General features: G+C 37.5%; 51 protein-coding genes, 1 pseudogene, 1 riboswitch and 1 other annotated feature (2 of these 54 running past the window's edge). Of the genes and pseudogenes, 14 read left to right on the forward strand and 38 right to left on the reverse strand.

The window, feature by feature from the left end; translation table 11 throughout:
• Together BTHG_RS06815 and BTHG_RS06820 are read left to right on the forward strand one after the other, a co-directional pair.
• Window positions 1-100, forward strand: partial view of an MATE family efflux transporter gene (locus tag BTHG_RS06815; protein ID WP_010283434.1) — the 3' portion only. It extends 1,271 nt beyond the left edge of the window; only the last 100 of its 1,371 coding nucleotides appear in the window; the start codon falls outside the window, past its left edge; it ends in the stop codon at window positions 98-100.
• Window positions 101-370: 270 nt separating this feature from the next.
• Complete coding sequence (locus BTHG_RS06820; RefSeq protein WP_010283435.1) at window positions 371-934, forward strand: DUF2777 domain-containing protein; 564 nt, start codon at window positions 371-373, stop codon at window positions 932-934.
• A gap of 35 nt (window positions 935-969) precedes the next feature.
• Here the strand turns inward: BTHG_RS06820 and BTHG_RS24420 are convergent, their stop codons facing one another.
• The 3 genes from BTHG_RS24420 to BTHG_RS06835 all read right to left on the reverse strand — a co-directional run bounded on the left by BTHG_RS24420 (window position 970) and on the right by BTHG_RS06835 (window position 4,204).
• Window positions 970-2,670, reverse strand: coding sequence for a putative bifunctional diguanylate cyclase/phosphodiesterase (locus tag BTHG_RS24420; RefSeq protein ID WP_010283436.1), 1,701 nt, complete (start codon window positions 2,668-2,670; stop codon window positions 970-972).
• A gap of 132 nt (window positions 2,671-2,802) precedes the next feature.
• The gene (locus tag BTHG_RS06830) at window positions 2,803-3,162 is read right to left on the reverse strand and encodes a YisL family protein (RefSeq protein WP_010283437.1); all 360 of its coding nucleotides are present in this window, start codon (window positions 3,160-3,162) and stop codon (window positions 2,803-2,805) included.
• 136 nt (window positions 3,163-3,298) lie between these two features.
• On the reverse strand, window positions 3,299-4,204 hold the full coding sequence (locus BTHG_RS06835; RefSeq protein ID WP_010283438.1) for a fumarylacetoacetate hydrolase family protein: 906 nt from the start codon (window positions 4,202-4,204) through the stop codon (window positions 3,299-3,301).
• A gap of 226 nt (window positions 4,205-4,430) precedes the next feature.
• Between BTHG_RS06835 and BTHG_RS26160 the strand changes: the two genes are divergently transcribed.
• Window positions 4,431-4,598 carry an aspartyl-phosphate phosphatase Spo0E family protein gene (locus tag BTHG_RS26160; protein ID WP_010283439.1) on the forward strand — a complete coding sequence of 56 codons (168 nt, stop codon included), beginning with the start codon at window positions 4,431-4,433 and terminating at the stop codon, window positions 4,596-4,598.
• Window positions 4,599-4,614: 16 nt separating this feature from the next.
• Here the strand turns inward: BTHG_RS26160 and BTHG_RS06845 are convergent, their stop codons facing one another.
• Window positions 4,615-5,811 carry a DUF418 domain-containing protein gene (locus BTHG_RS06845; protein WP_010283440.1) on the reverse strand — a complete coding sequence of 399 codons (1,197 nt, stop codon included), beginning with the start codon at window positions 5,809-5,811 and terminating at the stop codon, window positions 4,615-4,617.
• A 213-nt stretch (window positions 5,812-6,024) separates the two neighbouring features.
• Between BTHG_RS06845 and BTHG_RS06850 the strand changes: the two genes are divergently transcribed.
• The 6 genes from BTHG_RS06850 (at window position 6,025) to BTHG_RS06875 (ending at window position 8,062) form a co-directional block, all read left to right on the forward strand.
• Window positions 6,025-6,246 carry a spore germination protein gene (locus BTHG_RS06850; RefSeq protein ID WP_010283441.1) on the forward strand — a complete coding sequence of 74 codons (222 nt, stop codon included), beginning with the start codon at window positions 6,025-6,027 and terminating at the stop codon, window positions 6,244-6,246.
• A 14-nt stretch (window positions 6,247-6,260) separates the two neighbouring features.
• On the forward strand, window positions 6,261-6,515 hold the full coding sequence (locus BTHG_RS06855) for a spore germination protein GerPB (RefSeq protein ID WP_010283442.1): 255 nt from the start codon (window positions 6,261-6,263) through the stop codon (window positions 6,513-6,515).
• Between the two features lie 70 nt (window positions 6,516-6,585).
• Window positions 6,586-7,215 (forward strand): spore germination protein GerPC, encoded by a 630-nt coding sequence (gerPC, locus tag BTHG_RS06860; RefSeq protein ID WP_010283443.1) that lies wholly within the window; start codon window positions 6,586-6,588, stop codon window positions 7,213-7,215.
• On the forward strand, window positions 7,212-7,391 hold the full coding sequence (locus BTHG_RS06865) for a germination protein GerPD (protein WP_010283444.1): 180 nt from the start codon (window positions 7,212-7,214) through the stop codon (window positions 7,389-7,391). Before gerPC ends, BTHG_RS06865 begins: the two co-directional genes overlap by 4 nt.
• A gap of 6 nt (window positions 7,392-7,397) precedes the next feature.
• Window positions 7,398-7,778 carry a spore germination protein GerPE gene (locus BTHG_RS24425; RefSeq protein WP_010283445.1) on the forward strand — a complete coding sequence of 127 codons (381 nt, stop codon included), beginning with the start codon at window positions 7,398-7,400 and terminating at the stop codon, window positions 7,776-7,778.
• A gap of 65 nt (window positions 7,779-7,843) precedes the next feature.
• A complete protein-coding gene (locus BTHG_RS06875; protein WP_010283446.1) occupies window positions 7,844-8,062 on the forward strand; it encodes a spore germination protein in 219 nt (72 codons plus the stop codon).
• Between the two features lie 35 nt (window positions 8,063-8,097).
• Here BTHG_RS06875 and BTHG_RS06880 read toward each other — a convergent pair whose 3' ends face one another.
• From BTHG_RS06880 to addB, 4 genes and pseudogenes are all read right to left on the reverse strand, one after another.
• The gene (locus tag BTHG_RS06880) at window positions 8,098-11,487 is read right to left on the reverse strand and encodes an AAA family ATPase (protein WP_010283447.1); all 3,390 of its coding nucleotides are present in this window, start codon (window positions 11,485-11,487) and stop codon (window positions 8,098-8,100) included.
• Window positions 11,484-12,668: an exonuclease SbcCD subunit D gene (locus BTHG_RS06885; protein WP_010283448.1), complete on the reverse strand. Its 1,185-nt coding sequence runs from the start codon at window positions 12,666-12,668 to the stop codon at window positions 11,484-11,486. Before BTHG_RS06885 ends, BTHG_RS06880 begins: the two co-directional genes overlap by 4 nt.
• A gap of 130 nt (window positions 12,669-12,798) precedes the next feature.
• The gene (gene addA, locus BTHG_RS06890) at window positions 12,799-16,560 is read right to left on the reverse strand and encodes a helicase-exonuclease AddAB subunit AddA (RefSeq protein WP_010283449.1); all 3,762 of its coding nucleotides are present in this window, start codon (window positions 16,558-16,560) and stop codon (window positions 12,799-12,801) included.
• Window positions 16,553-20,040, reverse strand: a pseudogene (gene addB, locus BTHG_RS24430) (helicase-exonuclease AddAB subunit AddB). Before addB ends, addA begins: the two are co-directional and overlap by 8 nt.
• A 182-nt stretch (window positions 20,041-20,222) precedes the next feature.
• On the opposite strand from addB, the gene BTHG_RS06900 reads away from it, so the two are divergent.
• A complete protein-coding gene (locus BTHG_RS06900; RefSeq protein WP_010283452.1) occupies window positions 20,223-21,353 on the forward strand; it encodes an MFS transporter in 1,131 nt (376 codons plus the stop codon).
• 17 nt (window positions 21,354-21,370) lie between these two features.
• On the opposite strand, the gene BTHG_RS06905 is transcribed toward BTHG_RS06900, so the two are convergent.
• The 4 genes from BTHG_RS06905 to BTHG_RS06920 all read right to left on the reverse strand — a co-directional run bounded on the left by BTHG_RS06905 (window position 21,371) and on the right by BTHG_RS06920 (window position 26,155).
• Window positions 21,371-21,826 (reverse strand): flavodoxin domain-containing protein, encoded by a 456-nt coding sequence (locus tag BTHG_RS06905; RefSeq protein ID WP_010283453.1) that lies wholly within the window; start codon window positions 21,824-21,826, stop codon window positions 21,371-21,373.
• A gap of 2 nt (window positions 21,827-21,828) precedes the next feature.
• The gene (locus BTHG_RS06910; protein ID WP_010283454.1) at window positions 21,829-22,875 is read right to left on the reverse strand and encodes a ribonucleotide-diphosphate reductase subunit beta; all 1,047 of its coding nucleotides are present in this window, start codon (window positions 22,873-22,875) and stop codon (window positions 21,829-21,831) included.
• Between the two features lie 19 nt (window positions 22,876-22,894).
• On the reverse strand, window positions 22,895-25,219 hold the full coding sequence (locus BTHG_RS06915; protein WP_087947063.1) for a ribonucleoside-diphosphate reductase subunit alpha: 2,325 nt from the start codon (window positions 25,217-25,219) through the stop codon (window positions 22,895-22,897).
• Window positions 25,220-25,330: 111 nt separating this feature from the next.
• Window positions 25,331-25,548, reverse strand: a riboswitch (cobalamin riboswitch).
• A gap of 97 nt (window positions 25,549-25,645) precedes the next feature.
• Entirely contained in the window at window positions 25,646-26,155 is a 510-nt protein-coding gene (locus BTHG_RS06920) for a GNAT family N-acetyltransferase (protein ID WP_010283456.1), read from the reverse strand.
• A 157-nt stretch (window positions 26,156-26,312) separates the two neighbouring features.
• On the opposite strand from BTHG_RS06920, the gene BTHG_RS06925 reads away from it, so the two are divergent.
• The gene (locus BTHG_RS06925) at window positions 26,313-26,723 is read left to right on the forward strand and encodes a VOC family protein (RefSeq protein WP_010283457.1); all 411 of its coding nucleotides are present in this window, start codon (window positions 26,313-26,315) and stop codon (window positions 26,721-26,723) included.
• A gap of 38 nt (window positions 26,724-26,761) precedes the next feature.
• Here the strand turns inward: BTHG_RS06925 and BTHG_RS06930 are convergent, their stop codons facing one another.
• The 15 genes from BTHG_RS06930 to BTHG_RS07000 all read right to left on the reverse strand — a co-directional run bounded on the left by BTHG_RS06930 (window position 26,762) and on the right by BTHG_RS07000 (window position 44,422).
• Window positions 26,762-27,301, reverse strand: a complete 540-nt coding sequence (locus BTHG_RS06930; protein ID WP_010283458.1) for a GNAT family N-acetyltransferase — start codon at window positions 27,299-27,301, stop codon at window positions 26,762-26,764.
• Between the two features lie 62 nt (window positions 27,302-27,363).
• On the reverse strand, window positions 27,364-28,866 hold the full coding sequence (locus tag BTHG_RS06935; protein WP_010283459.1) for an acyl-CoA synthetase: 1,503 nt from the start codon (window positions 28,864-28,866) through the stop codon (window positions 27,364-27,366).
• 720 nt (window positions 28,867-29,586) lie between these two features.
• Window positions 29,587-30,324, reverse strand: a complete 738-nt coding sequence (fabG, locus tag BTHG_RS06940) for a 3-oxoacyl-ACP reductase FabG (protein ID WP_010283460.1) — start codon at window positions 30,322-30,324, stop codon at window positions 29,587-29,589.
• Window positions 30,321-31,232 carry an intracellular short-chain-length polyhydroxyalkanoate depolymerase gene (gene phaZ / locus BTHG_RS06945; protein ID WP_010283461.1) on the reverse strand — a complete coding sequence of 304 codons (912 nt, stop codon included), beginning with the start codon at window positions 31,230-31,232 and terminating at the stop codon, window positions 30,321-30,323. The genes fabG and phaZ overlap by 4 nt, the downstream gene beginning before the upstream one ends.
• Window positions 31,232-32,245 carry a 3-oxoacyl-ACP synthase gene (locus tag BTHG_RS06950; protein WP_042341443.1) on the reverse strand — a complete coding sequence of 338 codons (1,014 nt, stop codon included), beginning with the start codon at window positions 32,243-32,245 and terminating at the stop codon, window positions 31,232-31,234. Before BTHG_RS06950 ends, phaZ begins: the two co-directional genes overlap by 1 nt.
• A gap of 5 nt (window positions 32,246-32,250) precedes the next feature.
• Window positions 32,251-32,430, reverse strand: a complete 180-nt coding sequence (locus BTHG_RS06955) for a hypothetical protein (protein WP_026021724.1) — start codon at window positions 32,428-32,430, stop codon at window positions 32,251-32,253.
• Between the two features lie 12 nt (window positions 32,431-32,442).
• Window positions 32,443-33,450: a branched-chain amino acid ABC transporter permease gene (locus BTHG_RS06960; RefSeq protein ID WP_010283463.1), complete on the reverse strand. Its 1,008-nt coding sequence runs from the start codon at window positions 33,448-33,450 to the stop codon at window positions 32,443-32,445.
• Between the two features lie 4 nt (window positions 33,451-33,454).
• Window positions 33,455-34,315 carry a branched-chain amino acid ABC transporter permease gene (locus tag BTHG_RS06965; RefSeq protein ID WP_010283464.1) on the reverse strand — a complete coding sequence of 287 codons (861 nt, stop codon included), beginning with the start codon at window positions 34,313-34,315 and terminating at the stop codon, window positions 33,455-33,457.
• 167 nt (window positions 34,316-34,482) lie between these two features.
• Entirely contained in the window at window positions 34,483-35,190 is a 708-nt protein-coding gene (locus BTHG_RS06970) for an ABC transporter ATP-binding protein (RefSeq protein WP_010283465.1), read from the reverse strand.
• A complete protein-coding gene (locus tag BTHG_RS06975; RefSeq protein WP_010283466.1) occupies window positions 35,174-35,941 on the reverse strand; it encodes an ABC transporter ATP-binding protein in 768 nt (255 codons plus the stop codon). The genes BTHG_RS06970 and BTHG_RS06975 overlap by 17 nt, the downstream gene beginning before the upstream one ends.
• A 148-nt stretch (window positions 35,942-36,089) precedes the next feature.
• The gene (locus tag BTHG_RS06980) at window positions 36,090-37,313 is read right to left on the reverse strand and encodes a substrate-binding domain-containing protein (RefSeq protein ID WP_187370764.1); all 1,224 of its coding nucleotides are present in this window, start codon (window positions 37,311-37,313) and stop codon (window positions 36,090-36,092) included.
• Between the two features lie 233 nt (window positions 37,314-37,546).
• A complete protein-coding gene (locus BTHG_RS06985; protein ID WP_010283468.1) occupies window positions 37,547-40,789 on the reverse strand; it encodes a BTAD domain-containing putative transcriptional regulator in 3,243 nt (1,080 codons plus the stop codon).
• A gap of 137 nt (window positions 40,790-40,926) precedes the next feature.
• Complete coding sequence (gene lepB, locus BTHG_RS06990) at window positions 40,927-41,487, reverse strand: signal peptidase I (RefSeq protein WP_010283469.1); 561 nt, start codon at window positions 41,485-41,487, stop codon at window positions 40,927-40,929.
• 27 nt (window positions 41,488-41,514) lie between these two features.
• On the reverse strand, window positions 41,515-42,135 hold the full coding sequence (locus tag BTHG_RS06995) for a TVP38/TMEM64 family protein (RefSeq protein ID WP_010283470.1): 621 nt from the start codon (window positions 42,133-42,135) through the stop codon (window positions 41,515-41,517).
• 295 nt (window positions 42,136-42,430) lie between these two features.
• Window positions 42,431-44,422 carry a S9 family peptidase gene (locus BTHG_RS07000; RefSeq protein ID WP_010283471.1) on the reverse strand — a complete coding sequence of 664 codons (1,992 nt, stop codon included), beginning with the start codon at window positions 44,420-44,422 and terminating at the stop codon, window positions 42,431-42,433.
• 173 nt (window positions 44,423-44,595) lie between these two features.
• Between BTHG_RS07000 and BTHG_RS07010 the strand changes: the two genes are divergently transcribed.
• Window positions 44,596-44,976 (forward strand): hypothetical protein, encoded by a 381-nt coding sequence (locus tag BTHG_RS07010; protein ID WP_010283472.1) that lies wholly within the window; start codon window positions 44,596-44,598, stop codon window positions 44,974-44,976.
• 26 nt (window positions 44,977-45,002) lie between these two features.
• Here BTHG_RS07010 and BTHG_RS07015 read toward each other — a convergent pair whose 3' ends face one another.
• Together BTHG_RS07015 and BTHG_RS07020 are read right to left on the reverse strand one after the other, a co-directional pair.
• Window positions 45,003-45,560 carry a competence protein ComK gene (locus tag BTHG_RS07015; protein ID WP_010283473.1) on the reverse strand — a complete coding sequence of 186 codons (558 nt, stop codon included), beginning with the start codon at window positions 45,558-45,560 and terminating at the stop codon, window positions 45,003-45,005.
• A 187-nt stretch (window positions 45,561-45,747) separates the two neighbouring features.
• A complete protein-coding gene (locus tag BTHG_RS07020) occupies window positions 45,748-45,960 on the reverse strand; it encodes a hypothetical protein (RefSeq protein ID WP_010283474.1) in 213 nt (70 codons plus the stop codon).
• 155 nt (window positions 45,961-46,115) lie between these two features.
• Between BTHG_RS07020 and BTHG_RS07025 the strand changes: the two genes are divergently transcribed.
• A complete protein-coding gene (locus BTHG_RS07025) occupies window positions 46,116-46,352 on the forward strand; it encodes an IDEAL domain-containing protein (RefSeq protein ID WP_010283475.1) in 237 nt (78 codons plus the stop codon).
• 84 nt (window positions 46,353-46,436) lie between these two features.
• Here BTHG_RS07025 and aceA read toward each other — a convergent pair whose 3' ends face one another.
• The 3 genes from aceA to BTHG_RS07040 all read right to left on the reverse strand — a co-directional run bounded on the left by aceA (window position 46,437) and on the right by BTHG_RS07040 (window position 50,804).
• The gene (aceA, locus tag BTHG_RS07030) at window positions 46,437-47,714 is read right to left on the reverse strand and encodes an isocitrate lyase (RefSeq protein WP_010283476.1); all 1,278 of its coding nucleotides are present in this window, start codon (window positions 47,712-47,714) and stop codon (window positions 46,437-46,439) included.
• Between the two features lie 37 nt (window positions 47,715-47,751).
• Window positions 47,752-49,341, reverse strand: a complete 1,590-nt coding sequence (gene aceB, locus BTHG_RS07035) for a malate synthase A (RefSeq protein WP_010283477.1) — start codon at window positions 49,339-49,341, stop codon at window positions 47,752-47,754.
• 200 nt (window positions 49,342-49,541) lie between these two features.
• On the reverse strand, window positions 49,542-50,804 hold the full coding sequence (locus BTHG_RS07040) for a M48 family metallopeptidase (RefSeq protein WP_010283478.1): 1,263 nt from the start codon (window positions 50,802-50,804) through the stop codon (window positions 49,542-49,544).
• A 163-nt stretch (window positions 50,805-50,967) separates the two neighbouring features.
• Window positions 50,968-51,175, forward strand: a binding site (T-box leader).
• Between the two features lie 42 nt (window positions 51,176-51,217).
• Here BTHG_RS07040 and argS point away from each other — a divergent pair.
• Window positions 51,218-52,903 (forward strand): arginine--tRNA ligase, encoded by a 1,686-nt coding sequence (argS, locus tag BTHG_RS07045; protein ID WP_010283479.1) that lies wholly within the window; start codon window positions 51,218-51,220, stop codon window positions 52,901-52,903.
• A 31-nt stretch (window positions 52,904-52,934) separates the two neighbouring features.
• Here argS and BTHG_RS07050 read toward each other — a convergent pair whose 3' ends face one another.
• The 6 genes from BTHG_RS07050 to BTHG_RS07075 all read right to left on the reverse strand — a co-directional run.
• Window positions 52,935-53,240 (reverse strand): MGMT family protein, encoded by a 306-nt coding sequence (locus tag BTHG_RS07050; protein WP_010283480.1) that lies wholly within the window; start codon window positions 53,238-53,240, stop codon window positions 52,935-52,937.
• A gap of 11 nt (window positions 53,241-53,251) precedes the next feature.
• Window positions 53,252-53,557, reverse strand: coding sequence for an AzlD domain-containing protein (locus tag BTHG_RS07055; RefSeq protein WP_010283481.1), 306 nt, complete (start codon window positions 53,555-53,557; stop codon window positions 53,252-53,254).
• Entirely contained in the window at window positions 53,550-54,278 is a 729-nt protein-coding gene (locus BTHG_RS07060; RefSeq protein ID WP_010283482.1) for an AzlC family ABC transporter permease, read from the reverse strand. The genes BTHG_RS07055 and BTHG_RS07060 overlap by 8 nt, the downstream gene beginning before the upstream one ends.
• 271 nt (window positions 54,279-54,549) lie before the next feature.
• On the reverse strand, window positions 54,550-55,326 hold the full coding sequence (locus BTHG_RS07065; protein WP_010283483.1) for an enoyl-CoA hydratase: 777 nt from the start codon (window positions 55,324-55,326) through the stop codon (window positions 54,550-54,552).
• A gap of 349 nt (window positions 55,327-55,675) precedes the next feature.
• The gene (locus BTHG_RS07070) at window positions 55,676-57,226 is read right to left on the reverse strand and encodes a fatty acid--CoA ligase family protein (protein WP_010283484.1); all 1,551 of its coding nucleotides are present in this window, start codon (window positions 57,224-57,226) and stop codon (window positions 55,676-55,678) included.
• Window positions 57,227-57,399: 173 nt separating this feature from the next.
• Window positions 57,400-57,671: the final stretch of a lipoate--protein ligase gene (locus BTHG_RS07075; protein ID WP_010283485.1), read on the reverse strand. The gene runs 718 nt beyond the window's last position; only the last 272 of its 990 coding nucleotides appear in the window; its start codon lies off the right edge, out of view; it ends in the stop codon at window positions 57,400-57,402.

Genomic DNA, 57,671 nt, shown 5'->3' on the forward strand with positions numbered 1-57,671 from the left:
ATGGATTCGCGGAATAGTCATGCTTTGGAGATGGCGTTCTCGTGCATGGGAAAAGAAATCATTTATTACACCAGCTAAAACTACAAACATAACAGCCTGATTCCGTCAGGTTGTTTTTTTATGCAGGAAACAATAAAGAGGAGCAACTGCTCTCTCAAAAGTCACAGTTATAAAATTCCAATCTTTTGTCTAAAAAGAGGATAACATACCTAATCAAATACACCTTGGCGTAATTGCCTGCCTGATTTTTTTCGAAACTACTCGTAAAATTTTTTTTGAAAATCGTGGCATTCGCCGAAGGCATAACTTTACTCAGTCAATACTTCGACTTAATAAAGTTAATAATACAGCAATGGATGGAGGATTGGATTTGGATCTACAACAACGTCTTGGCAGCATAAATGAACAGAAACGCTCTTTTATCACCGGTACAACCGAATGTATCAATGACCAATGGATCTTCTTTGATGCTGAAACAGATGAAGCATCAATGCTTGAAGAAATGATTGGGAAAGAAGTTGAAGTTTTTACTCTGAATCGGTGGGAAAAAGGTATTTTTGTTGAGGATGGCCTTATCCAAATGGATGACTATTTTTATAAACTATCTAATGGAGATTGCCTCCGTTTTCGCAAAAAGTTAACTCTTGCGTATAAGGAATTACTTGAGGGTTTTTCCGAGGACCAATTTTTACGGTTTACATCAACTTTAAATAAGCTTTCGTTCTCATTATATGATTGTATTCATTGTCATAATCAATTGATGTATCAGGTCGAGAGTGGAGAAAATGAGGGTGTGAATTTTATCATGTTTGATAATACGGAAATGATTCTATCCGTTCACCATCACTTTTCACGAGGAAAATTTAAAAAGGATCGATTTGAGTTTACGTTATCTAATGGGAAAAGGGCAATTCTTTCAACACTATGCAAATAAGAATGGGCGGTCTACATAACCGCCCATTCTTTTTCTTACAATGCTTTAAGTTTAGTTAATCCTTTTTCAAAGTCCTCACTCTTCATTGGCCGATCGATATAAAAACCTTGGGCATAGTGACATTGGAGTTCCTTAAGTAATGCAATCTGCTCATCGGTTTCAACACCTTCAGCAACCACCTTTACAGAAAGTCCATGCCCCATTGTAATAATCGCCTTCACAATTGCAATATCTGAAGTATTGACCTTAAGGTTATTAATAAAGGTGCGATCGATTTTTAGGGTATTGATGGGCAAGTCCTTTAAATAACTCAAAGAAGAATAACCTGTTCCAAAGTCATCAATGGAAACCTTGACACCGAGCTTTTGTAACTCCTTCATGACAATTACACTGTGTGAAATATTTCGCAGCATCACACCTTCTGTGAGCTCAAGTGTTAAAAATTGAGGGGGAAGACCTGTTGCTAATAAGGCTTCCTTTACCTCATTGATAAAGCTCATTTGTTGGAATTGATTAGCCGATACATTAACGGAAATTGTTAAGTAATCATACCCCATATCATGCCATTTTTTATTTTCCTGACATGCCTTTCGTAAGACCCATTTTCCAATTTCATGGATCAAACCTGTTTCTTCAGCTAAAGGGATAAATTCTCCAGGTGAAACGAGTCCTAATTTTGGATGTTCCCACCTAATGAGTGCTTCGGTGCCATAAACCTTTCCTGAAGATAAATCAATCAAAGGCTGATAACATAAATGAAATTCTTTTTTTTCAAGTGCTCTCCGTAAATAACCTTCAAGCTCAAGCTTATACAAGACTTGTTGATTCATTTCTGTTGAATAGAACTTCATTTTATTGCCGCCTTGATGTTTTGCAAGGTTCATAGCCGTATCCGCATGTTTAAATAATAGCTCAGTAGTAATCCCATCATTTGGGTAAAAACTGGCACCAATGCTCCCCGTTAAAAAGAACTCACGTGCTTCATACATGATTGGTTTAGAGATATCTTGCAAAAGACTTTGTCCAAGGTCAACAATTTTGTCAATTTCAACACCATCGGAAATCAGAATGGTAAATTTATCACCACTAAATCGTGCCAGATAACTTCTTTTTGGAAGTATCCTTTTGATTCGATTTGCAAGTTCCTTTAAAATAATGTCCCCCGCATAATGCCCAACTGTATCGTTAATAATTTTAAACCGATCTAAATCTATAAATAATACTGCTAATTTATTATTGCTCTTTTTCTTTTTAAACCTTTGTACAAATTCCTCAACTTGATTTGTAAAATGTAAACGATTTGGTAAGCCAGTGTCTGCATCGTAATAGGCTAAGCATGCAATTTTTTCTTCAGCCTTTTTTTCATAAAAAGCCTCTATATCTTTTAAAGAATTATGTATGGATTGGGTTAACGCTGTAAACGCATGCAAGTCGTCTGTTTCAGATAGAGAGAGAATGGCCGTCATTAGTTTTGTATCTGGAAAGACAGTACAGGATATTACAACACTGTTCGTTTCCATCATTCCAACCTGGAATTCCTCATTTATGTTCGGCCCTAATATTGTAGAATCTGGCAACCATTCAGTTAATCTAATCACTATATCTTGTATAAATTTTTCATCTATAGTTCTGGAAAAAAGTTGTATCAGTACATTTTTTTCAGCAGAAAGTTGGTGTTTTTCTACAAATTCATTAATTTCATTTATACTTTTACAAATTATGCTATAGGTTCTCAATATGAGATTCACCACTCTTTTTTTCACTGTTGAAGTATGTATTTCTATTCATAAAGATAGCATAAAATTATGTCGAAAAACACAGAAAAAAGAGAAAAAGCTGCCTTAGTCAGCAGCTTTTTCACAAAATTTTTAGAAATGCCATATTCCTAGTGGAAGTTTCATTCCTAATCCAATTGTTAATCCTAATACAACAATGAACAATATCCAGAATAGTCCATTTGATTTCCCTTTACTTGAACGTGCTAAAATCATTTCCATGAATCCAATCGTTAGCACACCTAGAATTGCTTTTCCTATGTATTCACCGTCAATTGTAACCCCACTAAACAATAGAAGAAAACCAGTTACTAAAATGAATAAATAAAACAAACGTAAAACCATTTTTACAATTTTTTGGGACTTTTCTTTTCCTGCCTTATTCAGAATTGTTGCTGCTATAACAAATAGAATGATAGCAACTGCCCAAGAAGTGATATGTGCATGTGTCATGTACTACTCCTCCTTTTCCTTTCTCATTCAGGGATTATCATAGCATGTTTATTGTAAAAATAAAAAGATTCTATCTATCCTTTTTCACTGTTCACATAGTAAATATGTCATAATTGTGACATAAAACTTCTTTTCATTATTCTTGAATTTTATTTCGTAAAGTACCTAGATTGTCAATTGTAATTTCAATTAAATCTCCTGCCTTTAAAAAGCGTGGTGGATTAAAGCCTTTACCAACTCCAGAAGGTGTACCTGTTGCGATAATATCACCGGGTTCTAAGGTCATACCTTGTGAAATGACAGATATAATGGTTTCAATCGGAAATATTAACTGACTCGTGTTCCCTGACTGTCTTACCTCACCATTTACTTTTGTTTTTACTGACAAGTTACTTGGATCCGGAATTAACGATTTATGCACAAGCATTGGTCCCATCGGACATGTCGTATCTAAGCTTTTTCCAAGAAAAAATTGCTTATGTCTAGATTGAATATCGCGAGCTGTAACATCGTTTATGATTGTATATCCAAACACATACTCGAAAGCTTCATCCTCTTTAATACCTCGCCCTTTTCTACCAATAACAACCGCTAGTTCACCTTCATAATCTAGTTGCTCTGTTACATTTTTATGGTTCAAGACAATTTCATTTGGACCGACAACTGTCGTTGGTGTTTTTGTAAACATTACGACATGGTCAGGGATATCCTTAGCACTTCCCATTTCAATGACATGGTCAGCATAATTTTTACCGACACAAAAAATATTTTTGCTTGGTCTTGGGATTGGTGCCTTTAATGTAATATCACTAATCGAATCAATACAATCATTCTCAGGATGTTCTTGAATCCACTCTTCAATTTGTCGAATCCTCTCAAGAAACTTATCTCCTTGCGCAATAGCTTCAATCATTGTTTCTGGAATTATCGTTGTGTTATCGATTTGCTTTTCAGCGAGATTCACATCGATTACTTGGTTCATCTGCTCGTTTACAATTCCAATAAATTGTTTTCCATTCTTTTCAGCCGTTACTAACCTCATTATCATCACCTCTTATGTATTCTGTTTATGAATTCTATATTACTTGCTGTTATTCCTCTTTTATATTTTTGTAGAACTTTGTATTATTTTGCAATATTATAAGAGGTTTTAGCGAACTTGTTTTATTCTCTCTAAAGGCAGGTATAATAATAGTACAAGTCTTGTATATACTACTTTAGTCTAATGGTTCATAAAGAAAATGTACTAAAAAAATGGAGAAATGAAAATGTTCATGTTGAAAATTGCAATTGAATTAAAGCGCCGAAAAATGACAACTTTAGCTAATCGGCACGGCTTTACTGCTTGGGAGACAGTAAAGTGTAGTCAAGAACTAGATCAATTATTGAATATTTATCAAAAGACAAAACAAAAGAAATTAAAAATGGTGAATTAATAAAGCTATTCGCAAATTAGCGAATAGCTTTATTTCTTATGTCCACCTTCATGCCATAAGTTAATGTTCTCCAAATCCATTCAAATGGTCCAAATCTAAATTTTTTCAGCCAAAGGAAGCTTAGTATGATTTGCAGAATGTAAATGCCGATGGTGAGAAGGAAGCCTGTAAATAACTCGATTTTCCCATATAATCCAAAACCATATCCATAAAACAAAAGCGTGCAAACTATGGATTGAAACAGATAATTACTTAATGAAAGTCTTCCAACAAAAGCTAGTGGAGATAAAAGTTTTTTCCATATTGGCACCCTCATTAATAGGACAACCGTTGTTGCATAAAATAAGGCTGTACCCGGACCTCCAATTGTATCTTGTAAATAATCTGTTGCAGGATTTTTATCTGTAAAATACGGTAGTAGCTTCATTGGGACTCCAATTACAAAGGAAATCAGCCAAAGAATTTTTACTTTTTTTACATCCTCGTCATGGCCTTCAAACCATTTTTTCTTGGCGATAAATGCACCCAAGAGAAACATCGGTAACAACGTAATCACTAAAGCAAAGATGCTTGCTACATTATTCACGAAATACCAATCTTGGAATCTCTGAATAGTAATCTCCCAGAATCCACCAGTTGAATAAATTTCCACTGATTTTAGTGCAAGCTGCTCATTGTACAGAACTGAATTTATGCTTGGCTCGAACATAATCGCTACAAACATTAGTCCACCTAAAAACAAATTTGGTACAAAGATAAGAACTAGTGCCCAGATTAGTAAAGTGATTGGTTTTGCCTTATGAAACAATAATAAAATTGCCCCTACTACGGCATATGTAATTAAAATATCACCATGCCACACAAAAAATGCGTGTAAACATCCAAACAGTAAAAGTACCATTAATCTTCTTGTGATCAATGGATAAAAAGAATAACCCTTAGCTAGTGCTCTTTCCTTAAACAGAATCATGCCAAATCCGAAAAGAAACGAAAACAGCGTATAAAAACTTGCTTGGGCAAAAATATCAATGAAATTATTTGTCCACTGGTTCAGTTCTCCAGTCCACCATGTCTTTGGATTTAAATAAAGAATTGGCGCAAAAAACGAAGGCATATTCACGAAGAAAATACCGAAAATCGCTAGCCCCCTTATAACATCGAGGGATTGAATTCGCTCCGCTCCCATTACAGGGGTTAATCGTTCATTGTTCATTCGTATAGCTCCTTTAATTTTCCTCTATTTGATTATAAGAGAAGCGTCTAGAAATCTCTAGAATAATATTCCAAAAATTGAATTAACACGTTATTCCCTCATCCCCTAAATCACACCTTCTGGGTGTTTATCATAGAATATCGTAATCGCATCTTTATGTAGCAACTTACTATTTTGTATATTTTTTAATTTGATATTTAAAGGGTGTTCAATATGCCAGCAATTGTTGGAGCAATAAAAATAAATAGCATTGGGAATAGCAGTGTAATGAATGTAGGGGATGTTTTTCAAATTGCACCTGTTACTACTGCCAAAACATTCGCTGGAGCTGGCTCATTTAATACTGGGAATGGAACTCGTATCTTTAATAATCAAAGTGTAACCAACTCATATGATGTGGATACAATCGATAGTGTCAATGTCGGTAACGCCTAAGGGGGTATAAGCAAATGAATTTTTATATAAATCAAAGTATTTGCATCCAAACGTTAAGAGTCGGAAGTGTTGCAAACTCATCTGTCTTACAAATTGGAAGTGCGGGAATTATTCGGCCATCTGCACATCTGTATAATACAGGGGGTTTTACTAAACCAGCTCCCCAAATTACAAAACAAAATATGTTAGAAGCACCAGCTGTTCCTTTAGCCGGCGCATCAGGAACAGCTGGAGTAGCCCCTGTAATTGGTGCAACAGGAGTAAGATAATGGGCATTCACCCAATCGTTCTTACCTGCATAGAGTAATCTATAACAGAGTTTTAGAAAGGGTGAATGCTATGTATCCTTATCATCATTGTGTGTCTTCCTCATATATTCAGAATCTGTATCAGTATATCCAACAACAAAACGTACGGATTAATCAATTAGAGCAATCACTTCAACAACTTCAAACGGAAATAGGAGAATTAAAGAAGCAACCATCCACCCATATTGAGAAAGTTGAATATAAATTTGATCAACTAAAAGTTGAAACTTTAGAAGGTACTTTAAACATTGGGTTAAATCCATTAAATGGGGAACCAATTGAAGACTTCTCCGTTGCTCAAGGAAAAATGAACATTCCAGATATTCGGCATGTCCATAAAGAACTACTTGGTGAGATACAAGACAATATCGATGAATATTTATCAAATGAGGGTCCGGTACTTATTGAAGGTATTGCTAATCAGGAAAGAACGGATATAGAAGAAGGACACTCAGGCTTTATCATTGAGGATATTCAGAAACAAATTCCTGACCGAATTGTCCATTATCTAGGTCAATATCATGGAGAGCTACAAAATCCATCAAGAGAAGCGGAAGTGTACCAAAACATTATCAACCATATCAAAAACGACATCAAAAATTCAGTTACTGGATATATTCAAAATTTGCCAAAAAACACGAAAAGGGAGAATGAGACGTGAACTTTACCGTTGTAAATAAGGAATTGCAAGTTGGACATATTGATATTGTCGGTGTTTCAACATCGGCTGTTTTTATTATTGGAGATGCACAAACCATTTCTATGGCTTCTGCTTTTGATACTCCACCTGAATCTTTAATCATTGGACCATTTGTTCCGCTAGCTCCAGAGAGTTGATGTACATTGAAAAGACTATCGGTAGTAGACTATATTCAGATAACTGCGGTTCTGTTTAGTAGTATAGTTGAGATTGGTGACACTAGAAGAATTGCTCCTTTTTCCCAAGCACTTGCTTTTCAAAAAGAAGTCCCATTATTTTTTTCAAATGAAGGAAGTTTTTCGGCATTTCCATTTTTTAAAAGGGAGCTCCCCAAAGTAACAATTGAAGACGAAATAAATATGAATACTTTCCATCAAAATCCTGTTATCAAAGTCAATACTGTTAGAATACTCGGTATTTCCTCTTCATCCGTACTCCAGATTGGATCAACTGTAGAGATAGAGTCAAAGTCTAAAGTAAAACATATTCGAAAATTATTAGAACACCAGACCATTGAAAGATAGTTCACTAATTTTGTATTTTCACATAAAGTAATAGCATGAAAATGTTTTTTAAAGGATGACGCTATATGCCCTCTATTGTTGGACCTATAAAAATAGTAAATGTCGGTGGTGGAGTCGTGAACTTCGGTGACTCCTTCTATGTTTCACCTAAAGATACAGCGAAGACCTACTCAGGGTCAGGATCATTTAATACCGGAGATTTTATCTGTACGAATAATGGATTAAATTCCACAAACACAAATGACGAAGATTTCGCAGATCAATTACTAAAAAATAATGCTTAATAAGTAAAAAGGCCGTGCCACGGCCTTTTTACTTATTATAATGTTTCTAATCTTACAAGCGTACCTCTACCAGACGGTTCAGCTGGTTCAACGATTAAGCGTTTAGGTAATCTAGCCCTTAATTCCTGGACGTGACTAATAACACCTACCGCCAATTGTTTTGAATGTAATTTTTCGAGAGCTGACACAACCGTATCTAATAGGTCTGCATCCAATGTACCAAATCCTTCGTCCAAGAAGAAGAATTGCAACGGATATTCACCCCTTAGCTGGATTTGAGCGGAAAGCGATAGTGCCAATGCCAATGATGTTAAGAAGGTCTCTCCTCCCGAAAGTGTTGTAACAGGACGTCTAACCCCACCATTTGCATCATCCCTCATAATAAATCCACCCTGTGAATCCACCTCAACAGCATAGCGTTGTCTAGTGAGAATTCCTAGTCGCTCTGTTGCGTCAAGACTTACTTGTACAAGCTGTTCCTCTGCAATAAACTCTACGAAACTATTCCCTTTAAAAACGGATTGTAGCTTGTTATATTGCTCCACTGACTGTTCAAGCTCGTTTCGTCGTTCTTCAAGTTCGTTGAATCGCTCATGTTTTTCTAACAGCACCTGAAGAGCTTTTACAGCTGCTCCTTTCGCTTCAACTGCTTGATTAAGCATCTCTTTCATTTCCGTACGAACCCTTTGGATATCGTCCCATTTTTCTTGTGTTAGTTCTTCACCTTTTAGGAGATCATTTAATTTTTGCAAATCGGTTTGTACTTGCTTGTGACTGTCCCAATAACGCTCAATTTGTGAACCAAGCTCCTCTTGCTCATGCTTTGAAAGTACCGATCCCTTTACATCGGAACTGTGTAAAAAGCTTGTTGTTTCAAGTACCTCAGCCCATTTACTAGTTGCTTTTTCACTTCTACTTTTCCCGTCCTGAAATGCTTGCAAAGCAGCATGGGTTTCATTTTCGAGTTTTTGACATTCACCTTGGACCTTTTGCCACGCTTCGTATGCTGTTGATTCGTTCTCCTCAAGCTGGTTTATCATTTGTTCCGTTTCAACTAATAACTGAGGGATGTTATTGTCTCCGATTTCTTTTAAGAGTTTTTCACGTGCCTCAGATAAAGCTTCGACTTTGCTTTTTAATGTAGAATTGACTTCAACAATTTGACGTTCAAGTTCATTGCTTTCATTTTGATGCTTTTGCTTTTCTTGTTCCTTTTGTTCAAGTAAAGTGGTGCTATTTTCAATTTCAACAGAAAGACTTTGCGCCAACTTGTCATTTTTTGAGATGTCTTTAAGCTTTGATTCGATTGTTTCAAATTCAAGCTGTGGAAAGGTTTGTTTCCAGTTCAAATACTGTTCTTTCGTTTTTTCCTGTAAGTTTAAAACTCGTGACTTAAGCTCATTTAAGGTTTTTGTATTGATTTCCTTTGTCTGTTCAAGCTGGTTCACTTGTTTTAATGATGCACGAAGGTCTTGAATGACTTTTCTACCCATTTCTTGAAGCTTTAAATAATCTTGTTGCAATGATTTTTGTTCAACAACAAGAGCTTGAAGCTCTCCATCCACATCTTCAAACTCACCTTCTATTTCAAGCTTTTTAGCTTTGATAGGGGCATTCATTTCCCCAGGGTACTCCCCGATAAGTCCCCCGGAAATTTGCTCGAGCTTAAGCTTAAGTGTTGAAAATTCTTGTTTTAGCTCCCTTACAATTGTTATATCATTGCTGAGTTTTTCGATTTGCGCTGCGATTTCATCTCCATGATCTTCAAGACTAGATACAGGATTCGGATGATGGGTAGAACCACAAACTGGACATGGCTCCCCAGTTTGAAGCTGGTCCGCAAGTTGAATAGCAAGATTCTTTTTCCGATTGTCCTCCAGTTTTTGCTTAAACATAGTAAGTTTAGCCTCAGCAAAACTAATAAGCTTTTCACTATCTCTTTCACGATCACAAACAGCTTCATATTTAGATGCATTCTCTAAAAAAAGTACTTCCATTCTATGCTTAGCCTGGTTGAGCACCTCATTTTGTGAGTTCAGCATTTCCTCCAATTTTTCAAGCTGCCTTTGACTTTTTTCAAGCTCTATTTTTTGTTCGTTTACACTTGTCTTGGAAAACAGGATCGTCTGCTTTTGTTGATTAGCTTTCTGGAGCTCGTCCCGTACTTCTGCTTTGATAGTTAATTTCGAGAGCTTTTCTCTTCGCTCCTTTTGTTTCTCTGTATCTTCCGTCATGGATGTAGTAATGGCTTCAATTTGCTTTTGTTTTTCACGTACTAGTGATTGTACCCTATTCAGCTTGGTTTGGAGCTCAATTGCTTCTCCTTCTAGAACAATTGCTTTTTCCTGAACGATCTTAGCATCGGTCAGCTGTTGTTTTTTTGTTACGTAAAACGGTAATTTCTCCGTCTTTTCCTGACGGGCAAGATGATAATCATTTGCCTTTGCTTCATTTTCTTGTTTTTTGGTTTTTAATTGATTTTGTAAAGTTTGATAACGAATGGTAGCTTTTTCTAACACTTCTTTTGCTGTCTCGTATTCCTCTAAATATGGAAGGATAAGAGCAGCTGTTTCCGCATTCTTCACTGTTTGCTCAAGCTGAAGGATATGTGGTTTCTCACGATTAATTTCATCCATTTTTTTGGATAATAAACTCTTATCCAACTGCCATTGCCAAATACTTTTACTCTGTTCGAAATCGACATCAATCTTATTGACCTCATTTTGTCGTTTTTCTAGGAGTATCTCTGCATTTTTTAGTTCTTGCTCCGCAATTTTGATTGCTTCCGTTGATGCATCTCCAAGACCTGTTTGTTCAGCAGTTACTTCATTTAACTCATTTTTTGCTGTGGTTAGCTTATTCTTTAATTTTTTATTTAGCTTGTCTCCATATTGTTCTAGATTAAATAAGCGTTGAAGCATTTGTCTGCGGTCAGCGCCCTTTAGTGATAAGAACTCAGCAAATTTCCCTTGTGGTAATACGACTGCTCTCGTAAAGTCATCAATGGTTAACCCTAAGAGATCCTGAACACATTGATTGACTTCACCAATTTTATCAGCAAGAACAATCGATTCCTCACCAACTTCAATGATTCGACTTACAGATGATTTAACCTTTAAATCATCCTGCCGCTTGAAGCTACGCTCAATCGTATAACGCTTCGTTCCTTTGGCATTTTCAAGCTCAAATGTAAAAGAAACATGAAGTAGATTTTCTGCATGATTTAATATTCCGTGCGTATTATTGGATGCGCGCTCGACTTTCCCGTATAGGGCAAGTGTCATCGCATCGAGTATGGACGATTTACCACTTCCTGTCGGTCCAAAAATCCCAAAGACTCCACCTTCACAAAGGGAACCAAAATCAACGGTTTGTTTTTCGCGGAAGCTATGAAGTCCCGCTACTGTTAATGTGATTGGTTTCATGCTTCGTCACCATCCTCGTCTACATCATCGGAAATCAGCTCTAAAAATAATTTCGTAAGTTCAGGCTCTGGTTTCGCACCGCCTGTTTGTTTTTCATAAAAGCGGACAAAAAGCTCATCAATTGGTGTATTTGTATTCACTATCCGTTCTGCCCTTTCTTTTTCAAGTTCTTCAAAAACGGGTCGAATATGAATGAGACCACTATGATGCTTACGTAATCGATGAATCTCTTCGATTGAAAGGGCATTTGTCACATGAATTTCAAGATCAATCCATGCATTCGCGTCCTTACCTTCATCAAGCCAAGTATATACTTGAGCCAATCCCTCTTTCGCTTTCCATCTTACAAGAGGTTTACCACTTGATAAAAACACCTCGGACATTTCAATCGGCTGATTAGGTTTCGCGTCTAAAATCGTTACAGACTTCGCGTACCCTGCCTCAGAAAAACTGTAGGCTAATGGAGAACCTGAATATCTAGCCATCGTTTTTGCTCTTGACACCATTTGTGGACGGTGTAGATGCCCTAATGCTACGTATTGTGCTGCTTCCGGAAGACTAGTAGCAGCAACGGTGTATGCCCCACCGACCTCAATTGGTCGCTCGGAATCTGAGCTACTTCCACCTGTTACATAAATATGGCTCATTGCGATATTAATTGTTTCAGGTGTGAAAGCTTTACTCATTTCTTCAAAGATCCCTTGAATGCGTTGATCATATTTATCGCGGAGCATTAATTCTTCATGAGAGTCTGATAGCACTTCGGCTAAACGTGACTCAGATGGATATGGTAAAGCTGCTAGTTTAATAGTTTCATTTGTTGTAGGAACATAGATGGTCTGGACATCGATTGTTGGCAAGCCAAGTAGTAGAATTCCTTGCTTTAGTGCAAGAGGTGAGGCTGCTGACAGACGGTCAGGGTTATCGTGGTTTCCTGCGATAACACATACAGGTCTTTTACCACCATCTGATAATCGAGCAATACTTTCATAAAATAAGCTTTCAGCCGCAGCTGGTGGGTTCACTGTGTCAAATGCGTCTCCAGCCATTAATACAACATCTATTCTTTCTTCCTCGACAATTTTTACAAGCTCGTCCAAGAATTGCGCTTGTTCTTCTAATCTACTTCTTCCCTCGAGAGATCGACCTAAATGCCAATCCGCAGTGTGAAGAATTCTCATCTAAAAGTCCCCTTCCTTAACCGATTTCTAGTACTATCATTTTAACACAGGAGGTTGCCTGGAAATGGTAGAGTTAATTGGAAATAACCATAAAAAGTACTGCCCAAATCAATGAGCAGTACTTTTTCACCTACACCTCTAACAAATGGCCACCATCAAAAAAGTATAAATAGCACTCATTTAGTGGTTTTTTCCAAATGTGTTCAATGGCTTTACTATATAATTCAAGTTGCACACGATAGCGGTCTTCAAGTTTTGGTTTTGCATCTTCAAAACTTTCAAACTTACCAGTAATCGTGTCCGTTTTATAGTCGATTAATACAATTCCTTCATCATCCTCAAAAATACAGTCAATAACCCCTTGGATAAGGACATTTTCTTGCTGTTTATCAGACCAGTCTGCATAGGCATCAGATGCAGAAATTGCAACACTAAACGGAACCTCCCGTTTTACATCCTTTGCTGCAAGCATTCGCTGTGCAATCCCTGATTCAAAAAATCCGAGAATACTTGCTACATCAATTACATCTGCCTGCTCCTGCGTTAATAATTCATTATGAACCATTTTTTGAATCTGCTCGCGAACTGAATTTTCGCTAATTGGTTCATTTAAATTTACATGCTGCATCACCATATGCATCGCCGTACCTCGTTCTGCCGGTGTTAACGATTTTTGCTGCATAAACCTTGGTCGATCTGCACTTGCCGCACGGAACCGAGGAAGAAAAGCTATATCGCTATGTTCATCCATACTCTCCCGTTGTCTTTTTATTTCAGAGACAGACTGTTTTGAACGCTTATTTGCAGCAGATTTAAAAGGATATTTCCATGTTAATTGATGTTCAATCTGTTCTAATGCATCACTACTAACCGGTATTGGATTTCCTTCTTTCAGTGCTGCCTCAATTTGTTCATGATTACTTTCTTCTTGGAGTTCTATTTTTTGCAATTCTACAGCAGATATAGTCCGAATCTCCCATTTCGCTGGATAATTTGCGATGTCAGTTGGGAGTTGGTTGACTGTTTCTTCTCCTCGAATCAGCCCCGCATCCTTATGTCTAATTAAACCAGGTCCAATCCAATCTAAATAAGATTTTGCTCCTGCTCTAGTATGGTCCGCAAGTAACCATTCTTTGTTTTGAAGTGTGGCCTGCCATTTGCCTAGTTGCTTTTGTAAATCTTTAACAGTACCTACAAGATAAAGCTTTTCCTTCGCTCTTGTAAGTGCAACGTAAAGAACACGCATTTCTTCGGAAATCAATTCAAGATGCATTTTTTTCTTAATTGCAAGCATCGGCAGGGTTGGATACGTAATTCGCAGCTTTGGATCCACATATTTCGTACCAAATCCGAGCTCTTTATCTAATAAATATTTCTTGTTTAAATCCATCATATTAAATTGCTTTGAAAGTCCACCGACAAACACAACTGGGAATTCAAGTCCCTTACTTTTATGGATCGTCATGAGGCGGACGACATCTTCTTGTTCGCCAAGCGCTCTTGCCGCACCTAAATCATCCCCACGATCCTGCATTCGTTCAATGAAACGCAAGAATCGGAATAAGCCTCTAAAGGATGTTGCTTCATACTGACGAGCACGGTCATAAAGTGCACGAAGGTTTGCTTGACGCTGCTTCCCTCCTGGCATCCCACCAACAAAATCATAAAAATACGTTTCACGGTACAATTGCCAAATTAAATCTGATAATGAACCTGTTCTTGCTCTGGTACGCCAGCTTTCTAACTTATAAATAAATTGGGCAACCTTATCATGGGTCTCGTCATCAGATGATGCTTCCCGCAGGAATGTCTTCAACGCCTCATAATAAGGACTATTTTTTTCGTAGGTTCTGATTTTCGCAAGCTCATCCGCTTCTAGTCCAACAATTGGTGATCGTAGAACAGATGCAAGTGGAATATCTTGATAGGGATTATCAATCACTTTTAACAAAGACATCATGACCCTGACTTCTGTTGCATCAAAATAGCCTGTTGAGAGATCCGCATAAATTGGGATTCCCATTTGTTTAAACTCCTCCATGATTTGCGGAGCCCATGGCATTGAACGCATTAAAATGACAATATCACGGTACGTGATGCTTCTCATCCGATTTTCATTACGGTCAAACACTTGGAACCTGGAAGAGATCATATCCTTGATTTGCCTTGCCATGGCTCTAGCCTCAAGCTGAGCTGTTTCAAGCTCGGCTTCGTCAAAGAGGACGATTTGTTCCTCATCTTCTTCGCTGTCCTCAACCTCATAACTTTCAACGTCTTGACCATTCTTATCAATTAAAAACAATTCAGCAGCCATATGTTCACTTTCGGGATAATCGGCACCAAGTTTTAATTCGGCGTCATCGTCATATTCGATTTCACCGACAACTTCCCCCATGATTTGTTTGAACAGAAAGTTTGTTCCGTCCAACACTTCAGCACGGCTACGGAAATTTTTCGATAAATCTATTCGTAATCCGGTATTTTCTCCAGATTGGGTGAACCGTTTATATTTACTTAGAAATAACATTGGTTCCGCAAGACGGAATCGATAAATGGACTGCTTCACATCCCCAACCATGAACATATTCCCGGTAGCTTCACCGTCTTTCGTCACTAGCTTTAATATGGATTCCTGTACCATATTCGTATCCTGGTACTCATCAACGAATGCTTCTTCAAACTGAAGTCTGTATTCTAGAGCTGCTTCGGATGGAACAAGCTCATCTGATGATGTCCCTTCCTTGCGTAGGATTTCTAGACAATAATGCTCTAAATCCGAAAAGTCAACTAACCCTTTTTCTTCCTTTACCTTTTGAAATCTATCGCCAAATTCAATTACAAGCTGAACCAGCATTTCGATGGAAGGCTGCATTTCTCTAATATTGTCCAAATAACTTTCAGGAGGCCTGCTAAACAAATCTTCCTTAAGTTTTTCAACAAGCTTTTTTGCATCATCCCTTAGCTTTGTAACCTGGTCCTTTAGAATTTCATCATACTCATCACCCTTTACAGGCTTCGCTCTGCCAAATACAAGTGTCTGCATTTCATGGTAGAGTGCAGTCCATGACTGATTCTTTGCATGTATGAGTCGATGAATTTGTTCCAAATCTGCTTCAATATTTTCTGCTCGAGGTGCAGGTCCTCCAGGCATTCGAATCAAATCCATGGCATGCTCTAAATTAGCCTTTGCCCCTTCAAGCTGAAGGGAAATATCCGCTAACAAATACGGAATATACGGTGTTTGATCCAAAGACAAGTCATCTACACTGTAATCCTCCACAATCTGTTTTAGCCATTCATGAGGTGTTGGATGTGCACGTGAAAATTCAAATAGTTTCCGAATCATATTTTGCAACTCAACATCGGTCCGGTCATTTGTAAAACGGTCAACTAAATCGAAGAATTTCGTGTTTTCGAGATAACTGTAATGCTCTTCAAAAAGCTCTTCCAGTACCTCATCACGCATTAACTCTGCTTCAGTAGAATCAGCAATTCGAAAGCCAGGGTCAATATCAATCAAATAATAAAACTTCCGAATGACTTCCAAACAGAAAGAGTGAATAGTTGAGATAGAAGCACGATTCAATAAACTAAGTTGACGTCTAATATGCAAGGAGGCTGGGTCTTCCTTTAACGCTTTTTCCAATGCTTCTCCGATTCGATTTCGCATTTCAGCAGCAGACGCATTTGTAAATGTCACAACAAGTAGACGGTCAACATCAACCGGATGCTCTTTCGATAAAATTTTTCTTATAATCCTCTCGACAAGTACAGCGGTTTTACCTGAACCCGCTGCAGCTGCGACTAATATGTCTTGACCACTAGAGACGATTGCTTTCCATTGGTCATCTGTCCATTGACTTCCTTCTGGTTTTGGTATGGTATTAGTCATGGATTTTTACACCCCCATTCCGAATTCTCTCAAGGATAACTTCTTTGCTTTCATTTGGTAGTACACGATAATTATTTTCTTCTAAGCTCTGATCAAATTGACAAACTGACTTGAAAGGACAGAACGTACATGGTGTTTTATCCTTAAGTTTATATGGGGCAATATCAATTTCACCATTTGTAATCCGATTACCCGTATTTTTAAAGACCCCACGTACATGGTTTCGAAGATAGCCAAGCTCTTCTTCACTTGCAACCTGTGAATTAGAATAAAAGCTACCGTCCTTTTTAATTGCAGCAGAGACAATTTGCGAATACCCTGTTCCAAGGGACTGGTCCATTAGTCGAACAGACTCTTCATCCCCTAATAAAAGTCCTTTCATTTTAAATCTCTTAAAGATTTCCTCTTCGATTTTATCTTCAGGTAGTACCTTATTTGAATGAATTAATGGGTCATGGATATGGAAATAAAGAACACCAGCAGGTTTTGCGGTTGTTCCAATCCAATCTTTCGAATGTGTAATAATCACATCCAAATATGTTAACATTTGCAGAGCAAGTCCATAATAAACCTCGGTAAGATTAAGCGCTTTTTGACTTGATTTATAGTCGATTACTCGTAAAAGTACTCCTTTTGAGCTTTCTGCTTTATCAACGCGGTCAATTCTACCTACAAGCTCCATTGTGCTGCCATTATCTAAATGGAAACTGATTGGTGGTAATGGACCCTTCTTACCAAATCCCAGCTCAATTCCTACTGGTGCAAAGCCACTTGCTTTCGCATGATCACTTAAAATTTTGGATGCACGACTAATAATTTTCTGGAGTTTATGCATGATATAGTGATAGCGATTTGAGCTTAATAAAATTTCTTTCTGCAAACGTGGTGCTAATTCTTCAACTGCTTTTGCTGCAAGCTTATCACACTGTTCTTCCGTAAGATCACGCCAATCGATTCCATTGATTCTTAAAGAATCTGCAATGTTCTTAAGAGCTGCATGGAATAAATCACCGATATCTGGTGATTCCAATCGAAATACCTTACGTTCTTTTAACTGAAGTCCATAGTTTGCAAAGTGGGAGAATGGGCAGCCCTGGAACACTTCCATTCGAGAAACACTACCTTGAATATGGTCACCATATAGGGCCTCTGTTATTTCTTTTGATAGTTTTTTGGTTTATTTTTATAAAATAAACTACTTAAGACAAGCTTACTTTTATATTTTATTTCATCGTGGTTTGCAAAGTAGTTATAGACATCCCACCATAAATCTTGAATTGGATACTGCTTTTTCCATGCTTGTAATTGTGTTGCCAAAGAAGATAAGGCGATATCAGGATTCACAATATACTCTAGCTGCTCATTAGCTGGTAGCTCTGAAGGTTCATTCATGTAAAACTTTTCTTCAAGCTTTGGAAAAATATCCTTCAGACGCTTTATAATTGGTGATGGAAGAAGTGATTTTCCTTCCTCATTAGCCAAAGGATAGCTAATATACAACATTTCCTGGGGACTTGTTAACGCACAATAAATAAGAAAATTCTCATCTAAGAGCGTTTCTCGACTCCCAGGTGCTAATTGTAGCCCAGCATCACCTAAAGTATCACGGTCTGACTCTGAAAATACACCCTCCTCATTTGGGCGTGCAGGTATGACGCCATCGTTCGCTCCAATAATAAAGGTACATTTAATGTTTGAAAATCTAGAACGCTCGAGACTTGCAACTAGTACTTGGTCAATAGCAGGTGGAACCAATGCAAATTGCATGCTTTCCAATCCGGTTTCTATCATATTACTGAACATTGAAAGCGAAACTTTTTCATCACCGATGATTTCTACATATTGATCAAACAATTCTAAAACAGCATTCCAAACCTGATCGTGTTCTCTTGCTTCTGAAAGTTTTCCGGCAAGTTCAGAATTAAGCTTCAATTCTTCCATCTTTGCAGGGATTTCAAGATCCTCTAAATAAAGGAACAGCGCCTCGCACATACTTCTGCCATCCTTCGCCTTTTGAAGACGTTTCCCGAGTGTAAGTAATGGTTCCACAACCATCGTACGAAGGTCGTTAAGCATGTCCTCATATTCACGCTCTTTATCTGTTTGTGGCAGTGCTGAATCCTCTAATCCCCTTATGCGCTTATACTTCCAGCGCTCACCATTTGTCCATTTAAAGCCTTGAATCCCGTATTCAAGTACATAATTCTCAAGCTTGTCCATGTCTTCACGAAGCGCTGAAATCTCTTCACCGAAAGGATATAAGAGATCAGTTTTTACACAACGAAAGACAGACTCGTAGCGCCAGTTACTGCTTACGACCTCAAGGCTTGAACGAATCAGTTCAATTAACGGATGATTTAACATCGAACGTTTTTGGTCAATAAAAAATGGAATATGGTAATCCTGAAAGATGGTTTCAATGATTTCATGATACTCACTAGCATTGCGAATCATTATCGCAATATCTCGATAACGATAATTTTTATCTCTCGCTAATTTTTGAATTTCACGAGCAATTCCTTCAATTTCTGCACGCCGATTTACTGCTTGACTTAATGTAACTGAAGTTGCTGCCTGATATGGAACAGTCGGTCTTTCATCAAAATATCTTTCCAAATGAGCTAAAGAAGGTTCTGAAGAGTATCGATGCTGGTTTGTTAATAGAACCGGCTCGCCGACCTTAATTTCATTTTCTTTTGCATATTGAATAATAGATTGATAGGTTTTTCCAGTCATCCTGAATAGACTTAAATCATGTGGAGGAACATCATATGCTTTATCGACCGTTAAGGCGATTGTTACCTTCTTTGAAACTTTCATAAGCTTTCCCAATACCTCAAGTTCCTGCGGGGTAAAGCTGTGAAAACCATCAATTAGAATTTCCGCTTCCGTTATATAAGAAGATTGAGGTATTTTTTCTGCTAATAGTCGTAAATAATCCTCAGAATCTACGTATTTCTCAAATAGATGTTTTTCTAATTCGTCATACAAAAGTTGCAGGTCGTGTAACTTATCGGAAAGTACTTTATTTTCAGGCGCAATAGTTTGTTTTTGCTCTTCTAGTATTTCTGGAGTGACACAGTATCGTTTAAACTCTGCGACCATTTCTTCCATTTGAGTAATAAATCCATTTTTATCAGCTGCCCGAGAGAAAACCTTAAGATCCTGTTTTTTGGAATCAATAATTTTTCGAAGAAGCATATTCACTCCGACATTATTAACATGGTAGCGGCTCATTCCCCCAGTCTCCTGCAGAACCCTCCATGCCAAACGAGTAAAACTGAATACTTGGGCTCTCATCATTCCGCCAATGCCAGGGGTACTGATTAAATCATATTCAGATTGGAATGTCATTTGGTCTGGAACCAAATACACAATCGGAGAACCTGTCGGGTCTTCAAGAAGCTTTGAGCGGATTTCTTCAAGACATGTGTATGATTTTCCAGTACCAGCACGTCCTAAAATAAATTGTAGCGACATATTATTGTTACCTCCTAAAGAGAGTAAAATTCGTTTCATTCTTATCCTCTAATTGTATCAAAAATTTTGTCGAACAGGCGAATCATAAACAATCCAAATTCTAGAATTGTCGTTTTATATTGGGATTTTTACTAACAGAAAAACCTGTCTAGGCATATGTTACAACAGGGTGGTGGTCTAATTTGAAGCGGTTAAATCTTGTCGCATTTTTACTTATTATTACTGGGGTATTTGTTGCATCGAATATCTACACATTTATTCCTATTTATCAAAGCATTTCAGATTCAATTCAAATTTCTGTTGAACAAGCGGTAGTTGGTGGGAGTATTTTTTCATTCTCTTATGCGTGTGGGTTGCTATTCTTTGGACCTCTGTCTGAGAAAATAGGGAGAAAAAAGATCATTCTTCTAGGGTTAATCCTTTCATTTCTTGCAACTGGCTTAGTTGGATTTTCATATAATGAAAAGTCACTTTACGTTTTTAGGTGTCTTCAAGGTTTTGCCTTAGGGAGCTTTCCTCCTGTTGCATTTGCATATATCTTTGATGTTTTTCCTCTACGGCACCGTACTTTTGTGCTAGCTCTGATTAACTGTGGTTTTTTATTTGCAGGAATCCTCGGTCAACTTATTAGTTCCAGTCTCACTTATTTTTATGGCTGGCAGTATGTTTTTTATTGCTTTGCAATCATCTATCTTTTCCTGTTTATTAGTGGTTTGTTTATCCTTCCATCTGTACCAGTTGCTAAACAAGCGAGGGCTTCATTTTTTCATGAATTTTGTATAATGATCAAAAATCCTTCATTAGTCATATGTTATATAATTACTTTTTCGATTTTACTAACGTTTATTTCATTCTACGATGGCATAGGTCAATACTTACATGACGAGTATTCAATTGACCAACAGGCATTATTTAAAATAAGAGCAATTGGTCTCATTGGGGCATCTTTTTCAATACTAACAGGGAAATTGGTACGGCGATTTGGTGACCGGCGAACATTATTACTTGGTCTATGTCTTGTAGCAATTAGTCTGAGCTTTCTTCTTTTCATAAGAACACCTGTTATGATTGCCGTCATGTCCATTCCTTTCATTGCAGCACTTTCCCTTCTCTATCCCTCTCTTATATCTATCATTGGTAAACTTGGTAAACATGCAAGGGGCTCTGCCATTTCACTATATTCTTTTACTTTAATGACTGGAGGAAGCCTTGGAGCGTTGCTTGCGTCTGGGTTACCCTTTTCATTACTAGTAGTGAGCCTAATCGGAATATTTATCATTAACATAGCGTTAAGTGTGAAACTAAAAATCTGAAAATAAGCAGGGTACCACTAGACAGTGATACCCTTTTTACTATTTACTCGTTTCATCACTACTTCAATAAAGCGCTTCATACGATTCATATCTAATTGTTGAGGCAGTAGTTCAATTTTTAAAGTTGCTGCTAAATTCGATTGAACATAGAGCATATCTCGAAATTCATCAACAGCCCCACAAAAATGTGGATAGCATTGATCTCCAGTGCCAAATACCCCTGTTACCAAATCCTTATTGGAACAGTTCTCAAACGCACGATAGAGATCCATCATTTCATAAGGAATCTCCCCATTCCCCCATGTATATGTCCCAACTATAAGACAATCTAATGATTCTAATTGGTAAAAAGGAAATTGTTCAACATGATAGACATAGCACTGACTTGTGTATTCTTTCATATGAGCATTGATGATTCTCATCGCTTCCTCCGTATTACCCGAAATGGATGTATACACAATTGCAATTTTCATACTTATAGCTCATCAAACCCATTGGATTGGGATACTTTAGTATAGGTGCGTGACTTTTGTTCAAAGAAGTCAGATTTGGTTTCATTCATCATTTCATCACTAAACACTTGTATCCAAGGCATGGGGTTCTCCCTTTCTTCATATAAATTTTGGAAACCTAGCTGGCGGAGCCTTTTGTTTGCAAGATATTCGACATATCCTTCAAATTCTTCCAAGTCTATTCCATCAATGTCTTTTAAAATATGGTTTGCCCACTCTTTTTCAAGTTCTACTGCTTGGCCAATTGCCTTATTGACATAATCCTTGTTCTCTTCTGTGTTTAACTCAGGATTCTCAGATAAAAGAATTCTTACAAATTGAGCGATGAAATACGCATGCTGCATTTCATCCCTTTGAATATAACTAATCATCGTACTTGTTTTAAGCATTTTTTGCTGTCTAGCAAGATTATAGAAAAAGGCAAAGCCTGCATAAAAATAGATTCCTTCCAAGTTAATCGAATTTATTGCTAGCTTAAATAAATGTTCTGGAGTTGGATTTTCTCTGAATCCCTCGTAAACTTTTAGAATCAGTTGGTTTCTTTTTTGAACAATCGGATCATCTTTTGCCTGATTATATCGGTCCTTTTGTTCATGTAAAGGCACAAGTGAGCTTAAGATATAGGAATAGGACTCATTATGAACAGCTTCCTGCTGAGAAATAACCGCGAAAATGGCCTTAAAGCTGGAATCAGTCACATAATCCATTACCTGATTCATTGTCGGGGTTTGCAAACTATCTAGTGATGCGAGTTGAGTATTAATACGTAAAAACACATTCTTTTCAATCGTACTTAGTTGGTCCCATTGCTTGATATCATCCTGCATATTAATCTCTTGTGCTTTCCAAAAGTTCGAAAGCAAGGTTTGATAAAATGTATACATTTGTGGATATGCAATATCATTCCAATTCAAGAGTCCTGATGTTTCCCCGTTAATTATCCCTGTTGATTTATTTGGAAACTGCGGATTAAATAATTTTATTTTTGTTAATGGCTGCATGTTTGTCATTTATTGATTATTCCTCCCCTTAACTATGGCATAGTTCACATTCTTCAATTTCTGCTTGGGACGTACTTCGAACATAATAAGTCGTCTTTAAGCCTTGTTTCCAAGCCTCCAAATGAAGCTTTAGAAGATCCTTAGCTTTAATATCATGTCTAACATAAAGATTAAAGCTAATACCCTGGTCGATATGACGCTGACGTGCTGCATTTTGTTTAATACTCCAAATCTGACTTACTTCATGACGTGCTTTTCGGTAAAAATCATACGTCTTATGGTTTATATCAGGTGCAGTTACTTTAAATTTAAAATTCTTTTTCTCTTCGGCATACTCGGCTGCGTAGATTGGGTCGATTCCATCGGTTGAACCACCAATTTTAGCTGTCGATGAATTTGGGGCTACCGCCATGAGCCAACCATTCCGCATTCCGTTCTGAGATACGTTTTCTTGAAGCTCATTCCAACGTTCAGAAGTATATTTTCTTCTGGTAAAATAAGCTCCCGTTTCCCATTCGGATTCTTTAAATTTCGGGTAAGCTCCTTTTTCCTTGGCAAGCTCCATTGAGGATTGAATTGCGTAATAGGCGATATCCTCATACAAGTTATTTGCTAATTGAACAGCCTCATCCGACTCCCAGTAAATCCCTTTTAGTGCTAAAAGATGATGCCACCCAAATGTACCTAGCCCTACGGCACGGAACTTTTTATTTGTAATCTCTGCTTGCTTGACTGAAATCGTATTTAAATCAACAACATTATCAAGCATTCTAACTTGTATCCGAATTAATCGTTCAAGTACATCTTCCTGAACAGCCCTTGGAAGATTAATAGATGAAAGATTACAAACCACAAAGTCGCCTGGTCTACGAACAATCACAATATTTCCTTTTTCATCAATGGATTCCTTCGTAATCTCCGTTGCTGACATATTTTGAGCGATTTCTGTGCATAAGTTACTACAAAAAACGGCCGTACGACCTCTTCCTAGTAAGTGTTTGTTCGGATTTTGTCGGTTTACTTCGTCACGATAGAACATATAGGGTGTACCAGTCTCTAACTGGGCAACCATGATTCGCGCCATGACATCCATTGCTCGATAGGTTTTACGAGGTAGAAGTGGATGACTGACTGCTTCGAGATATTTTTCGGTGAAATATTCTTTATCCTTTTCATCGTAAAAGTCTTCAAGACCTAATGGATTTCCGTTTTCATCCTTCCACCCCATGATTTTTTTTACTTCATGTGGACAAAAAGTATGCCATTCTCCAATGCTTCTTCCGTTTGCATCTACCTCTTCTAGTTTTTTCATAAAAAGGTCTGGTATGGAGACCCCTGTGAAAATATCATGAGCCTTTCGGCGTTCGTCTCCGTTGTTCGTTTTTAAATCTAAAAATCCATTCATAATGTCCTTGTGGAAGAGATCAAGATAGATTGCAATAGCTCCTTGCCTCTGTCCTAATTGATCAACACTAACTGCAGTATCATTAAGTAGGCGAATCCAAGGAACAACTCCAGATGAATTGCCTTTGAACTTTTTTATATCTGAACCTAAAGCACGGACCTTACCGTAATATACGCCGATTCCTCCCCCGTCCTTTGATAATCTAGCAATATCCCAATTATTTAAGTAGATACCATCAAGGGAGTCTTCAACTGTATCAATAAAGCAAGAAGACAACTGACCAAAGCTTTTGCCTGCATTGGATAGAGTTGGAGTTGCGACTGTCATATACAAATTACTCAATGCCCAATATGCTTCTTTCACATAGTTTAGGCGAGTCTTTTTTCCTTCATGCTGCATTAATGTCATGGCTATTATCATGAAGCGCTCCTGTGGAAGTTCGTAAATATTCCGTTCATAGTCTCTTGCAAGATAGCGGTCTGCTAATAAAAATAAGCCGATGTATGTAAACAATTGGTCTTTAGAAGGGTCAATAGCCTTTTCAAGTTCAAGAATCTCCTCTTTGGAATAGGAGTCTACTAGTTCTTTAGAGTAAATCCCTTTTAGCGTTAGTTTCTGCAGTAAATCATAAAATTTACCGTATTTTAGGGTGCTATTGTAGTTTCGATTCGTTGCTGCCTTTTCATAAAGCTCATTTAAATAAAGATGAGCCGCTAGATAAGTCCAGTGAGGCTGGTCCATTGCGATTTTGTTTAAGGCATAAAATAGTGCTTGTTGGTTTGCCTCAAGTTTAGAGAAATTCCTTTCTTCTAGTTTGTTTTTTATGTCGGTTGTATCAAGCTGGTATATTTTTTGAGCATGGTCAAGCGAGTGTAGAACTGAATCCAATTCCCCTTTTGTAGTGATATTCAATTTATTTCTCTCCCTTATCTTTTTTTCGTTAAACATAAAAAATCCGCTCAAGTCAATTGAGCGGATGAAACGATAACATCAAGAGAGCATAAATATAGAGCCCTACCTGTCGCCATCGTTTCATCTTCCCAATCCCCGAAGAAGGTGAAACATCTTAAGAAAAAGACAGGTCTCCTGACTTATGCGTCACTCTACTTTGAACCCTTCCCATATAAGTACCCAGTAGAGAATTTTGAACTCTCTAACTTAAGCTAGCTTATACAGTGGCCTGTTCATTTCGTCAGCATTAACAGTTGCGGGGGCAGTTCTGGATTTTCACCAGATTCCCTTTTAAGCCGTACGGCATCTTTCCCTCAAGGCATAATACTATATGTAGTTGTAAAAGACTAATTTCTATCAATATATGCTGTTACATTTAATAATAAGTGACTACTAGTCTTTTAGCAAGACAAATTTTGACAATTATTTCTCAAGAAATAACACCATATGTTCTTCGTCGCGATATTGTCCATTGTATTTAATTGCTCTATGGTCCACAGCAAATTTTTGAAATCCTATTTTTTTATATAATTCCTTTGCAGGTGTATTTTCGGAATCTACCGTTAAATAAAGTTGTTCTATTTCTTGGATATTTTCAGCCATTTTGATTGCTTCATTTAGCAATGCTTTTGCAATTCCCTTTCCTCTCTTATGATCATCAACATACATCGCCACGATAGTAGCCCTATGCCTGATTTTTTGACGTGTTTCCCTTACTAAAGTTACCATTCCAACTAAATGTTCTTCTTCAAATGCACCGAATGTAAGAATATCTGCTGATTGAAAACTCTTTTTATAATCCTCTATGGGATTTGCTTTATTTTTTGCTTCGTCATATGTCACTAAAAATGCTTTCGGATCTATTTTTAATGCTTTTAGCCTTAGCTTCCAATAGACTTTCGCATCACCTGGTACTAATTTTCGAATTATCATTTTCCTCACTCCTAACAGAACATTTGTTCTTGTATTTTGTAGTTTATTTAATTATAATGGGATATGAGGAAAAAATATACAAAATGTATGTTTTCATGAGGAAATAGAAAACATATTGTAGGGTATTTGTCTATTATTCTAAAGGAGGTTTTTGTAAATGAAGGGGCAAGCTACACCGTATTTAATGTTTAATGGAAACGCGAAGGAAGCTTTGGAATATTATAAGGACATATTTGATGGTGAAATCTTGGATATTCAAACATATGCTAAGGCAGGGTATGAAACACAAGATTGGGCTAATGACCGACTCATACATGGTAAATTCAAAAAGAATGACTTCTTACTAATGGTATCTGATGACTCACCTGACCATCCTGTTACAGTTGGAAATAATATCTCTTTCGTTCTTGAATTTGAAAGCGAAGAACAAATCACTAAAACTTTTAACGATTTAAAAGAAAAGGGAACTGTGCACATGGAATTACAGGATACTTTTTGGGGCGCCAAATATGCAAAAGTGAAGGATCCATTCGGTATTATTTGGGACTTAAACTTTGAAAAACAGTAGGTATTAAAGTCCCCCGGATGACTTCCAGGGGATTCGTTTTATTTATTCCACTCATGTTTTAATAACCCATAAAAATACATATCAAATCGTTTTCCGTCTCTCTCTAGGAATTCCCGTGAAGTTCCTTCCCTAACAAACCCCAACTTTTCATATAAGGCAATTGCTCTTTCATTATATTGAAAAACAGTTAATTGGATTCTATGCAGATTTAATTCCTGAAATGCGAAATCTAACACAAGCTGCATTGCTTCATAACCAAGGCCTCGGTTGCGGTTACCATCACCACCGATCGCAATCGCCAGCCATGCATTTCGATGTGGCCATATGATGCTATCAATATCAACAAAACCTACAAGTTTATTAGACACAATCTCTTTTATTCCAAATACGAATGCTTTCTCATTTTTTTGCTCCACCCATTCCTTAAAATCAGAAGGGTGTTTTGGAAAAGCGGGCAATGTGTCCAAATTTCTTAGAAACTCCTGATCTTCATACCAATTTAGAATCGTCGGTACGTCTTCGTCCTTAATTCTTACCAGCTGGACTTTTTTTCCTTTTAGTAGATTGTACGTAATCATTTGAATTACTCCCTTATTTTTACTTAGAGATTAATTCAACATTCTCTTTCAATTATCCTTGTTTATCCAACTAGATCTTTGTAGGCTTTTTGTAAAAGACTTTTATCAATTTTACCAACATGTGTTTTTGGTAATTCTTCTACAAAAATAAACTCTTTTGGGACTTTGTATTTTCCTATCTTTGTTCGACAATACGCTGTTAATTCAGCCTTTGTTACTTTGAGATTTGACTTTAAAGACACTACTGCAATTACCATTTCGCCCCATTTTTGATGTGGCACACCAATAACGGCAACTTCGTTAATCGCTGGGTGCTTGCTGATGCATTGTTCCACCTCTAATGGGTAAACGTTTTCTCCACCAGTGATAATCATTTCCTTTTTACGACCAACAATATAATGATATCCTTCCTCATCACATCTTGCTAAATCACCGGTATATAGCCACCCTTCACGTAAGGCTTCTTTTGTAGCACCTGGATTCTTCCAATAATGATGGAAAACATGCTTACCACGAATTAAAAGCTCTCCTACTTCACCAGTTTTTGCCTCTTTTCCTTCAGAGGTGATAATTTTCACATCATTATAAAACATAGCTTTTCCGACAGACCCTCTGCGAAACCTTGAAATCTTAGGATCAATAAAGAAATTATTTGGCCCTGCTTCTGTTAATCCATATCCTTCTTTAAACGATAGTCCCTTTTCTTCAAAGGCTTGATAAATTTCAAGTGGACATGGTGCTCCACCAGATAAGAATGTATGCATCGTCGGGAAACTTACATTCTTGAATGATGGGGTGTTCACCATCATGTGATACATTGTTGGAACAAGTAGAACGACTGTACACCCTTCTTGGTTGATAATCTGAATGGCTCGATTCGGCTCAAAGCTATTAGCAATTACAACCTTTCCCCCCATCATTAATATAGGAATGGATAATGCATTAAGCCCTCCTGTATGGAACATTGGCATATACGTTAACGTCACATCTTCAGCTGATAAATTCCAGCTCACAATTGTATTTAACCCATTCCACATAATGGATTGATGGGAAAGGACAACACCTTTTGGTTTACCAGTTGTTCCCCCAGTATAGATAATTGCTAACGGATCATCCTCATCGATGAGTTCTTCAAGTTCAATGTAGTGGCATGATGTATTCGTAATTTGTTGATACTCCTCTGAATCATTTTTTATGATTTTCCAAATTCCATTATTCTTTAATAAGCCTTCAAACTTACTTGATATCGCTACTATCAATGGTGCTGAGTCCGACAATATATAATTGATTTCTTCACTTGATAAGCGCCAGTTTAACGGTACAAAGATTGCTCCAATTTTCCCACAGGCAAACAGTAGATCGAAATAACTAACATCATTTGGAGATAATAGTGCAATTCGATCCCCCTTTTTGATTCCGATTGTTTTGAAATAATAGGCGATATTTTCCGCTCGTTTATTTATTTCTTCAAAGGTAAAACGGCTACCCGTTTCCCCGTCAACAACAGCAATCGAATCAGGTGATAGTCGAGCCCGATTTGCGATCCAGTCTAGTTCCCACCTCACAACTATCTCTCCTTACGTCATCTTAATTCTATTCTTACTATAAAAGATAGTAGTTACATGGAAGTTACATTAGGATAAAGAGGTGAGACTGCTTATCAAGGGAATAGTAGTTTACCAATTTATTAGAAAAGTTGGTCACGTATTATGGCTATAAAAAACCATTCAAATCAACAATTCAATATAGTTTTTTCTTAAGCCTGGTTGTCACAGACAATTCATTCGACTTTTTACTACGTTTTGTCTTTGAGACTGACTATCACAGACATTTCATTCAATTTTTTACTACAGTTTGTCTCCGAGATGGGCTATCACAGACAATTCGTTCAACTTTTTACTCCGATTTGTCTTTGAGATAGGTTATCAGAGACAATTCATTCATCTTTTTACTTCGGTTTGTCTTCGAGACTGGTTGTCACAGACAATTCATTCGATTTTTTACTCCGATTTGTCTCCGAGACTGGCTATCACAGACAATTCATTCGACTTTTTACTACGTTTTGTCTTCGAGATAGGATATCGGAGACAATTCGATTAAAACTCCTTTACACTTTGTCTCCGAGATGGTTTATCTGCGACAGTTCACCACAGAACTCACTTATTTTTGTCTCTCATCCCAAACCCTCAAAGTCATTTCCCATATGCCTCTTCATAATTATGTCCTTGAACTAAAAGTCTTTTTCAGGAAAAAAATAGGAGCCTTTAGATCAGCTCCTAATCAAACTACATCATTATTCCGCCATCAACATGTAAGGTCGTACCGTTCACATAATCAGATTCATCGGATGATAAAAATAAATATGCATTAGCAATGTCTGACGGTTTTCCAAGTCTTTGAAGGGGTATCACTTGTTTCATTTGATTGATGACCTTTTCAGGCACGGTTGCAACCATCCCCGTTTCAATAAAACCGGGCACAACGGCATTGACATTAATTCCTTTTCTACCAAGCTCTTTTGCCCATGTTTTTGTCATTCCGACCACTGCTGCCTTAGATGCAGCATAATTTGTTTGGCCTACATTTCCATAAATACCCGTTACAGATGAAGTACTGACGATTTTTCCTTTTCCGTTAGCAATCAAATGTGGTACGACAGCCTGGGTGCAATTGAATACACCTGTTAAATTCACATCAATAACCTTTTGAAAATCTTCCTGGGAAAGTTTTGTTAGCATAGCGTCCCTTGTAATTCCCGCATTATTTATTAAAATGTCAATCTTTCCAAATCGTTCCATAACATCTGATACCATTTGATTGACGCTTTCTCTGTTTGCAACGTCTACTTGAAAAAATTCTACATCTGCACCCTGCTCTTTCAATTCTGATACTCTTTCGGCTCCTGATGTGTCATAGTCTGTTAGCGCAACCTTTGCACCTTCACGTACAAATGTGATAGCAGCCTCTAACCCTAGTCCGTTTGCTGCTCCAGTAATTATTGCCACTTTATCTTTTAATCTCATTTTGCCGGCTCCTTTTGCTCCATAAATTCATGCATATTTTTTAACAACAATTCCAAGTTATCGATTAACGGAGAGTGTCCACAGTCTTCAAGTTCAACAAATGTGGCATTATCTCCCAAATCCGCCATAATTTCTTTTGCCATATTTTCTAGCACAACATAATCTCTGTCACCACGGAGTACTAAAACTGGGATTTTGATATGATCAACCTGTCCGTTGCCTTCTGTTAAACCATTGTGTTGATGACTGATGTTAAATGTGTTTAAGGAATAATATACATCTGCAAGATTTCGTTGCGTCAACATATCCTCGAGATACTCATCATAATGAGCTTCATCAGGTTGATTTTTTGTATAAATCGCCGCGTTCCAAATTGCTTTTAGCACGTTTTTATCTCGAGTATCATAGGCAGTTTGGATTGGGATTGTTCGTGCTAAATCATTTCGAATGTCATCCAATGTCTTTAATCGTTTCGAAACGTCCATTTGTCCGTCTGCACCTAACCCGTAGAATGGAAAACCTCTCGTTGAAGCCGATGCAAGTAAAATCAGCTTTGAGCAAAGGCCCGGGTAGTCTGCAACAAACTGCATCCCTACAGCTCCTCCCGTTGACCAACCGGCGATTGTAAAATCAGATAATCCTAATTCTTCAACAAATAATTTAATATCATCTGAAAAATCCTTAATCGATTGGACTGGGGTATGGTATGTAGAAATACCAAAGCCTCTCATATCGACAGCGTATAACTTGTAATCGCTATCAAGATTTTCCATAACAACATCCCAATGCTTTGATGAAGACATGTTCCCATGAATAAGTAAAACAATTTTATTGCCACCCTCACGTTCACGATATCCCAGTGTTTCACCATTTGCTAGATTGATAGTTTTCAGTTCAATTGCTGACATTAACAGTCCCCCCATTTTATTACCGTGGCACCCCACGCATATCCAATTCCAGCACTCACTAACACAACAAGGTCTCCTTCTTTTATTTTACCTTCTTTTTCCGCTAATTCCAGAGAAAGTATTTGATCCATCTGACCTATATGACCGTATTCATTTAAATAGATAGACTGCTCTATTGATAACCCTAATTGATTTAGTACATAATCATGTGCTGACTTTTTCATGTGCAGTATTCCTAAATAATCGATATCAGCTTCTGTGTAACCACTTTTTTGGATTGCTTTTCGAATAACTTGAAGAAAGTTTTGCATCGACTTCTCCTCAAGCCTCTGTTTCATCCCTTCAGGGTCAAGGACATCTAACATATTCAATTTATGATCAAGTGCTTCCTTTGTCATCGGGTTTTTAGTTCCTCCGGCTATTACAACAACATCTTCTGAAAATGCGCCATCTGTTATAATATGGCTTTCAAGGACATGATTTTGGTGAGAACCCCTTTGTAAAAGTATGGCACCTCCACCCGCTCCCAAATTATACATAAAGCGAGTTCTTGGATTCTCGTAATCTATAAAGTCAACATTTCGGTAGCCACCTGCAAGTAAAACAGTTTTAATGGAGTCATCCGACCTCATCATATCCTTTGCAACTTTTAATGCCATAATTGTCGTTCCACAGCGCAGCGCAACATCAAATCCCCATGCGTTGGCAGCACCGAGCTCCTGTTGCATCTTAATCGCAGCTGTCCAAAGTGGGAATTCCTTATGTTCTTCTCCTATATAGATAATTAAATCTATCTCCAAGGGATGAATCTTTGCTTTTTTGATTGCTTCCCTTGCAGCCTTTATTCCCATTTCGCAAGTATGGTCATCAGGTCCGGGAATTGGCTTTTTCAAAATACCTAACTTTGTTTCAACAATTTCCTTTGGTATTCCACTCTTAATCGAAATGTCTTCAGCAGTAAGAAACTCTTTAGGAATGTAGATTCCGGTACTTAGTATTCCAACCGATTGCAAGCCTTTCACTCCTCTATCACCCGTTTCATAAATTGGACGGCATCCTCTAAATCTGTCACAACCACTTCATTTTCTCCTTGAACATGGCTTATCTTTATTCTCCATTGCTTTTTCATTGTCTCATTATCAACATTTATTAGAGCGCAGCGGACAACGAATGAAGTTATGATTTGATTATCATTCATGACCCTCTCTCCTTAGCCAGCTATTTTTTCTCTTTTTTCAGTATCTGTTTTTTCCATCCCTTTTCTTTTATAAAACCATGATTTTACTGTTCCAACGATTCCCATTGGGAAGAACATAACGGCTAAAATATATAAGATACCAAAGAAGATCATCCATCGTTCAAATATCCAATGAACCTTTGCAAGACCTGTTAACCAGTGGTGTGCAAATTCAATCAGTCCAGCTCCAATGATGGCTCCCACAAGTGTCCCTACTCCCCCAATAATTGTCATGAGTAGGGCATCCAATGTTACATCAAGCGCAAATACCGAAGTATTGACAAACCGTAGTGTTAGCACATACATTGAACCTGAAACACTTGCGATAACTCCAGCTACAATACTTGCTATGATTTTATAATGTATAACATGATAGCCAAGTGACTCCGTTCGAGGTTCATTTTCTCGAATGGCCTGAAGAATTCTTCCTAAAGGAGATTCTGTGAATCTTTTTAGCACTAAAAATACAACAATCATCAGAATTAGAGTGACAAAGTAAAGAGTCATCCGGTCTTTAAATACATCTGGAATACGGAAGGTAAATCCGTCATTGCCTCTTGTTAATGACCTCCATTTTTCTGCAGCTACTAAAAACAAGCCTGAAAAAGCCAATGTTAGCATGGCATAGAAGTGGCTTTTTAATCGAAGTGAGAGCAAACCAACAATATAACTTAAAATGGCTGCAAGAACCATACCAACCAAGATGGAGAATAAAAACATCATAACCGTTGGTTCGAAACGGTCCAAAAGAACACCTGTTGTATAGGCACCTATTCCAAAAAACATCGCATGACCGAATGAAACAATCCCTGTAAAACCTAGTAAAATATCATAGCTCATTGCAAAGACAGCAAAGATAAAAATTTGTGTAAATAAGATTAAGATACTTCTAGTGTCATTGATAAATGGATAGCATAGCAGGAAAACAGCAGCAGCAATGTATATAATATTAACTTTTGAAGAATTAGTAAGAAGCTTCATTTCCTCACCCCTTTGCACCAAATAATCCTTGTGGTCTAAAAATTAAGACAACCGCCATCAGAAGCATATTAACTGCAAGTGATAAATCTGGGACATAGTATGCCATAAAAGAACCTGATAACCCTACTAAAATTGCTGCAAACAGGGAGCCTGTAATACTTCCCATCCCGCCAATGACAACGACTATAAACGCGAGTATGGCAAATTCCATCCCCATCTCCGCATAGATTTGGCCGGAATAGGGTCCTAGTAATATACCACCCAGTGCAGCCATTGCAGCACCCACCATAAAAACAAGCATAAAGATCTTTTTAATATTGATTCCAAGTGACTGAACCATTTCCTTATTAATGACTCCAGCACGAACGATTAATCCGATTTTTGTATTTTTAAGGATGTAGTAAATTAAAAAGAACACTAGGAACCCCACTAAAATGATAAACAATCGATATTTTATTAGAATAATTCCGCCAAACTCCCAGCTCCCACTTAAATATTCAGGTGTTTTTGCACTTAATTGGTTTGGTCCCCACACCACTTTTAGCATTTCGGAAAGAACAATCATGACTCCGAGCGTAATCAAAATTTGCTGAATATGATTTCCGTAAACTGGGGTGATGATGAATTTTTCCATTAGTAAACCTAAGAGTAGACCTGTAATTAGTGCGGTAATAATTCCTGCTACAAAGCTACCAGTTTGCCCATATGACCAAACACCTGCATATGCTCCCCATGCAAATAAACCACCATGGGCAAAGTTTAGGACATCCATTAGTCCAAAAATTAAGGTCAACCCTGCTGCAAGTAGGAAAACTAACATTCCAGTAGCAAGCCCATTTATTGTTAAATTAATGATTGCATCCACAAATTATCCTCCTCTCGTAAGAAAAAAGCACAAAGTGCACAACTTTAGGTGATAAGCACAAGAAAAGTACTGACAAAAGGCGCTTTATGCCTTCAAAAGTGATTCGCTTGTGGCCTCGAGCCGATAGCACCTAATGCTAGATATAAAAAAACGAAGTACTGGCCCTGTTACGCAATTCCTAAATATTGTTTGCGAAGTTGTTCATTTTCCTTTAATTCTTGCATTTCGCCACGATGAACGGTTCTTCCGTCGTCAATGATGTAAAAGCGGTCCCCGATTGTACTTGCCATGATGAAATTTTGCTCCACAAGCACAATTGTTGTTTTCGACTTTATCTCTAGGATAGATTCCATTACCTTTTCAACCACAATTGGCGCAAGCCCTTTACTTGGTTCGTCAATCAGTAGTAGCTCATTATTATTGACATAAGCCCTTGCGATTGAGAGCATTTGCTTTTGTCCTCCACTAAGGTTGCCACCTTGTCTTTTCCAGAATTTTTTAAGGTCAGGGAATAAGTTCAAAATATAAGTAAGTCGTTCCTTTGTTTCATCATTTTCCTTTTTTATCGCAACTTTCATATTTTCTTCTACTGTCAGTTCTCCAAAAATTCCTTGGTCTTCAGGTACATACCCAATCCCTTTAGCAGCGATATGATAGGTTGCAAGACCTGCAATGTTTTCTCCATTAAATTCAATTGTTCCTTTAGCCGGAGGATTAAGTCCCATAATAGACCTTAGTGTAGTCGTTTTACCTGCACCATTTCTGCCTAGTAGAACAGTAACCTCTCCTTTTTTAGCTTCAAATGAAACGCCCTGTAAAATATGAAATTGATCAATATAGGTTTCTATATCCTCTACCTTAAGATGCAGTGTCATCGTACAAACCTCCTAAATACGCGGATTGGACTGTTTCATTATTCATAATTTCTGCAGGTGTTCCATCAGCTAGCAATCTACCGTTAAACAAAACCATTACACTATCTGAAAGGTCGAGAATCATATCCATTTTGTGTTCAATTAGAATGATTGTACGATTCCCTTCCGCTTTAATCTTTTTTATGACCTCAAGGATTGCTGGTACTTCCTCAAGCGACATTCCAGCAGTAGGTTCATCAAGTAGCAGAACCTCTGTCTCCAATGCCAAAAGCATGGCAATTTCTAACTTTCGTTTTTCGCCATGTGCTAAATTTTTTGCAATCGCATCTGCTTTATTATCTAGAAGAACAAGCGATAAAATGTGTAATGCTTTTTCTTCGAATTGTCGATATTTACGGAAGTGCTTAAACATTTGGTAGCGAACACCTGCTACGGATTGAACGGCTAATCGGACATTTTCTAATACCGGAAGATTTGGGAAAACATTTGTGATTTGAAATGAACGACCGATTCCTTTTCGTGTACGTACAGTTGGAGATAACTTTGTTATATCCTCGCCTTTTAAGAAGACTTGGCCATTCGTTGGTGAAAGTTGACCACTTAACAGATTGAAAAAAGTCGTTTTTCCTGCACCATTTGGCCCGATGATTGATTTAAAATGGTTTGGAGGAACTGTAAAATTAACCTTATCTACTGCTACATGGCCTCCAAAAGCGATTGTCAGATCCTTCGTTTCGATAATATTTTTCACGTAACTTCACCTCTTTTAACAGACTGTTTTCGCAAACTTTGTTGTTATTGACACAATTGATTTATCCATTAGCAATAATCTTTTAAAAAACAGCCTTTATTTAAAAGGAAACTTCGGTAGAGAGAGTACTACCGAAGTTCCAAGACTTTTAGTTGCGAACTGGTGGTGCTGTTTCCTCAGGACTTAACTCTCTCATTAATACCGGAACTGGATAATCCACTCCATCAACCTTTTCTAACCGGATTGCATATAAAGTTTGAAGGGCTTGGTGGTCCTCTTCACGGAATGTCATTTTTCCTTTTGGTGTGTCAAAGCTCATGCCTTCCATTGCTTCAATAAGCTTATCTGCATCAGTATCGCCATCTGTCTTTTTGATTGCTTCAATAATCGCTAATGCAGCAGTCATCCCACCAGGAGTAAATAGATCAGGAACCTCACCATTAAACTTTTCTTTATGTTTCTCAACTAACCAATCATTCATTTCATTTTTAGGAAGCTGATGATAGTAAACTGTGAATCCTTCCATTCCGATTAAGGCATCCATTGTAGCAAGTGCTGGAATATCAGGAGCACCTGTTGAAATTTTTATTCCGTTTTCTTGAACCTTCATATCCGCAATTTGGTTCCAGGGTGAGTTTGCCCCCGCCCATACAACAAATAAATAATCAGGCTTTGCTTCGATAATCTTTTGAATATTAGATGTAAAGTCAGTCGCTGCAGGATCCGCATATTCCTCATGGATAATGTCGGCTCCTAATTTTTCCGCAGCTTCTTTAAATGCTGCAACTCCATCACGTCCGAATGCATAATCAGGTGCAAGTGTGGCAATTTTTACCCCTTCTTTCGCAATTGCTGCTGCACCTGCAACCGCATCCTGTGAAGAGTTACGAGCAGTTCTAAAGATGTATTCGTTCCAGTCTGCACCTGTAATACTGTCAGCAGCAGCCGGTTCAACAATCATTATTTTTTCATATTCCTCGGCTAACGGAAGAACGGCTAATGTATCGGCCGAGCTGGATGATCCGACTAGGAAATCCACTCCATCTTCTTCAATTAATTTCGTAGCTTTTTGAATCGCAACCTCTGGTTTTGTTTCCGTATCTTCTACGATAAATTCAATCTTTTGGCCGTTTACTTCCATTGTTCCGTCTGTTGCGTATTCAAGGCCTAGTTCAAATCCTTGTGTAGATTGTTTTCCATATGATTCAAGTCCACCACTTAATGAAGCAAGTACACCAATCTTTATTGGATTTTTTGCTTCTTCTGTTGGTTTGTCTGAATCACCTGAACTCGGTTTCTCTTCTGTTGAAGATCCTGAGCTACAGGCAGCTGTAACTACCATTAACATGGTAAGCAAGCTTAAGAAAAGCATTTTACGAATTGAGAAATTCTTCAATTTTCCTTCCCCCTTTTGTTCGTGAAAAACTGTAAAGCCTTGCATTTATCGTACGTGAAAGTAGTTACAACTGAGTTACACGGTGTAATTAGGGGGGTTATTTGAGGTTTAAATGATTGTCCTATTATAAAGTTATGCTTGTACATGTAAGAGTATGGTAGAAAAAGGCTGAAACTACTTATGTATGGTAGTCGCAGCCTTTACTGTTATTATTCTATTTTTGATGTATGCAGGACCATGTCATACATTTGTTTTGTTGGTTGCATTGGTTCTACACCTAGTTCATCTTCCAATGCTAATTCACATTTTTTGTACCACTTTATTGCTTGAGGACGGTTATTTTTTTGATAATAACAAAACATTAATAACCGATATGCTTCCTCCCATGTGCGGTCCTTTGCTAAAATTTGTTCACACCAATATATCGCCTCATCATAATTGGTTGTTTGAACGAACGCCTGTGCAATCCGTTCAGCACCACGTAAAAACAAAACTTGAAGTCGTTCCCTTTCACTTAAACACCAATCTTCATATCTTCGATTTGGTAAATAATCACCTTCATAGAACTGCAACGCCCGCCGTAAACATTTGATGATTTGCTCTTTATCCTTTTCATAGAGACCGGCATGTATCCATTCTTCAAATTCTATGATATCAAGCTGATAGCCAGCTTGCTGATTCAATCCGTAAGAAGAACCTATTCGTTGGATAAAAAATGGTGTTGATCTTGCCACCCGGTTTGGTTCTAGCGCATTATTTAAAGCATTTAAAGCCACTTTAAAATCTCTTGCAGCAGCAGCCTCATCATGCTCTGGCCAAAGTGTTGCAAATATTTCTTCACGAGGAATCATTGTATTTCGCTTCGTAACAAAAAGTTCAAGTAGTTCCTTTGCTTTTCCTCGCTGCCAATCGGATTCTTCTACCTCTTGATTGCCTAGCCAAACTCGAAATCTACCTAAAGTTTGAATTCGCAATGTATACCCAGGATGTGATGTAATATTTGAATAGCCCAAGTCATTAAGCAACTGATTTACATATGGAAGATGAATTCCTTCCTTCTGGGCATTTAGCAATAATGGAACAACATTATATAAATCTAACGGACCAAAGGTAGTTCGTTTCGTAAGGATAAAGTCATATCCACCAACCTGCATCTTCTTTAAAAAGCTCGTAATAGCTTCATAAAATGCATCTCTATTCTTGTCATAATAATAGAGAAATGCTAACCAAAGCTTTGTTAAGACAATGCCATATTGGTCACCGCAGTTTGTAAACAGTGCTTCACATCTATTTAAATAGTTTCCGGCATCCTCCCATTTGTTATTGTGGACAGAAGATATACCCATACACAACAAAATGAGTGCAGATAGCCAAGAATCCTTCACTTTTTCCGTTTCTACTAATGCTCTATTCCCAAACTCAATCGCTCGATCATGTAAGCCTTTGTTACCGTATAAAAGGCATAAACCCATTAATGGTTCTGCTTTTCCCCTAGAAACATTTATTTCGTCCATGATTTCAAGTGCCGTTTCATAGCACTGTGTCGCTAATGATGAATCATATTTATCGAGCAATTGCACTGCATGTCCCATCCTCATCCAACCACAAGCTTCAACAAATGGTGCCTGAAATTGAACTCCTTGTTTTATCCCGGATTCTGCAAGTTCTTTAGCAGCCATTCCATTCCCCATGAAGGCTTCAATTAAAGATAAGAGCAAATCTGTTTCACGATGGGATTGCTGTAGATGAATGGTTTCCTGATCCTTTTCAAACAGTTTCTTCTGGGTAAGAATTTTTCTTGCTTCAACTAGTTTACCGGTCCGCAAGTATAGCCTCGATTCCAAATTTCCATCCAATAGCGGGATATTAAGTTCTCTACCTTTTTCATACCACTTTTTCGCTTTATTCGCATGCCCTGCATTTGCAAGATTTTCAGCCATAAGTTGATAGACCCTACTCTTTTCCTCACTTGAAGAGGCGTTGTTCTCTTCTAGTGCTTGAATTGCCTGTAATAAATAACGTTCTGCTTTTCCCGGTTGAATGGTATCAAGATAAATTCTCGCTTGTCCTTCGTAAGCCTTGCTTAAACCATGAAGGTCTTTGGCAGACTCAGCCAAGTGAACTGTTTTAATGTAACAGTCTTCAGCCTCTCTGTAAGAACAGCGATATCTCAATGCTTCTCCTTTATAAAGCCATAATAGATAATAATGGTCCATAAGTGACTCAGGGATATTTTTAATCCGATCGAGTAGTCCTTCAAGTTGGCCATTAATTATCATTTTCTCCCCATAATGATGGAGGATTTCAGCGATTTTTTCAAAATCTCCAGTTGCCTCAAGATGATAGATTGCTTGATTATAATCTCCCATTCTTTGATAATATCTTGCCGTTTGAATATGTAGATTATAAAAATGTCGTTGATTTGTGGAGTTTAGACGCTGCTCTAGAAACTCTTTAAACAATGCATGGTAGCGATACTGTCCTTCCCCTATTGAAAGTAAAAAGAGATTATGATCGGAAAGCTCTTTTAACATCTCAGCTGAGCCTCTAATTCCTAATACTTCATCACATACGTTTCCATTCAATTCTTCGAAAATACAAGTATTCTCAAGAAATTGCTGTATCATTGGAGGTTGCTTCATAAACACTTCCATCGCAAGGAACCGAAACAACTCATCAAGTGATCTCGATTTGTTATTAAGAATCACCTCTAATCCCCCATTGGAAGAAAGTTGCTGACGAATCATTCCTATTGCAATAATCCAGCCTTCAGTTAAGGAGAAGATTTTCTCGATATCTCTTTCAGCTATTTCACCTTCGTACAAATCACTTAAAAGAACTTCAACCTCATCAAACGAAAACACGAGGTCGTGCTGCTTAATCTCAAATAGTTCACCCTTGACCAACATTGGGGTTAAAAAGTCCCAGGAAGGTTTTATTCTACTTGAGATGATAAGGTGTAAGTTCATTGGAAGATGCTTTATCAACCATGTCATCCACTGGTCAATGGAGGAGGAGTGCTGAATTAAATGATAATCATCAATTACGAGCATTACATCATTTTCAAGCTTAGTTATTTCATTAATAAATAATGAGCAAAGCGTTCTAATTTCTTCATCTCTTACATACCGTTCAATATTTTCAACATATAGAAGGAGTTCAGTTCCGAAACCTTGGTGATTTTTTCGAATGGCGTAGACTATATAAATCAAAAACGGGATAATATCATCATCATTAACTCCAACACTATACCAGCACGATATTTTCTTCTGATCATGAATAAAGGATGCAAGGGCTGTTGTTTTCCCATATCCCGCTCCAGAATGTAGGATCGTTAGTGGATATCGTGGAATCGCTTTCATTTTCTTCATTAATGAAGGTCTTCGTAAAATCATATCCTTTACATTTGGTGGAGTTATTTTAGTTTGTAGAACATGAATTTTACTGGCCATTTTCGAAACCTCCCTTCCGTTAAATAAAAATATATAAATTCATAATTTTGGTACTATTTTATCATATACAAGCTAAAAAAGAACTCGAAATTAGGCTGAGTTCTTTAATGATGTTATTAAATTGTGTAGATTCTTCATTAATATAATAATTTCATTTTATCGAATGGCCAGTATTTAATATTTACTTTACCAACAACCTGCTCCATACTTACAAAGCCAAAATGGCGACTATCCCAGCTATCGAGACGATTATCACCAATTACGAAAATATGGTTTTCGGGAACAGTTGATTTTCCTGCCACTTCTTCAAGAGTGAAATCGCCTGTTAGTTGACCTACAAATATTTCTTTTTTAAACGCATCCAAAAATGGTTCGGGGACACTTTTTCCATTTACATAGAGCACATCATTTTTATATTCGATGTGATCACCAGGCAATCCAATGACCCGTTTTACAAAATCCTCTTCTTTGTTTTTGTGAAATACTATGATATCAAATCGGTCAAGCTCCCCAATTTTCATCCCAATCTTGTTTACCATTAAGAGGTTTCCATCTTCTAAAGTCGGCATCATTGATTCACCATCGACTATGTAGTTTGTAAAAAAGAAGGTCCGAAAAAAAACAACGATGATAAGACTGATCCCCAAAGATTTAATAAAAGAAAAATTTTGTTTATTCTTCGCAGGGATTTCCTCCATTCAAACTCCACCCTTCAATTTAGCGTTTTATCCCTTGTCTTCTTTTAGAAGATTCGGCTTTACTTTTAACCATGTTTCCACTCTTTTTCCTACTATCCAAAGTACAAAAATAATAATAACCACAATAACGGTTCGGACTGGCTGTTGAAAAAGAGCTCGTATATCATAGCCTATGAAGCTAATAGTGAATATCATTACTAATTTTCCACTTAAAACGGCTAAAACAAATTGAGGTGTACTTACCCTTGAGAGCCCAGCTACGAGATTAATCGCTGCAGACGGGGTGAAAGGAAAACATAAGAGAAGAAATAAAGGACCAAATCCGTGCCTTTCCACCCAGTTTATCAGAGCTTTTACTTTCTTATGACGACTGACAAAAGAGAAGAATCTTTTTTGACCGTACTTACGAACTAGGAAAAAAACAAGAAGAGATCCACCTATTGCTCCCACCCACGAATATAAAAAACCAAGCCAAAGTCCAAAAGCATTTGCATTCGCTACGACAAATGCAACTAGTGGAAGAAACGGGAGAAACGCTTCCAACATTGGAAGAACAATTCCTGGTAATGGACCAAAAGACCGGTATTCCCCTAACAATTCTTCAATATTTTTCAATGTGATGAGTTCTTTAATTGCTTCTATGTCCATGGAAATCTCCTCAGGTAACAATTTCGAATCAAGTTGGAGGATTTACGCCCAGATTTTTAGGCCCACACGAGGTGGGTCACAAAGACGTTGCCACAGGATGTGGCGTTCTTAGTCCTTAATCTTACAAACGATAACTTCATTTAAAAAATCTAAGGCATCCGCCGGAGGCTTAACATCATTCAGCTGAATGATGTTATACCTATTATTGTACACCCGTTTGGGCATTCCTACCAAAAAATTTTACTTAAAAGGTATAGAAAAAGACACTAGCCACAGCCCTAGTGTCTTTTCAATCTTATATGAGATATTCTACAAACCAGTCTTTAATATGATTGAGACGAGATACCCTTAGTTTTGGATTTCCGCTTCTTGATAACTCATGATTAGCGCCTGGGAACCGAACAAATTTTGTTGGTTTCTTTTGATGTTTCAATGCTACATAAAATTGTTCGCCTTGTTCTATCGGACAGCGGAAATCACGTTCACCATGGATAATCAACAAAGGAGTTTCCACATTTCCAACATATTTCAGCGGTGAGTGATTCCAAAGCTTCTCTGCGTCTTCGAGAAGATTCCCTTTTAGCTCCCATTCCGTAAAGAAATACCCAATGTCGCTTACTCCATAAAAGCTGAGCCAGTTTGAGATAGAACGCTGTGTAACCGCAGCTTTAAATCGATTAGTGTGACCAACAATCCAATTTGTCATGAAACCGCCATAGCTTCCACCTGTTACACCCAGCTTTGTTTCATCAACAAAATTAAAATGTTGTACAGCATAATCCGTTGCTGCCATCACATCTAAATAGTCCTTCCCGCCGTAATCACCCCGTACAGCATCAACAAATTGCTGCCCATAGCCATGGCTTCCACGAGGATTTGTGAAGACGACAGCAAATCCCTTACCTGTTAACACTTGAAACTCATGGAAATAAGTATTTGCATACATTGCATGTGGACCACCATGTACTTCAACAATGGTCGGATACTTTTTACCTTCCTCATAACCAAATGGCTTCATTACCCAACCATTAATTTCCCATCCATCAGGTGCATTGAAGGTAAATGGCTCTGCGTTTGATAATTCAACACCCTGTAAAAATGTTGCATTCACATTTGTGAGTCGCTTTAATTCGCCAGTACTTAAATCCAGATGATAAAGATCTCCGGGTTCTGTTGGTTTGCTGATTCCAACCACTGCCTTATGGTCATTCACTGTTAAAGCAAAAACATGCTGATCTTCAAATAAAGATGGATATACTTCGCCATCAATGGATCCATAATAAACTCCGGTGTTTCCATGATTGCTTAATAAGAAGTAAAAACTTCTACTATCGTCGTTCCATATGACACCAGGATTTGAACCACCTAATTGGAAGTCTGCAGCGACACAATCACCAACATAAGCATCTAACTCACTTGTTAAACAAGCTAGTTCAGAGTTTTCCAATGTATATAACCAAATCTTTGGTAAAGTTGCCCCAGCAAATTCCTGTTCATGACCGATTAATGCAATATATTTTCCATCTGGTGACCAAGATGGGCTACCAAAATTGCCGGTACTGCCCGTAATTTTTTTATAGCTTTTATCTGATAATGACATGACATATACATCAGAAATTAAGTTATAATCTGAATCCTCGCTTATATCACCTACGAATGTAATGTTCGTTCCATCCGGTGACCAGCAGCCTGCTGTATAATCAAATTCTCCTGTTGTCAGCTGCTCTACTTCACCAGAACTAAGATCGAGTACTGCAAGATGTTGATTTTTATTATCTAAAAAGCCCGCTGCATCAGATTTGTAACGAATTCTCTCGACTACCATTGGTTCAAGCTTATTCTCTTCTTCCTCTTTTTTCTTCTTTTCTTTATCAGTTATATTTTCATCCGGGGCTAGAGAAGTTGTGAATAAGATTTTTGAACCATCTGGTGACCAGATTGGATTTCGTGCACCATTCACACAAAATGTAATTTGCTTTGGCTCACCACCATTTACATTCATACAAAAAATTTGCTGTATTCCTGAGCGATTTGATACAAATGCAATTGTTTCCCCATTTGGAGACCAGCGGGGCGACCCATCTCGAACATCCCCAAAAGTCCACTGTTTGACATTTCCATCAACTGTACCTACATATAAATGTGAGTTATACTCATGTTTCTCTTTATTAATTTCAGTCTCTACATACACATAGCGCTCCCCATCTGGAGAAAACTGTGGATCGTTAACTGTTTTTAATTCATACAAATCTTCTGCAACGATTCCTCTACGCTTTTTCTCTGTCATCCTTCTCCCGTCCTTTATTACAGAATTGTCAAACTAAAGTAGCTTCTCTTCCATTATGCACTACAATTAAAAGTACTTCGACACTAGAAATAAATTTTCCTTCACTTTTCTTGATTCTTCTAAAAAATATCTTATTATATACACAAACATATGTTCTTGAAAGAGGGATAATCATGACAAGAATTCCTGAGGATGACCGTGATATTTTTGAAAAAGCCATCTTTTTGCCAATGGTTCTTACCATCCTTAATCGTGATCTTTCAGCGATAGAAACGGCTGGCTTTAAGTTAAAAAAGCCATATCTCCATTTACTTGAACATACAATGAAAAAAGTTCAAAAAGACCTCTACACAATTAAACAACAAATGAAAAAGAAAAATATGAAGGTGTGGGAAAAACAAAGAGACGAGGCATTTACTCTATTTTCATTCATGTATCGAGGCTATGAAGAGGAACATAACTACTTTAACCCAAGGATTCGAAATGAGGTTCAACTTTTACTCGAGTCGTATTTCATTGAAAAAAGTCCCTGTAAGCAGAAACCGGAAAACTAAGGCTGGAAAACGAAATTACGTTGCTTTTATATTTTCGGATCAAATTTATCGGGTATACTTACATTGTTTTGAGGATTTATGACAAAATTAATGCGTTTGTTTTGTTTATCCATTCTATTTGAGACGATTGTCCGCAGCTGTGCAGTTCTATGGAGTTGATTTTGGAAGGAGCCTTTCGAAATTTGTAATTCAATTGCTTGCTTATTTGTGAAGATGACGGTGGTTTTCTCATGAACACTATATCTCCAATCAGACACAAAATTGTGAGAAAGCCATGCACAATCTTGCTTCGTTGGAGAGGTAGTCGGAAATAGAAAAATCTTATTTGATGCTTCCACAATAATAGGTGCTTTATGGGTAACTCCCATGATTTCACGAGTCCCTTCTTGCCTACCCTTAAGGGAGCTTCCAAAATAACGGCAGCTTCGGTCAACAATCTCGGTTGGCTTCATTGCTACCACATACTCACCTTCTACCTCTAGTACTCTTGAGCAGGTATTTTTTCCCATTTCAATAGGAAGTACTGCCATTGTGTCCGGGTTAATTTCATATTCCATTAAATAATTCGTTTTTTCTACTCCCATCTATTCATCCCCTTTTAAATTATTCTAATATTTTAACTATTGGAAGCACTTCCATACTACCACTTCTACTTTTCTATAACTATATGGTTCACAAAATGTTCACAAAAAAAGTGGCATTCTTTTTAAAAAGCTCTTTTTTAGATGTAGCTCAAAAGAACGTTTTTAAAAGAAAACCACCAGTTTTTTCCTATGAATTTTCGTTAATTTGGCCAATTTCCTTATCTGCAAGATAGGCGTTAGCTTGTTCTAATGTCGTATGCTCGTCAATGGAATTACCCGCATAAACTGATTCAGAAAGAAAAGGATTATTTGTATCAAGGGCATTTGACATTCCGAAGACTGGATTTAACGGAGTATTCAATGGGATATCATGATTTGAACGCTCATTTGGTTTTTTCATTTTTTTCCACCTCCATTACTATCATGCATGTAAAACGTAATTATCATACAATCATTTGAAGTATTCCAATTAAATTTTTAAAAAGTCAAAAAATTCAGTTGATTTTATGTATCCACCTAAATATACTATTAAAAAGAACTTAGGGGTGAGCTTTCATGAAAAAAAGAAAGACATACGCTGAAATCATGAAGTCACGGGATACAAACAAATACAAAGCACCTAGAGAATCGGTATTAGACATATATATTCAAATGGTAATAGATGAGAGCCTATTCAAACGAAAAAAAGAGCTTTTGGAAACGAAGGTTAATGAAGCAATTGATTCAGGAAATGAAGGATTGTTTATGAAAGTATCGGCAGAATACCGGAAACTTTTTAGTAAAACAATGTAGACAGTGACAAGTCTCGGATTTAGAGTTAACCTGTTGACCAAAAAACTGACTAACGGAATGTTAGCCAGTTTTTTCACGAGCTTATTATTTTGTAAATTGCGCTTCTTCTGTTGATCCTCTCAAAGCCGTTGTCGATGACGTTCCACCTGTAATAACCTGTGCCACTTCATCAAAGTAACCTGTGCCTACCTCGCGCTGATGTCTTGTTGCTGTGTACCCATGCTTTTCACTCGCAAATTCTGCCTGCTGAAGCTCAGAATATGCACCCATTCCTCTTTCCTTATAACCTCTAGCCAATTCAAACATACTATGGTTCAAGGCATGGAACCCTGCTAATGTAACAAACTGGAACCTGTAGCCCATCCTTCCGATTTCCTTTTGGAAATTTTTAATTGTGTCATCATCAAGCTTTTTCTTCCAGTTAAATGAAGGAGAACAATTATAGGCTAATAGTTTACCAGGGTATTTCTCGTGGATTGCATCCGCAAACCGCTTGGCCTGTTCTAAGTCTGGTTCTGATGTTTCACACCAAATTAAATCTGCATAAGGTGCATACGCTAAACCGCGTGCAATTGCCTGCTCAATCCCCGCTTTCGTTCTGAAAAAGCCTTCTGGAGTTCGTTCCCCCGTAATAAATTCTTGATCAACAGGGTCAATATCGCTCGTAATAAGGTCCGCAGCATCTGCATCTGTTCGCGCTACTAAAATGGTTGGAACACCCATTACATCTGCTGCTAAACGTGCAGAAATTAAATTACGTACTGCTGTTTGTGTTGGTAATAATACCTTTCCACCTAAATGTCCACATTTCTTTTCAGATGAAAGTTGGTCTTCAAAATGCACGCCAGCAGCTCCTGCTTCAATCATGCCTTTCATTAACTCAAATACATTCAACTGGCCACCAAATCCTGCTTCTGCATCTGCCACAATTGGGGCAAACCAGTCTATATCTCCTTCTCCCTCAAGATATTGAATTTGATCAGCACGCTGCAGTGCTTGGTTAATTCGCTTTACAACACTTGGTACACTATTAGCTGGATACAAGCTTTGATCCGGATACATATGCCCTGAAAGGTTTGCATCTGCAGCTACTTGCCAACCACTCAAATAGATTGCCTTTAATCCTGCTTTAACCTGTTGAACAGCTTGATTCCCAGTTAGTGCTCCTAATGCATGAATATAATCCTCTGACTGAAGCAGATTCCAAAGCTTTTCTGAACCTCTTTTTGCTAATGTATGTTCTATATCAATTGACCCACGTAAGCGAATGACATCTTCAGCACTATATGGTCTTTTTATTCCACTCCATCTTGAATCCATTTCCCAGCTTTCTTGTAATTTTTGAACTCTTTCATTTGTCATTTTCTTTTCCTCCCTTTTATCTATTAAATCTTGTAATCTATAAAAGTTCATAACCTGGTATCGTTAAAAATTCTACAAACTCATCATTCGTCACCAAATCCTCAAACAGACGTGTTGCTTCCGAAAAACGACCTGCTTCAAACATTTCGTTTCCAATTTCTTGTTTTATTTTCTTCAGTTCTTCTTCCTTAAATTGTTCAATAAGCTCTAATGTTACCTTTCTTCCATCCTCTAGGATACCCTTTGGATGGCGAATCCACTGCCAAAGTTGGGCTCTAGAGATTTCTGCTGTCGCCGCATCCTCCATAAGGTTATGAATCGGTGCAGCACCATGTCCACGAAGCCATGATTCGATGTATTGAATGCCGACGTTGATATTTGTACGAACCCCCTGCTCAGTAATACTTCCGTCTGGTACGGCTATGAGTTCCTCAGCTGTCACTTGAACATCCTCACGTTTTTTATCAATTTGGTTAGGACCTAGCATAACTGTATTAAAGACCTGCCTCGCAATTGGTACAAGCCCAGGGTGTGCTACCCAAGTACCATCATGACCATTATTCGCTTCACGTTCTTTATCTGCACGCACTTTTTTAAATGCTTCCTCATTTGCTTTTGGATTGTTTTTAACCGGAATCTGAGCTGCCATTCCCCCAATTGCGTGAACATTCCGTTTGTGACAAGTTTTAATAACATGCTGTGAGTAAGCGCTCATAAACGGTACTGTCATCGTCACCATTGAGCGATCTGGAAGTATCACATTTTCAACATTTCGGAACCTTTTTACATAGCTAAAAATATAATCCCATCTCCCACAATTCAGGCCTGCTGAATGCTCTTTTAGTTCGTATAAAATTTCATCTACTTCAAAGGTTGCTAGGATTGTTTCAATTAAGACGGTTGCCTTTATCGTACCTTGAGGAATTCCTAATTCATTTTGTGAAAAAACAAAAACATCATTCCACAACCTTGCTTCAAGATGACTTTCCATCTTAGGTAAATAAAAATAGGGCCCACTACCATTCTTAATCAAATGTTTCGCATTATGATAAAAATAAAGTCCAAAGTCTAGTAAGCTTGCTGATATTCTGTTTCCATCTAGTTGGATATGTTTCTCTTCTAAATGCCAGCCGCGTGGGCGAACAACAAGTGTTGCAATTTCATCATTCAACTGATATTTTTTACCGTTTGAATTTTTAAAATCTATAGTCTTTCTTACAGCATCTCGTAAATTAATTTGTCCCTCAATTACGTTCTTCCAGGTTGGAGCATTGGCATCTTCGAAATCAGCCATAAACACTTTTGCTCCTGAGTTCAATGCATTAATGATCATTTTCCGATCAACTGGACCAGTAATTTCAACTCTCCGATCCCGTAAATCCTTTGGAATAGGGGCAACTGTCCAATTTCCGTTTCGGATATGTTCCGTTTCAGATAAAAATCTTGGCATGATTCCATTATCAATTTCTTTTTGCCTTTGTTGTCTCTTTTCTACAAGTTGTTTTCTTCTTTCTCCGAAGTTTCGCTCTAGTTTTTCAATGAAGTTCAATGCCTGAGGTGTCAAAATTTCTTCATACTGCTCATTCATAATTCCTATGACTTGAATTCCTGTGGTTTGTGTCGTCATTTTGTCCCCAACACCTTCCTTTTATTGTTATAATACAGATTATTAATACTAAAAGTATTATATAACAGTGTTTTCATAAACGGAACATTTTTCTGTAAAGTTTTATAAAACAACTTAAAAATAGTAATTCTGTACTATAACATATTTTCTAAAAAAAAGCCTTGTATACAGAGCTCTCTCTGGATACAAGGCTTTTTAAATTATTTCTCACTTTTCTCAAATTCGTTTGTGTACGTAATCCTTTCAAGCATTGTTGGATGCCCATATCTAAATATCTTGACGAGAAAAGGTGGGTTCACCTGACTTAAACCTGCCTTTGATAATTCCTGGAATGACGAAACGGCTGCTTTGTTATCCTCCGTCATTTCAAGTGCATACAAGTCAGCTGACTTCTCCTGATGTCTTGAAACAGCATTTGAGACTGGATCTGAAACAAAGCTTAATAAAGAAATTAACAACAAAAACACAGGCAGAACCGCAATATCTTTTACACTTGAGATTTTAAACATATGACCCCATTTTCGAATCATAAAGTTCATGAGTTTACTAATGATAAATAGTCCCACTAAGGTTAATACCAAATATCCTGCAATTCCGAAGTAAATATGCTTCATCACGTAATGCCCCATCTCGTGGGCCATAATGAATAAAATTTCATCTTCATTTAAACGCTTGAGTGTTGTATCCCAAAGAACAATCCGAGAATTGGAACCGATTCCAGTTACATATGCATTTAAGGAATTCGTTTTTTCTGACATATTTACTTCAAATACATGATCGGCCGGGATATCTGCGCGATCTGCCATTTCAAGAATTTTTGTTTCTAACTCTTTATTTGTTAATGGGAAAAAGTCGTTATATAGTGGATCGATAATGACTGGTTGAACAAACATGAGAAACATTGAGAATGGAATTGATAGAAGCCATGCATGGAACCACCATCTCTTTTCATTTCTTCGAATCAACCAGAACAAGACACCTACGATGACAATCATTAAAGCATAATTCACCCAAAAATCAATCAGTAAATCCTTCATCCAGCTCTGAGTAGATTGAACGGTAATATTATACGTTTTGGAAACATTATAGCTTATCCATGAAAGCGGAAAAGATAAAAGTTCCACCAACAACGAAAGCCAAAAAAGGTAAATAGCGGTCTGAAGAATTGATACTTTAGCTGAAACTTTTGACCAGTCCCGAAATTTTGCTGAAATACCGATTACGAGAACCAGTATATAAATCAGCCATTCAAAAGGCACTGATAAGAAAAACAGTAGATTTTTAATTTGTGAATACTCTTCACTTAATAAAAGCTCACGATCATTCATGAACGTCTGTGGATCTGCAGGACTTCCTTTTAACTGGGTAGGAATTTCCGTATTTGCCCCAAAAAACAAATACCATGCTATAAATAATCCAAAAACGAGATAAATTCCAAGTGACCAACCGATTACTTTTCTCACTAAGATGTCCCCCTTTATGTACAACCCCTCTTACTAGTATTTTAGTTAAAAGTGGGGCCAGTTAGAACAATGACTTTTCTCTAGTTTTATTTTGGTCAATCTAATCCTTGTAAAAACCCATTGATTTCTTTAATCGATTTAGGTATTATAAATGAAAAATATTGGAATTTCTATGATGAAGAGAGTAATCCTGATGTGGACCAATAGCGAGTTGGGGATGGTGGAAGCCCAATGGTGAAATCAAGATGAACCGCACTTCTGAGAAGCACACCTGAACAATAAGTAGGGTGTGCCGGGGGGACCCGTTACTTATTAAGCTTGGTTCATCTTGAACAATCAGAGTGGTACCGCGGGTAAATCTCGTCTCTTTTAAGAGACGGGATTTTTTTATTTTTTTAAAGGAGGTTTTAGAAATGAATATCAAGGAAGTGTATGCAGAAGAAATATCGAAACAATTTCAGGATGTTTTAACTTACGACGAGGTTTTAAAGCTAATCGAAAAACCAAAATTCCGAGAACAAGGTGATCTTGCTTTTCCATGCTTTACACTCGCGAAGCAATATAGAAAAGCCCCGGCTGTTATTGCAGAGGAAATAGCAACTTCCATTCAGGGGTCGCTATTTGAAAAGGTTGTTGCAACGGGACCCTATGTTAACTGTTTCCTAAATAAAAACGAAATAAGTAAGGATATCCTTCAGTCAATTCTTACTGAGGGAACAAATTACGGAAGCCATCACTTTGGTGAAGATGCTGCTATTACTATCGACTTTTCCTCACCAAACATTGCGAAGCCATTTTCAATGGGACATTTGCGTTCAACTGTAATCGGTAACTCCCTTGCAAATATTGTAAAAAAATGTGGCTATCAACCGATTCGAATCAACCACCTTGGGGACTGGGGTACACAATTTGGAAAACTCATTGTCGCATATAAGTTATGGGGCAACGAGCTGGACGTTAAAACGAATCCAATCAAAGAGCTACTTCAGCTTTATGTCCGCTTTCACTCTGAAGTTGAGACTAAACCTGAACTTGAAGAAGAAGCTAGACTATGGTTTAAAAAACTGGAGGATGGAAACGAAGAAGCCATAGCCCTTTGGCGTTGGTTTAGAGAGGAATCATTACAGGAATTCTCAAGGATTTATTCCTTACTCCATGTTGACTTTGTCTCCTTTCATGGAGAAGCTTTTTACAACGACAAAATGGATGCGACCGTTGATATGTTAAAAGGCAAAAATCTTTTGACCAAGTCAGATGGTGCAGAGGTAGTTGATTTATCACATGAAAACCTCCCTCCTTGCTTAATAAAAAAATCAGATGGTGCTACTCTTTATGCTACAAGAGATGTAACTGCAGCCATCTATCGTCAAGAAAACTACCATTTTAAGAAAGCAATTTATGTAGTAGGCCATGAACAAAGCTTGCATTTTAAACAAATTTTCCTTGTCTTAGAAAAAATGGGATATGTGTGGGGGAAAGACATGGTTCATGTCCCATTCGGCTTTATCCTAAAAGACGGAAAGAGAATGTCGACTCGAAAAGGAAAAATTGTTCTTTTGGAGGAGGTTATCAAGGAAGCAATCAAGCTTGCCAAGCAAAATATTGAACTGAAGAATCCAAGCCTTGCAAACAAAGAGGAAATTGCGGAAATGGTGGGTGTTGGGGCAATCATTTTCCATGATTTAAAAAATGAAAGATTGAATAATATTGAATTCTCATTAGAGGAAATGCTTACATTTGAAGGAACTACCGGACCATATGTTCAATACACTCATGCGAGAGCTTGTTCTATTTTACGGAAAGCAACAGTAACAGATACTTCACCAATAGGACTTTCTGATTCATATAGCTGGTCTGTTGTAAAGCTGCTAATGGAATTCCCAGCCATCATTAAAAGAAGTATGCAGTTGTACGAACCCTCTGTCATTGCAAAATATATCATGGAACTTGCCCAAGAATTCAATAAATACTATAGTCATGTAAAGGTCTTACATGAAGATGTAGAAATGAATGATCGGGTCGCATTGGTCCGTTCGGTTACCATCGTTTTAAAAGAGGGATTAAGATTACTAGGAATAAAAGCTCCAGAGGAAATGTAGATGTAAAAAGCCCAGGAGAGACCCTGGGCATTCACTCTGGATAAAACTGATAATTTTTTAAATCAATTGAATGATTCTTTACCTCTACACCCTCATTCTCAAGAAAAATGACTTGTGCAGCATGCGTTTCTTCATCAAGGATTGCAATTTCACCCTTGGAATTAATAACCCGATACCATGGGAGATTGTATTTTTTACTCATTGAATGAAGGACTCGGACAACTTGTCTTGCACCCCGAGGGCTTCCAGCAAGTCTAGCAATCTGTCCATACGTCATAACTTTTCCAGGTGGTATTTGTTTAATAATCTGGATAACATTTTCGGTAAATGTTTGCATTCGATTGTTCCTTACATAAAAAAGGAGTAAATGCTTAGTGCAAGAATAGAACTTAAAACGACAACTATTACATTTGCTCCTAAATAGGCAGCAAAAAAGGCAACTGCTGCACCAATTACTCCAAACCAAATATCTTCATTTATCATAAAAACCCCTGGAATAATCAGTGCTCCAAGAATGGCAAAAGGAACATTCTTTAACACATTTTGGAGAAATGGAGGTAATTTAACTGTGTTAAATACAACAAAGGGAAGCATCCTCGGGATATATGTCACTATTCCCATTCCAATAATTATCATTAAAATTGTTTTATCCACGCTGCTCGGCCTCCTCCTTCTTATTTCCGATTAAACTCATGACCACTTCTACGCCAATGGCTGCCATAAGTGATGCTACAACAATCGACCAGCCAGGCTCTAAGAAAAAAGATAAAATGGTATTTAAGATTGCTGCACTTCCGGCAAGAACAATAACTTTTCTTTGTTTCTTCAAGGATGGTACGAGAAGACCAATAAACATCGCATACAGAGCAACTGACATACTTTGCTGAAGTACTTGCGGAAGGCTTGCCCCAATGACGTGCCCAATCCCAGAAAATATGACCCAACTTCCATACGAAATGGAGATGACCCCGAATAAATATCCTGTTGAAACTCTCCCTTCCTTTACAGCAGCCACAGAAAAGGTCTCATCTGTAATACCAAATGAATATAGTGCTTTTTTTATTGGATGGTCGTCCTCCACTTTTTCATTAAGAGATGCGCACATTAGAAAGTGTCGAATATTTAATATAAACGTAGTCAAGATAATTTCAAAAACGCCTGTCCCAACCGCTATTAATTGTAAGGCGATGTATTGTGCTGCTCCCGCAAAAACGATAAGGCTCATCATGACGGTTTCAATCACCGTAAGACCTGTCGATTTTGCTAACAAGCCAAATGTTAATGCAACAGGTGCATAGCCAAGTGCAATACTAATACCTGCTTGAAGGCCGTTCCTAAATTCGGACTGTTTTTTTGTTAATACTGTAGTTGTCATTCCTCCGATATTCTCCTTTAATACTTTTTTATTACTAATTGTCTTAAATTTAGGATACTTTTTCAATCATTTTGTCTGAAAACTTTTGAGAAATTGGGACTTTCGATTAAGTTCTATCGGTTTTATATTGAATCTATCGATTTTGTTTTGGATCAATTTATTTTGAGTCTATCGATTTTATTTTGGTTCTAGTGCTATTATTCCATTTCCATCTTCTTTAGCAAAATCACCACATAAAAAAAGCGCCTCACACACGAGACGCCACACGAAATTATTTCCCTTTATAATTCGGTTTTCTTTTTTCGTTAAAAGCGGCTAGCGCTTCTACCCTATCCTCAGTTGGAATGATCACTTCATACGCTTTTCTCTCAATCTTAAAGCCTGTATGTAAATCTGTATTCATCCCTTGCTTAATGGCGAATTTGGCTTGCTGTAGGGCGAGTGGGCCGTTTTTTAGCATATCATTTGCTAGGTTCATAGATGCTTCCATTAGTTCATCTCGTGGCACAACACTTGAAACAATCCCATATTCTTTCGCCTCTTGGGCACTTATTCGTTTTGCAGTTAAAATGAGTTCCATTGCTTTTGTTTCACCAATGAGACGTGGGAGTCTTTGCGTACCCCCTGCTCCTGGAATAATGGCTAAACTTGTTTCCGTCAGTCCCATCTGAGTGTCTTCAACTGAAATTCGGAAGTCACAGGCTAACGCAAGTTCCATTCCTCCACCGAATGCATAGCCATTAATCGCTGCAATTGTCGGCTGTGGCAAATCACCTATATTCGCAAAAACTTCACCTATTTTATAAACATTTCTTCTAACTTGTTCTTCATTTAATGTTTTTCGCTCCTTTAAATCAGCACCTACACTAAATGCTTTTTCACCTGTACTAGTAATGATAACAACTCGAACATCCGCATTTGTACGAATATGCTCAACAACTTCATCAAGTGATTTGAGCATCTCATAATTAAAACAGTTCAGTGCATCTGGACGATTCAGTGTGACAGTTGCTACATGGTTTTCAACTCGGTATAAAACTGTAGTCATGGTTCCACCTCTTCAACAAAATTTGATATCGTTTACATCCTATTTCGCTTCAAATTAAAAAATTCCTCTAACAAATTTTAGAATAAGACACAAACAAAAAACAGGCCTAATAGACCTGCCAGAGTGTAGACAAAGTCAATATTGTCTTTGTCTACACAAATTTATTTAGAGTATCTAATTAGAAGTATCTTACCCAGACTGACTTGATAACACTTGCCAAACAAGGCGCGCGCACCGAGCGAAGATGCGAATAGAAATTGCCTTCATGAGCGAAGGAGCGATGCAAGAAACGTATAATGCGGGCGTTTGTCAACAGTCTGATAGGCCAAGTAGATCTGCTCTTTACATCTTATTTAGTCACTAAATCCTTTAATGCGCGACGTAGAATTTTTCCTGTTGTGTTTTTAGGAAGTTCTTCAATGAATTCTAATTTACTAGGAAGCTTGTATTTGGCTAAATGCTCACGACAGTAATCAAGTAGATTCTCTTCAGTTAAACTAGCACTTTTCTTCACGACATAACAGTGAACAACCTCACCCAGATTTGGGTCTGGTACTCCCACAACAGCAGCTTCAACGATATCAGGATGATTGTAAAGCACTTCTTCTACCTCTCTTGGGTAAACATTGTATCCACCAACAATAATCATATCTTTCTTGCGATCCACGATATAAAAGTAGCCTTCTTCATCCATTCGTGCTAAATCACCTGTATAAAGCCAGCCATTTCGCAATGTAGCGTCACTTTCTTCAGGCATTTTATAATAGCCCTTCATGACATTTGGACCGCGAACTATCAACTCACCAACCTGATTAACAGGAACTTCATCACCATTTTCGTCCACAACTTTATTCTTGACATTCAGAATACTTGTTCCAATTGAACCTGGTTTTCGAGGACGATCTAATGGATTAAAGCATGTTACAGGTGATGCTTCAGATAAACCATACCCCTCAGATACAAGAACATTAAATTTCTGTTCAAAGCCTTTTAACAGAGCAACAGGCATTGCTGCACCACCTGAAATACACAATCGTAGCGTGGATAGGTCCTCAGGATTTCCTTCCGGATATTGAAGGAGGAAATTATACATTGTTGGAACTCCTGCAAAAACAGTTGCTTTGTGTTCCCTTGCAATTTTGAAAATTTCCATTGGGCTAAATTTGGGAACAATAAGCATTGTTCCCCCATTCATTAATGGTGCATTTAACGCAACTGTTAAACAGAAAACATGGAACATCGGCAAAGTTGTAATCACTCGATCCTGCTCGGAAATTTTTAGATATTCCGCAACATCCCTTGCATTACTATACAAATTCTTATGGGTTAACATTGCCCCTTTTGGTTTTCCAGTTGTACCAGATGTATACAAAATAACTGCGACATCATCATCATCCAAAGCAGGCCCTACAAATGATAAATCACCAGAGCCAACAATACCTGTAAACGATTTCATTTTTGGATAGATGGAAAGCTGTGATACATCTACTCCACTATTTGCCCCTTGTGGTGTTTCGCATACAACGAGATGTTCAACTTTAGGAAGGTGTTCATTCATCTTTTCAAATAGTGGAACAAGCAAGTCTAACGTAATGACAGCCCTTACATCTCCATTGCCCAAAATATACCCAATTTCATCAGATGTATAAATCGGGTTTATCGGAATAACAGTTGCCCCTAAACGAAGTGCGCCATAAAATCCAATAACAAAATGCGGGGTATTCCCCAAAACTAGAGCAATGTGATCGCCCTTTTTAATTCCTAGCTTTTCTAAACCGTTTGCAAATTTTGTTACTGCACCATCTAATTCAGCATATGTACTTACATTACCTTGAAAAATATATGCTGGTTTGTCGGAGTAATTCCTTGCTGTTTCCCCTAGTCGTGTTGATAAATTCAAATTTCTCCCTCCCTTAATCACTAAATGAATAAATAGTAATTCATTAAATGATAAAAATAAAATTCTAAATATATTATATTGAAAGAAAGTTTTACTATCAAGAGTGAAATGGTCTTTATATAAAAAAACGGACTAGATTCTAAAACATCTAGCCCGTTTTATTCAATTTCATTTTAATAAATTAAATTGATAAAATCTTCTTTGGTAATTTTTCCGAAATAATGCTGAATGTCAACATTTTCTAAGGCTTTCTCTAGCTCAGCTTTTTCATATTTTGTTCCGATTAATAACTCTTCGATTTCACCAACATCACCAACCCCAAAGAAGTCACCATAAATTTTACAGTTTTCAATTGTTCCCTTTTGAACTTCGAGACGTACATCGATTGAACCAACCGGAAAACGATGTGTATGTTGGTAATTGAATTTTGGTGATTTTCCGTAGT

The organism is Bacillus timonensis (assembly GCF_000285535.1).
Lineage (GTDB): Bacteria > Bacillota > Bacilli > Bacillales > Bacillaceae_L > Ferdinandcohnia > Ferdinandcohnia timonensis.

What these genes read in the sequence shown, in the direction of transcription:
- phaZ (WP_010283461.1), bottom strand. Translation starts at nt 31,232, where the DNA reads ATGTCAGCAATTGAACTGAAAACTATCAATCTAGCAAATGGTGAAACA.
- lepB (WP_010283469.1), bottom strand. Translation starts at nt 41,487, where the DNA reads ATGGAGGAAATCCCTGCGAAGAATAAACAAAATTTTTCTTTTATTAAA.
- BTHG_RS06980 (WP_187370764.1), bottom strand. Translation starts at nt 37,313, where the DNA reads ATGCTTTTCTTAAGCTTGCTTACCATGTTAATGGTAGTTACAGCTGCC.
- gerPC (WP_010283443.1), top strand. Translation starts at nt 6,586, where the DNA reads ATGTATCCTTATCATCATTGTGTGTCTTCCTCATATATTCAGAATCTG.
- BTHG_RS06850 (WP_010283441.1), top strand. Translation starts at nt 6,025, where the DNA reads ATGCCAGCAATTGTTGGAGCAATAAAAATAAATAGCATTGGGAATAGC.
- addA (WP_010283449.1), bottom strand. Translation starts at nt 16,560, where the DNA reads ATGACTAATACCATACCAAAACCAGAAGGAAGTCAATGGACAGATGAC.
- BTHG_RS07060 (WP_010283482.1), bottom strand. Translation starts at nt 54,278, where the DNA reads ATGACAACTACAGTATTAACAAAAAAACAGTCCGAATTTAGGAACGGC.
- BTHG_RS06830 (WP_010283437.1), bottom strand. Translation starts at nt 3,162, where the DNA reads ATGACACATGCACATATCACTTCTTGGGCAGTTGCTATCATTCTATTT.
- BTHG_RS06985 (WP_010283468.1), bottom strand. Translation starts at nt 40,789, where the DNA reads ATGGCCAGTAAAATTCATGTTCTACAAACTAAAATAACTCCACCAAAT.
- BTHG_RS26160 (WP_010283439.1), top strand. Translation starts at nt 4,431, where the DNA reads ATGTTCATGTTGAAAATTGCAATTGAATTAAAGCGCCGAAAAATGACA.
- BTHG_RS06960 (WP_010283463.1), bottom strand. Translation starts at nt 33,450, where the DNA reads ATGAAGCTTCTTACTAATTCTTCAAAAGTTAATATTATATACATTGCT.
- BTHG_RS06845 (WP_010283440.1), bottom strand. Translation starts at nt 5,811, where the DNA reads ATGAACAATGAACGATTAACCCCTGTAATGGGAGCGGAGCGAATTCAA.
- aceA (WP_010283476.1), bottom strand. Translation starts at nt 47,714, where the DNA reads ATGACAAATGAAAGAGTTCAAAAATTACAAGAAAGCTGGGAAATGGAT.
- BTHG_RS07020 (WP_010283474.1), bottom strand. Translation starts at nt 45,960, where the DNA reads ATGAAAAAACCAAATGAGCGTTCAAATCATGATATCCCATTGAATACT.
- BTHG_RS06905 (WP_010283453.1), bottom strand. Translation starts at nt 21,826, where the DNA reads ATGAAAATTGCAATTGTGTATACATCCATTTCGGGTAATACGGAGGAA.
- BTHG_RS06875 (WP_010283446.1), top strand. Translation starts at nt 7,844, where the DNA reads ATGCCCTCTATTGTTGGACCTATAAAAATAGTAAATGTCGGTGGTGGA.
- BTHG_RS07000 (WP_010283471.1), bottom strand. Translation starts at nt 44,422, where the DNA reads ATGACAGAGAAAAAGCGTAGAGGAATCGTTGCAGAAGATTTGTATGAA.
- BTHG_RS06855 (WP_010283442.1), top strand. Translation starts at nt 6,261, where the DNA reads ATGAATTTTTATATAAATCAAAGTATTTGCATCCAAACGTTAAGAGTC.
- BTHG_RS06880 (WP_010283447.1), bottom strand. Translation starts at nt 11,487, where the DNA reads ATGAAACCAATCACATTAACAGTAGCGGGACTTCATAGCTTCCGCGAA.
- BTHG_RS07065 (WP_010283483.1), bottom strand. Translation starts at nt 55,326, where the DNA reads ATGACTACAGTTTTATACCGAGTTGAAAACCATGTAGCAACTGTCACA.
- BTHG_RS06925 (WP_010283457.1), top strand. Translation starts at nt 26,313, where the DNA reads ATGAAGGGGCAAGCTACACCGTATTTAATGTTTAATGGAAACGCGAAG.
- aceB (WP_010283477.1), bottom strand. Translation starts at nt 49,341, where the DNA reads ATGACGACACAAACCACAGGAATTCAAGTCATAGGAATTATGAATGAG.
- argS (WP_010283479.1), top strand. Translation starts at nt 51,218, where the DNA reads ATGAATATCAAGGAAGTGTATGCAGAAGAAATATCGAAACAATTTCAG.
- BTHG_RS06910 (WP_010283454.1), bottom strand. Translation starts at nt 22,875, where the DNA reads ATGACAAACATGCAGCCATTAACAAAAATAAAATTATTTAATCCGCAG.
- BTHG_RS07015 (WP_010283473.1), bottom strand. Translation starts at nt 45,560, where the DNA reads ATGGGAGTAGAAAAAACGAATTATTTAATGGAATATGAAATTAACCCG.
- BTHG_RS07025 (WP_010283475.1), top strand. Translation starts at nt 46,116, where the DNA reads ATGAAAAAAAGAAAGACATACGCTGAAATCATGAAGTCACGGGATACA.
- BTHG_RS06995 (WP_010283470.1), bottom strand. Translation starts at nt 42,135, where the DNA reads ATGGACATAGAAGCAATTAAAGAACTCATCACATTGAAAAATATTGAA.
- BTHG_RS07010 (WP_010283472.1), top strand. Translation starts at nt 44,596, where the DNA reads ATGACAAGAATTCCTGAGGATGACCGTGATATTTTTGAAAAAGCCATC.
- BTHG_RS06915 (WP_087947063.1), bottom strand. Translation starts at nt 25,219, where the DNA reads ATGTTTAACGAAAAAAAGATAAGGGAGAGAAATAAATTGAATATCACT.
- fabG (WP_010283460.1), bottom strand. Translation starts at nt 30,324, where the DNA reads ATGAGATTAAAAGATAAAGTGGCAATAATTACTGGAGCAGCAAACGGA.
- BTHG_RS06920 (WP_010283456.1), bottom strand. Translation starts at nt 26,155, where the DNA reads ATGATAATTCGAAAATTAGTACCAGGTGATGCGAAAGTCTATTGGAAG.
- BTHG_RS06835 (WP_010283438.1), bottom strand. Translation starts at nt 4,204, where the DNA reads ATGAGGTTAGTAACGGCTGAAAAGAATGGAAAACAATTTATTGGAATT.
- BTHG_RS06955 (WP_026021724.1), bottom strand. Translation starts at nt 32,430, where the DNA reads ATGAATGATAATCAAATCATAACTTCATTCGTTGTCCGCTGCGCTCTA.
- BTHG_RS07050 (WP_010283480.1), bottom strand. Translation starts at nt 53,240, where the DNA reads ATGCAAACATTTACCGAAAATGTTATCCAGATTATTAAACAAATACCA.
- BTHG_RS06885 (WP_010283448.1), bottom strand. Translation starts at nt 12,668, where the DNA reads ATGAGAATTCTTCACACTGCGGATTGGCATTTAGGTCGATCTCTCGAG.
- BTHG_RS06930 (WP_010283458.1), bottom strand. Translation starts at nt 27,301, where the DNA reads ATGATTACGTACAATCTACTAAAAGGAAAAAAAGTCCAGCTGGTAAGA.
- BTHG_RS06970 (WP_010283465.1), bottom strand. Translation starts at nt 35,190, where the DNA reads ATGACACTGCATCTTAAGGTAGAGGATATAGAAACCTATATTGATCAA.